The following is a 54,169-nucleotide window of genomic DNA, read 5'->3' as shown; positions in this document are numbered from 1 at the left end:
CAGTAACAGTTCCAAATTATCCAGGAGATAAGGAAAAACCAAAAGTTACAATCGATGATCCAAAACAAATTCCAGATGGCAAGACTCCAGGAACATATGAAGTAGATGTTACAGTTGAATATCCAGATGGATCTAAAGACAAAACAAAAGTCACAGTAACCATCAAGGATGACAAAGACAAGGATAAATATGAACCTGAAACAAAACCAGTTGAAAAAGAAAAAGGTCAAAAACCATCAGATAAAGAGATAACAGATGCAGTAACAGTTCCAAATTATCCAGGAGATAAGGAAAAACCAAAAGTTACAATCGATGATCCAAAACAAATTCCAGATGGCAAGACTCCAGGAACATATGAAGTAGATGTTACAGTTGAATATCCAGACGGATCTAAAGACAAAACAAAAGTCACAGTAACCATTAAGGATGAAGAACAATCTGAAAAACCAAAAGTAAACCAACCAACCGAAGGCGATGACAAAATCACAGGAACTGGTAAACCAGGCGCTGAAATAGTAGTCAAAGACAAAGATGGTAATGTAATTGGTAAAACAACAGTTGACAAAGACGGAAACTGGGAAGTAAAAGTACCAGCTGATAAGCCATTAAATAAGGATGACAAGATAACTGTTGAACAAACTGAAAAAGGCAAAAAACCAAGTACTGCAGAAACAACAGTAAAAGGTAAAGCTGACAATGGATCAGGTAATGGTCACATAAATATTCCATTCATCCCAGATTCAAATGCTGATGAAGGAAATGATGACAAGAAACCTGAAGAAGATAATAATAAGAAAGTAAAAACAGAAGCAGAAAAGAACCCAGCTATTACACCAGAAAAAACTGGCGTAAAGGATAAGAACCACTTAACAGATGAAGAAAAACAAGAAGTAATCGACAAAGTTAAGAAGGCTAATCCAGCTGCAAGCGATGTAATTGTAGATGATAAGGGTAACGCTACTCTAATCTATGCTGACGGTTCAAAGAACTTCATAAATGCTGATGATTTAATCTATCAAGTAGAAGCTAAGAAAGAAATGAGATCAAATACTAAAGGTAAGAAAGCAGGCGCAAACGTCAAGACAGGCGTAGGCTCTGTAAGCGGACTAATAGGACTATCAGGAATCTCAATAGCAGGACTACTTGCAAGCAAGAAAAAAGAAGAAGAAGATAAATAAACTTATCTGAAACTTAAAAAACAAGACTCTTAATTGGGTCTTGTTTTTTTGGGTTGGATTGTGATAGTTGGTGGGGTTTTGAAAATAAATATGTGGCTTGTGCATAGTAAATAGTAACATCAAACCATTTCTAATAGACTTGTCCTCTCAGAGCCGGACGGGCTTGCCACGAAAGTCGAAGCAAGGGGGGGAGTTGGAAGCTCTATAAGCTTCCTTCATTTTCCTTTTTATAGATCGAAGCGGAGATAGCTATTACTTTCTTTCTCGCTTCGCTCGACCATTTCATGGAGAGTCCTCCCAGAGCCGGACGGGCTTGCTTCAATCCCAAGACGATAATAAGCACGATATGTTATTATATTCGAAGGCTATATAAACAAATCACCGATGTAAATACAAAACCCACGATATACAAAACCATGAGATTTCCCATTACATTCGAAATGGGAGGATATGGGCTATAAACTTATCTTTAGGATAGATATGAATTGATTCTATATAAAAAACATTGAGGAAATATGAGAAAATCTTGAGAAACACAATGCCCCTTGTCTCGAGCGTAGTCGAGAGACCTATTACGAAAACTGAAATCCTAAGACAGACTAAGAGCAACAATTTACTATATTCGAAGGCTTTGAAAATAAAGCTGTGCTTCGCCATAGTAGAAAATATCACCAAAGCGGTACTAATAGACTTCTCCACTACGGTCGAAGCAAGGGAATTAGTAGGAAGCTTTAATAAGCTTCCATCATTTTTTACTTAGTAGCTTGGATATGCTATAAATTTATGATATAATACATGTAGATTGATCGGGGGTTTCTGCATGTTTTATCATGTGGAGGCCTTTTTTATAGAGGGATAAATTTTTGGGAAAGTAAATATTCTTTCCCAAAAAAAAATAGCCAATAGTAAGTGTTTTTACTGCTTTTGGCTATTTTTCTTTTTCTATTACTAGGATGTAGGGTGGGTTGTTGGGTCTGTTGGTGTAGGTTATTTTTAGGATGGAGTAGGTCTTATTGTCTAGGCTTTCTAGGTAGCTTTCTAGGCTTTGGCTTTCTTTCCTTCCGGCTGGGTGGCCTGGGTAGATTGTTAGTATTATGCGGCCGCCTTTTTTTATAAGCTTTAGGACTTTTTCTAGGCTTTTTAGGGTACTTTCTGCCTTTGTTGTTATGGTTTTGTCTGCTCCTGGCAAATAGCCTAGGTTGTAGATTATAAGGTCTACGGGGTCTTTTATATATTTATCTATTTGGTCATGGCTTGCTAGAATGAAGGTGAATCTTTTATCTTCTCCTATTAGGGCTTTTGTTTTTTCTTCGGCTTGTTTTTGGATGTCGAAGGCTGTGAGGCTTTCTACTTTTGTGTTTTCTAGGATGAATTTACTATCTTTGCCTGTGCCTGCTGTCATGTCGATGGCTGTTTTTATGTCTTTTTTATCTAGGATTAGGTCTTTGACTAGGTCGACTATTCTTTTGGCCATTAGTAGCACTCCATGTTTTTTAGGTCTTTGCCGTCTATATTTCTGAAAAAGTCGGCACTGGTCGGGTTTTCTTTTCTGATGGGCATACCCATCCTGTGCATTTCGTTGAGTTTGAAAATCATGAGGTTGACGTTGACATCGTACATGCTTGCTAGCTCATTGTAGGTGTAGCCTTCTTTGACATCTTCTAGGAGGCTTTTCTCATCTAGGAGGAGATGGGCTGCGAAGATATTTGCTTCTAGCTCCATTTCGTTATTTATGTCAAAGATTTGGTATTCTACCATGCCTTTTGCTGCGTAGGCCTGGTGGTAGATGTCATGGCCCAGCTCGTGGGCGAAGACCATGTTTAAGATCCTGTAGTCTACGTTTGGGTTGTAGAAGACGAAGCGGGAGTTTTTGATGATTTTGTACATGCCTAGAAGCTTAGTGTTACTTTTGAAGGCTATGAGGTGGACTCCACGCTCTTTTAGGATTTCTTTTGGATTTCTGCTGTCATGTTTTTTGATTAGGTCAAGGGTATCCTCATAGATTTGATCGTATGAGTAGGTCATTATTTATCCTTTAGTCTACCGTGCTTTTTGTTTTCTTGTCTAGCTATATAGTAGGCTTCTGAGATTGCATCTAGGATGGCTTTTTTGTCTTCTTCTGGGATTTCCCCTCCTGCCATGAGTCCTACTACTCCGTCTACCAGCTCTCTTGCTTCGACGCCAGCCTTTAGGCCGTAGTTTTCACGGGCTGTGAGGACGAAGTCCTCTTCATCGGTAACTAGGTAGTCGTGGCTGGTGTCTAGGGATTTTGCTAGTAGGTCGTAGGTCTTTCTATATCTAGGCTTGGACAAGCCTAGTTCGTATCTGGAGATGGTCTTTAGGGAGACATCTACCATGTCTGCTAGCTCTTGTTGGGTTAGTCTTTTTTCTTCTCTTAGCTTTTTTAATTTGGTGGCGAAACTCATTTTCTCTCTCCTTCTAGACTCTTAGAGTCTAATATTTTTATTTTGCGCTTGACAAAGGACTCTTATTGTCCTATAATTATCTTAAGTCATTTATTGTCTTAATTATACATTAATAGTCTATGAAATTCAAGAGGAGTTGTTATGAAAAGAATTATCCTACATTCAGATATGAATGCCTGCTATGCTTCTATAGAGGCTAAGCTTAATCCTGCCCTCAAGGGCAAGGCTATGGCTGTGGCTGGCAATCCTAAAAATAGAAATGGCATCATCCTTGCCAAAAGCCAAAAGGCTAAGGAGATGGGGGTTCAGACTGGTGAGCCTATTTGGCAGGCCCTTACCAAATGCAGGGACCTAATCCTGGTTCCTCCTCAATATGACCAGTATCTTAAGCATTCAAAGATGGCCAAGATGATTTATTATGATTATACAAATCAGGTGGAGTCTTTTGGCCTGGATGAGTGTTTTATAGATGTATCTGGCTCTACCAAACTTTTTGGGACAGGCCTTGATATAGCTAGGGAGATTTCTAGGAGGATGAAGGAGGAGGTGGGTCTTACTGTGAGTATTGGCGTTTCTTTTTGCAAGATTTTTGCCAAGCTTGGCTCAGATATGAAAAAGCCTGATGCCATCACAACTATTGACCAGGATAATTGGCAGGACCTTGTTTGGCCACTGGCTGTCGAGGAAATGGTAGGCATAGGCAGGGCGACTAAGTCTAAGCTTAATCGCATAGGCATTTACACCCTAGGAGAGCTTGCAAAGGCTCCTGTAAGCCTTTTAGAAAACCTGCTTGGGGTAAATGGGGTCTATCTTTGGACCTATGCCAATGGAAGGGATGCTCGTCCTGTTGTTGATATCAACCACAAGGATATCATAAAAACTATTGGCAATTCTTCTACCTGCAGGAGTGATCTAGTCAATAACAGCGAGGTTAAAAATGTCCTCCAAGAGCTAAGCTTTTCGGTATCAAGAAGGCTAAGGCAAGCCGGTCTTGAGGCTGGTGGGGTGGAAGTCTTTGTCAGAAATAAGGATTTATTTTCCCAGACCTTCCAGAAAGAATTGCCCCTAAACACCCAATCTTCTATAATCCTTGCCAAAGAGGCCCACGAGCTTTTTATGGAAAAATACGACTGGGATATGCCAGTCAGGGCCGTGGGAATTAGGGCCATAAGGCTGATGAAAGAGGGCTCTGGCAGCCAACTAGATATGTTTCTAGACCATGAGAAGTATTTTAAAAGCGAATCCTGCGACAAGGCCCTTTATGAAATCAGGAGAAAGTATGGCAAGGATGCCATAAGCTTTGCAGCCCTCACAAGAGACATTAAGCTTCCAAAAGAGATAAATGAGATAATAACTTTGCCAGCTAGGCATTTTAATAGTTAGAAACAAGCCTGTCCGGCTCGTGGAGGACTCTCCATGAAATGGTCGAGCGAAGCGAGAAAGCCTGCCCGGCGCACAGAGGGCCCTCCACGGAGTGGTTCGCAGCGAAGCGAGAAAAAACTGACCTCTAGGGCCAGTTTTTTTATGAGAATGTATTTATAAAGAAAGTGATTACTATAGGATTTGTGAGGTTAACAGCAATAGCTAATACTATTGGAAAGATAAACATTGCTACATCTGCTGGGCCCTTTTCTTCGATTATGGCTTCCATATTGGCCATGGCATTTGGGGTTTGGCCAAGGCCTACGCCGCAGTGGCCGGCAACCATGACTGCTGCATCATAGTCCCTGCCAAGGATGTTGAAGGTGACTAGGCTTGTGTATAGTCTGATGAAGATAGCTTGCGCAATCATGATTATGACCATAGGGCCAGCTAGGCTCATTATGGCTTTAAGGTTGAGGTTGATTAGGGCTAGGGATAAAAATAGGCTTAGGGAAATATTGCCTACAGTGTCTATATTTGTCATATTTATCGGCTTTCTTAGGCCATCGTAGATATTTCTTACGATTAGTCCCCCAAATTGGCAGCCCACATAATATGGGAAATTAAGGCCGGTTAGGGCGAGGATTTTATTGATAAAAGTCCCTAAAAGTCCAGCAAGGCCGATTATGATTATGGCCTGGGTTAGGGATTCTTGATTGATAAGGGCAGATATTTTCTTATTATCAAGACCTGACGGGGATCCCTTTGTCTTTAGGGTGTATTTATTTATCAGCCTTTTGGCTGTAGGACCACCCACAAGAGATCCGGCTAGAAGGCCAAAGGTAGCAGCAGCAACTCCAATTGATGTAGACCCACTTGCTCCCAAATCTTCCATGATTTTGCCAAAGCTTATGGCAGATCCGATGCCGCCAGTCATGGATGTAGAGCCCATGGCTATACCGTGGAGGGGATTTATGCCAAGGACTTTGGCAAGGGTGACTCCGATTATATTTTGGAGTGGCAAAAGGATAATTATAGCGATTGCTAGCCTTAGTCCAAGGGACCCAGACATTTTAAGCATGGCAAAGGATGCTGAAAGTCCGATGGCTGTGAAAAATATATTCATAAAGAAGTCTTGGAGAATTTTATCAAATTCAAAATAGGCAAGTCCAGCTTGGCCTAGGATAAAAACTAAAAGGCTTATAAGTAGGCCGCCTATTACAGGGGCGGGGATAAAAAAGGTCCTAAGGAAGGAAAATTTCTTCTTTAGACCCATGCCTAGGATAAGGGCGACGATTGCAAGGCCTAGGCTTTGTAAGATGTCTAATTTTATATTCATAATGACTCCATTCTTATTTTATTAAGATATTATCCTTTTATTTCCCAAAGAAGCAATAGATTTTTTACTATATGAAGCGATTTGTGTACAAAAAAGTATAATATATAAGCCTTATTTGTTAAGGATGAATGCAGGCGTGTTTATCATGCCTAATTTTTTAAAAAAATTTAGAGTTTTTGACTTTTTAATTTAGCCTGCTTTTTTAGCAGGTTTTTTATTTAATAGGAATTTGAGCAAAATTTCAATAAAAAAGCCCCTTCTCCTTGAAATAGTATGGTCCTTTATAATATAATTAGATAATAGGAGAAGTGTATGAAAATTTTATTTTACTTAGCGGGATTTGCCTTATTTTATGCGATGATAGGCTATCCTCTTACTCTTTTGATTTTGGATAAGCTTATCAAAAGAGAAAACGACCAAGATTATTCTATCAAACCTAGCGTGTCGGTTATTATTTCTGCCTACAACGAAGAGGATGTCATAGAAAAAAAGCTTGAAAACATAATTCAAACTGACTACCCAACATATGAAGTTATTATTGCAAATGACTCTTCTACAGATAGGACAGTTGAAATTTGTGAAGAATTTATTAGAAATAATCCTGACTATGATATTAGGATAAACACTGTCAAAAACCATCTTGGCAAGACCAATGCCCAAAACGAGGCGGTGGAAGTGGCTAAGGGCGAGATTATTGTCTTTTCTGATGCCAATTCTATGTTTAAGTCAAATGCCATAAGCGAGCTTGTATCTTATTTTGTAGACGATGATATAGAATATGTGTGCGGCTCTTTGATCTATCACGAAGATGATGAGATTTCATCTGTTGTAGCTGAAAATACCTATTGGAATTTTGAGCTTAAGATGAGAAAAATCGAATCAAATATCAAGACAATAACCAACGGCAACGGGGCAATCTATGCTGTAAGGAAAAAGGACTACAGGCACATTGACCTAGTCAATAGCCACGACTATGAACTTCCTTTATATGCAGCCCTAAATCACAAGAGAGCTCTTTATAATCCAAAGGCTGTGGCTTTTGAGAAGGCCGGTCAGACTACAGCAGATGAATTTAAAAGAAAGGTCAGGATGCAAAGAAGGATCCTTACCAATATATTTACCAACCTCAAAAGGCTAAATATATTTGAATATGGATGGTTTTCATTTTTTACCTTCAACCACAAGACCCTAAGATATTTGCAGGCCTTTTTTCATATAGTTTTATTAGTTACTAACTTCTTCCTACTAGGAGAGGGAGTATTCTACGGGTCATTTTTCTTGATGCAAATAGGTTTTTACGCCCTAGCAATAATTGGCCAATTATCAGGAGCAAAGAGCAAGATATTCTACTTCCCGAGATATTACTGTGCCATGATGCTGGCCCAAATAATAGGGGCTTATAGGGAGCTAAGAGGCTATTCTAAGCCAACTTGGGAAAAGGCGGAGACTACTAGAAAATAATGAATGTTGAAGTATTAATCTCTGCTATGAATGTGGAGAGTATTGATTTTTATAAGAAGTTTAATCTGGAAAGTGACGCCCTAATCATAAATCAGACTGATCACAATGGCTATGAAGAAATTGTTACAGATGATTTTAAGGTGAGGATGATATCGACAGATACTAGGGGCCTTGCCAGAAGCAGAAACCTAGGCCTACTTAATTCAGATGCTGATATAGTAATATTTGCCGATGATGATGAGGTCTTTGAAGAAGGATACCTAGCCAGGGTCAAGGATGGATTTATTTCCTATCCGGATGTTGATTTTTTCGTATTTAAGACAATAATTTATCAGGATGGTCGAGAGATTATAAAGGTTAAGGAAAATAAGAAGCTTGGCTTTTATAATTGCCTGACCTATGGTTCTGTACACTTTGCCTTTGATAGAAAGGCTGTAGCTAGGAAAAATATCTACCTCAATACCAATTTTGGGGCAGGAACAGAAAATGGTTCTGGGGAAGACTCAATATTTATCCTAGATTGCATTAGAAGCGGCCTAAAGGCAAGGACTAATACCGACCTTATAGCAAGAGTCTACAACGATGAGTCGACCTGGTTTGAGGGTTTTAATGAGAAGTTTTTCCTAGATAAGGGAAAGCTTGCCAGGGCCTTATTTCCAAAGGCCTATAGGCTTTATATAGAACAATTTTTAATAAGGCATCCTGAGATGTTAAGAAAAGTAGAAAAAAGTGCAGCACGCAAGCTCATGCTTGAAGGTGCTAGTCAATATGGAGGAGAAGATGGAAAATAAAAAATCGATGTTTCAAGCTACCTTGTCATCAATTATAGCCGGAATAATTGTGGCCATGCTTGTTTACTTTGGTCTGAATTTTGCAGGCTTTAAGGAATACAGGGCAAGTACAAAGCTTGTGACAAGTTCAGTAGAAAATTTAGATGAGGCAAATTCTGCAAATGACTTTGCAAATGTAATCAATTCTAATGCTATTAAACAAAGGACCTTGGATAATCTAAAGATAGATTGGTCCCTATCAAAACTAGATAGCAAGATGAAGATAAAGGCTCTGGATAACTCTGCAGTCGTTGACATATCAGTCACAGACACAAACAAGCTTAGGGCAGAAGATTTGGCAGATGAATATGCAGACCTTTCTGCAACAGTTATTAACAATATTTACAATACTGGTGCAAATGTAATGGAATATTCTTATGAAAATGCCAAGGCTATTGACAATAGCCTAACTTATGCAGGGATTGCTGGTGGCCTAGGATTCTTACTTTACCTATTAGGATCTTTTGTATCAGTTAAAAGATATAATAACAAGCTTAAAAAACAAGAAAAGAAAGACTACAGGCAAAAAGAAAAAAAAGTTAAAAAGCAAGTAGAAAAAAACAAAAAAGAAATCAAAAAACAAGAAGAAATCAAGGAAGAAATTAAGGAAGAAACCTTCACCCAACCTATCGAGAAGATAGAAGATAGGGAAGAAGACTTTGGTGAAACTAGAAAAATCGACAGAAGTGCTATAGACTTGGCCAAGGAAGCGGTAGATGAGCAGGAAGATGAGGGAGAAGAAATAGTTTTTGCTTCACCTCTAAAAGAAGAAGCAAGCAAGGCTTCAAGCAAGCTAGAAATCCTAGGCAAGCTTCCTAAGTATAAGATTGGAGATTTAGATGTTTAGAAGAAAAAAAGTAGACGAGAGAAGAGAGATACTTCTCCAAGCCTTCTACAATCTAGAAGATAAGCTAACAAGCAAGCTTGATCCAGCAGATGCTATAGTAGCCTTCACTGCGACAGATGATAAGACAAATAAGATAAATACAATCTTAGTAATGGGAGGTCACCTGGCAGAAGAAAACGAAAGAATTCTAGTAATAGATGCCAATCTCAGGGCCGATGAGCTTGAGGAGATGAAGGGCTATTATAACAAGAGGGGCTTTGTAGATTGCCTGCTTGGAGATTATGCCCTTGATGAAGTTTTGGTAAAGGAAAATGATAATCTCCACCTTCTTATGACAGGTAGGGTAGCTGATTATGAAGATATGTATCTAGAGCCATCAGCAATCAAAAGTTTTTTTGATGAGGCTATGGTAAAATACGACTATATCTTTGTAAACACAAAGGAAAATATTGACATAGCAGAGGCAAATGTATTTTGTGGCCTAGCTGATAAGACAGTAATCCTAACCAATGAAGAAGCAACAAGAACCTATCTCCTTGAAGAATCTGTTGACCAACTAGAAAGCACAGGGGCTAAAATCCTTGGCGTGGTAGTTACAGATTATGAATACCAAAGCGATGAACTAGACGACTTATTTGGAGGCAATTAATGAAAAAAATCAAAACACTTTTGATCTTAGGTCTTGTAATTTTCTTAGCTTCTTGCCAAAATGATTCTTATGTATCAGTAAGACATCCCCAAGGAGAAGAAGGCCAAGTAGCAGAAGAAGCAAATACAGAAGATAAAAAGCAAGAAGAAGCTGATTTGCAAAAAGAGGTAGAAGAAGAAAAAGACCTTGGCAGAGACCTAGAAGAAGGGGTAGAAGTCATGGTGAAAGATAGCGTAAATATGAGACTTGCTCCATCAGAAAACTCATCCATAGTAGCCGAAGTAGGACCAAATGATGAGATCCTAAACCTAGGCGAAACTGAAGGCTGGACAAGGGTAACAGTAAATGGCAAAACAGGTTATATAAGAAGTGACCTACTCATTAAAAAATAAATAACAAAGAAGGGTACTAAGCAAAAGAATAAATCTTAAATAGGCTATAAGGCGTCTCCTTACTGGCTCAGAGAAGGTTTTATAATTCATAAGGCAAATATAAAAAATATTCTTTTAGCTTTAGGCCCTTATTTTTGTAAAAAAATTTAAAAGATATGTTATAATTAAAATAGAGAGGTTTAAATGATAATTATATTTTTAAAAAATATCTTTATGCCAATCTTTGCGGTGACAGCTGTAATTAGCTTAATTAACTTCATAATAGATGGCAAAAGGGTATATGCCTATGTCAGCATTGTGACAGCTTTACTTGCCGCAATAGCCCTATTTATATCGATTATAAGCCCGGCTAGTGATTTGTTTGTGCAATTATATTTATTGTTATTTTTATTATCAATATCCCTAGTCATCATGGCTTTAAAAAAGCAAATCGATGCTTTTACCCTGATTGGTATAATTTTGATGGTTGTGATGTTGTATCTATTACTAAAATTCCCATTGGTATGAAAGAGGATTAAATGATTAATATCAAAAATTTAAGAAAAGTTTATGAAAATGGCTATGAAGCCTTAAAATCTGTCAATCTGGATATAGAAGAAGGAGCCCTTGTGACCCTTCTTGGTCCTTCTGGTTGTGGTAAGTCTACAATCCTAAATATTATAGCGGGTATACTTGACCCAACTGAGGGAGATATCCTATTTGATAATGATTCGATTGTAAATCTTCACCCAAAAGATCGTGATATAGGAATGGTATTTCAAAATTATGCCCTATATCCACATATGACAGTCCTTGAAAATATAATCTTTCCCCTAACTGTTGGTGAGCATAAGATTAAAAAGGAAGAAGCTATTAAAAGAGCCCAAAAATATATGGACCTTACCTACATTACAGATATAAAGGATAAGAAGCCTAGCCAAATATCTGGTGGTCAGCAACAAAGGGTGGCTATAGCTAGAGCTTTAGTTAAAAATCCTAAGACCCTACTTCTAGATGAGCCTTTAAGTAACCTGGATGCTAGGCTAAGGCTATCTATAAGAGAAGAAATCAGAAATATAGTAAAATCTGTAGGTGTTACCACTGTATTTGTAACCCACGACCAAGAAGAAGCCCTATCAATTAGTGACTACATAGCCCTAATGGATAAGGGAGTCATCCAACAATTTGATAAGCCACAAAACCTATATCTAGAGCCTGCAAACCTCTTTGTAGCTAAATTTATAGGCAATCCTATAATAAATATTTACGAGCTTGATAATACAAAAGATTCTATAAGCAGGGACAATCTATTCTTAGATAAATCAAAGCTTATCGAAGATAGAAAAAAGGCAAATCTTGATAAGGATACCTACCTAGTAGGAATTAGGCCTGAGCATTTCAAGCTTGATCCAAATGGGGACCTAGAAATAGAAGTAGAAACTAGGGAAATGATAGGTCGTTATATGATCTTGCATTTTAATATCCTAGGCCAGGCATCAAGGATGGTTGTCGATTCAGCCCTTGATATAAAAGATGGGGAAAAGATTAGAGTTTCAATTGATCATAAGGCAATCTATATATTTGAAGAAGATGGAAAGAGAGTCTACTAATGAAGAAAAAGTCCTCCTACAGGGCAGAAAGGACCAACAAGGCTTGGTTATACTTGCTTCCTGCCTTATTCTTTATACTGGTATTTAATGTATATCCACTTATTAGAACCTTCTACATGAGTGTTCACAACAATAACATCATGAATCCAACCTATGTTGGCTTTCAAAATTTCCCTATTGTCCTAAATGACAAGCTCTTTAGGCTGGCTATGAAAAATACCTTGATTTATTCGGTCACAGTCGTGCCTTTGTCTATAATCATTTCCATGTTTATAGCCCTAATCCTAAATGAGAAAATTAAGGGAGATAAGTTTTTTGAGACAATATTTTTTATACCTTACCTAACAAGTGTAATAGCTGTAGGTATCGTATTTAGGTATTTATTTAATGGCAAATATGGTTTTATCAACCACATGCTATCCTTTGTGGGTATAGGTCCAATTGATTTTTTAAACAATCCTGACTACAACATGCTAGCAGCCATTATATTTGGTGTGTGGAATGCCCTAGCCTTTAATATAATCGTGATATTAGCTGGTCTTAGGGGAATAGATGAGTCTTATTATAAGATAGCTGACACCTTCGGGGCAAGCGGCTGGGAGCAATTTAAAAAGATAACCCTCCCACAGCTTACAAGCATAATTACATTTTTGTTTTTGACAAGTTTTATTTCAGCCTTTAAGGTTTATAATCAGATTTTCGCCCTCTTTAATGGCAAGGCAGGTGTGGGAAATAGGCTGATAACAGCAGTGTTTTATATATATAGGAAGTTTTATGTGGAATATAGGTACGGTCAAGCCATGGCAGCAGCAGTCCTACTCTTTCTCTTCCTATTAGTCCTAACCTTTGCTCAAAGAAAAATAATAAAGATGATATCAAGGTAGGTTAAAATGAGAAAAGTATTAAAAGTTTTATCATTCATATTCATAATAATAATGGTAGCAGTAACCCTCTTCCCATTTTTGTACATGATATCATCATCATTAATGAGTTTTGGAGAGGTAACACAGATTCCGCCTAAGCTTTTACCAAAGGCCCCACAATTTGCAAACTATGTAGAGGCCATGAAGGCAGCTCCATTTGCAAGATATTTTGTAAACACAGTATTTGTATCCCTAATAAATACTATGGGAACTCTGATAACAACAGTACTTGCAGCCTTTGCCCTAAATTTCCTAAACTTTAAGGGAAAAACAGTCTTACAAAATTTCATGCTAGCCTTATTAATGGTTCCTTTTGAAATAATAATTTTCACCAATTATTCAACCATAGCCAAGCTAGGTTTATTAGATACCTATACAGCACTAATAATCCCATTTTTGGCATCAGTATTTTATATATTCTACCTAAAAGAATTTTTAAAATCTGTCCCAATGGAATTTTATAATGCAGCCAAGGTAGACGGGGCAAGCGACTTTGAATTTATAAGAAGGGTTATGATACCGATGTGTAAGCAAAACCTATTTACCATAGGCCTGCTTAACTTCATAACAGGTTGGAACTCATTCTTATGGCCAATCCTTGTTACAAACACAACAAAGATGAGGCTAATATCAAATGGTCTATCATCATTTGCCACAGAAGCAGGTCAATTAATCCACCTACAAATGGCAGCATCAACCATTACAATCTTACCAATTCTTATACTTTACTTTATCTTCAGGAAGCAAATCCTAAGAGGAGTATCATTTGGAGGTATAAAAGGTTAATCTTGAAAAAAATCCCTAGAGGGGTATATATTTATTGTAAGAACGTAGCTAAATAATTAGCCGAGAAGCACCTTTAAAAAGGAGAAATAAGGGGTAAAAATGAAAAAGAAATTATCATTATTAGCAGCGCTAGTCTTAAGTCTAGGAGTATTTTCAGCATGTGGATCTACATCAAACGAAGCTCCTAAAGAAGAGACTAAGGTAGAAGAATCTAAAAAAGCGGAAGATTCTAAAGAAGAAAAGGCAGAACCTGCCAAAGAAGGCCAGACAGAAATCAAATTCTGGCATGCAATGGGTGGCGGACAAGGCGAAGCTCTAGAAGCAATCGTAGCTGACTTTGAAAAAGAAAACCCAGATATAAAAGTAACACTTCAACACCAAGGTGGATATGGTGATCTTAACCAAATCCTAGTTGCAACAATGCAATCACCTAAAGACCTTCCAACTATAACTCAAGCTTATCCTGACTGGATGCTACAATTTAGCGATGCAGGCATGGTAGCTGACCTAACAGATAGGGTAAAAGCCGAAGGCGGAATTGAAGATTATGATGACATCTTTGAAGGCGTAAGAAACGAAATCGAACAAGATGGCAAAATCATCGGCCTACCATTTAACAAATCAACAGAAGTTCTTTGGTACAACAAAGACCTATTTGATGAACTAAAACTAGAAAACCCAACAAACTTTGAAGAGCTAAAAGAAGTAGCAAAGAAAATCAAAGAAGAAAAAGGCATTCCAGCTTTCGGTTGGGACTCTCTATCAAACTTCTACGTAACCTACCTTAAAAACAAAGGCATAGACTTTGGTCCAGACTTAGATGTAACAAGTCCTGAGTCAATCGAAGCGGTTAATTATTACCTAGATGGTATCAAAGAAGGCTACTTCAGAATAGCAGGAACAGACCAATACCTATCAGGTCCATTTGCCAATGAACAACTAGCAGGCTATATTGGATCAAATGCTGGTGAAGTATATGTAAAAGAAGGTGTAGAAGATAAATTCACCTACGATGTAATGCCATATCCAGCTGATAAAGCTGTTCAACAAGGTACAAACGTATATATGTTTGAAGGTGCAAGTGATGAAGAAAAAGATGCAGCCTTCAAATTTATAAAATACCTAGCAAGCAAAGAAGAACAAATTAAATTTGGTCTAGCAACAGGCTACATGCCAGCTAGAAAGAGCGCTGTAGAAAGCGATGAATACAAAAATTCAGAGTCAAAAATAGCTCCAATCCTAGCACCAGCAAGTGAGAAATTATTCTCAAGACCACTTGTATCAGGCAGCCAACAAGCCTACAACGATATAGCAACAAAATTAGAAGAAATCCTATCAAACCCAGATGCTGACGTAAAAGCAGAAATGGAAGCATTCAAAGGTCAATTCGAAGCAGATTTCCAATAAGAAAATAAGGACCAGCGACCAGCTGGTCTTTTTTTAGAAAGTGATTGCTAAAAATATAACAATATTAGCCGAAAATGAAAAATCGTGCTATAATATAGGTAGAAAATTAAAGATATCGGCTTATACCGGTTGATAATAGGGACTTTTGTAGTTTTGTCTACAATAGTCCCTTTTTTAAAAAATATTTTGGAGGAGATATGGCAAGAATTAATGTAAATAATGAAATCAAGACCCTTAAGAAGGTTATGCTACACAGACCTGGAGATGAGCTTTTAAATCTTACCCCTAACCTACTAGATGAGCTTTTATTTGATGATATTCCTGATCTAGAAAAGGCCCAGGAAGAGCATGATGAATTTGCGAAGATTTTTAGGGATAATATGGTGGAAGTTGTTTATCTTGAAGACCTTATGGCTGAAACTCTTAGTGCAAATGATGGCCTTAGGGAGAAGTTTTTAAAAGAATATTTAGATGAGGCAGGTCTTGTCAATGCTGATATTTTCAAGGAATCTAAGAATCTTTTAGAAAGTATTAAGGATAATAAAGAGTTTGTAGAAAAAACTATGGCTGGCATTAGCCTTGCAGAAATTGATGCCTTTAACCATCTTAGAGATAGGGTTGTAAGCCACGAAAGATACACAGCTATAAATCCTATGCCAAACTTATACTTCACCAGAGACCCTTTTTCATCAATAGCAAATGGTGTTTCAATAAATGCCATGTATTCTGTAACCAGGTCTCGTGAGACTATCTATGCTGATTATATCTTCAAATACCACCCAGAATATAAGGATATCAAAGACTATTATGGCAGACATGAAGATAAGCACATAGAGGGTGGCGATATACTAAATATCAACGAAAATCTAGTCATGGTTGGTATTAGCCAGAGAACTGAAATCGACGCTATAGAAAAGCTTGCTAGAAATCTAATTTTTGATGAAAATAACGAAGTTAAGCAAGTTCTTGCTGTAAATATTCCAAATGAGAGGGCCTACATGCACCTTGATACGGTCTTTACCCAGATAGATTTTGATACCTTTACCTACCATCCAGGAATTATTTCTAGCTTCCATGCAGTAAGCTTTACATCAAAAAATGGAGATCTTGTAAGCGAGCAGATGGATAAGAGCCTAGATGACCTACTAAAAGATGCCCTTGGCCTTGATAAGATTAATCTCTTGTCATGTGGGGGAGGAGACCCAATTGCAGCCCTTCGTGAACAGTGGACAGATGGGTCAAACACCCTAGCTATTGCCCCAGGCAAGGTTATAGTCTATAAGAGAAATAATGTCACAAATAGGATGCTAGAATTAAATGATATAGAGGTTATAAGGCTAGATTCTTCAACCCTTACAGTCGGTAGGGGTGGTCCAAGATGTATGTCTATGCCACTTGTTAGAGATTAGGAAAAAGTGGGTATAAAATACTTAAGATAAGTATTATCTTAGAAAGGAAGTATCTTATGGGATTATTTAAAAAACTCGCAGCCATAGCGGCGGCAGATAAGATTACCGACGCTTTAAAAGATGATAAAAAGAAAAGAGGATCTAAAATGTTTAAAGAAAGCAACTACAAAGATAAACCAAATATTATTTCAAGAATAGCAAAGGGAGCCTTCCTAATAGGGGCAGGCGCCTACCTACTAAAGAAAAATAAAAAAGAAGTCAAAGAAGGTATTGAAAATGTCAAAGGCGGTGTAGACAGAGCTAAAGAAAAAGCCAACAGAGCCAAGGATGACTTTATAGATGCCTTTAATGGTGAGGAATTAGAATAAATTATTTAATGAACCCAGAATTATAAGAGATATTGAAAAAAATGGTGTTTTGGGTATAATAATATTAACCAAAGGGATATTAGTTCCATTGCGAACGAAAAAAAGGACGAGTTGCAGCTCGTCCTTTTTTTGGCTAGTTATCATTGTATTTTCCGTCTAACCATTTGCAAATATAGTAACCACTTACATTTGCCATAACGGAAATCAAAAGGGATATTAGGAAATCCATTGCAAACACCCCCTTTCTGCTATCAGATTGGGTAATTATAACATATATATTATATCATATTTTTCTCTAAAATAAATCTATAGTTAGGCTCACAGCCTTACTTTCCCAAGTTTGATTTCTTATAAAATTATTTGCAAAACTTTTCTCTATCTTCATTGACAAAGTATCTTTCTTTGGGTATTATATAGGAAGTTTGGGGTCCTAGATCTCGAAAAATTTATGGAGGTATTTATGTCTAAAGAAAAGAAAATCTATCATATTGATGACAAGGTTCCAGCTAAATTACTATTGCCGCTATCTTTGCAACACACTTTTGCAATGTTTGGGGCATCTGTTTTAGTTCCTATTTTATTTCAAATTAACCCAGGAATCGTTCTTCTTATGAATGGTATTGGTACATTATTATTTATACTTATTACTAAAGGCAAGGCACCTGCTTATTTGGGTTCCTCATTTGCATTTTTAGCACCAGGTACAGCTATTATTGCAAAACAAGGATTTGAATATGCGCAAGGTGCCTTTGTTGTAGTCGGAATTTTGGGTTGTATCATGGCCTATATTATCTATAAGTTTGGCATAAAATGGATTGATGTAGTATTGCCACCTGCTGCCATGGGTGCTGTTGTAGCCCTAATTGGTTTTGAGCTTGCAGGCAATACCGTCACAGGAGGTGCCATTGGTGCTAACCTTATGACAGATACAGCTAGCTCTAAGGACTTTATAGTCTTTGCTATAACCTTACTTACAGCTATTATTGGTTCTGTAGCCTTTAAGGGATTTTTCTCAACAATTCCTATCCTAATTGCCATAATTGTAGGTTATATTTCAGCAGTATTTTTTGATATGGTTGACTTTACACCAGTTCTTGAAGCTAAGCTATTTACTATGCCAAACTTCCACTTGGCTAAGTTTTCAGTAGAATCAATCCTTGCTATGCTACCGGTAATACTTGTCATAACAAGCGAGCACATTTCCCACCAAGTCGTTACTTCAAATATTGTCGGCAAGGACCTTCTAAAAGATCCTGGCCTACACAGGTCAATCTTTGCAGATAACTTCTCTACAGCCATTTCAGGTCTTGTAGGTGGTGTACCAACTACAACTTATGGTGAAAACATCGGGGTTATGGCTATTACTGGAGTTTATTCAGTCCAAGTTATAGGAGGAGCTGCTGTGGTTTCAATCCTTATGGCCTTCTTTGGACCACTTGCAGCCTTCATCTCAACCATTCCAGGCAATGTCATCGGCGGGGTAACCTTCCTACTTTACGGAATGATCGGTACAAGCGGCATCAGGCTTTTGGTAGATCAAAGGATCGATTATTCAAAATCTATAAACCTAGTCCTAACATCAGTAATATTTATAGCTGGTCTTTCAGGCCTATCAATTAAGTTCGGGTCAATAAACCTATCAGGCATGGTTCTAGCATCTGTTGTAGCAGTTGTACTATCAGCCTTTATGACTCTTTTAAGAAAATTAAACTTAACAAATCAATAAATTTAGCAGATAAAAAATCCAAGACGATCCTTATGATCATCTTGGATTTTTTAAATTAAAGACCAAATATTTCTGTGCCTAGCTTTGTTTCAGCTGGATTTTTTCCTTCAAAGACTATAGCTTTGACATCCATTTGATATTTTATATCTCCCCAAAGGATACCGCCTACAAACTTATCTCCATTTTTAAAGAGTTTGTAAATTTTACCGTCTTTTTCGATTTTTTCTTCTTCGATACCTTCGCCAGAATTCATGCCTGCAGAAAATAGCTTGATGTCGTCAATCATGAGGGTTGAGAATGGTTTTGGTTTTTCATAAGTTCTATGTTCTCCAGTCATGTTGGCACCGGCAATCTTGCCCATTTCCATGCTGGCTGTCCAAAGTCCGATTGTGAAATTATCTATTTGAGCCACATCTCCTGCAGCGTAGATGTCATAGCCTTCTACCTTTAGGTCTTCTCCTACTAGGATGCCCCTGTCTGTGGCTAGATCTGAGTTTTGGGCGATTTCTATATTAGATCTTACACCTGCTTGGATCATGATGGCATCAGCTTTGATTTCTGAATCATCTGATAGCTTTACTCCAACAACGTGGCCATCTTCGATTAGGATTTCCTTGGTATTTTTGCCTGTTAGGGTTTCAATTCCCATCTCATTTAGGGCCTTTTCTAATTTGCCTGAAAGGTCTCTGTCAAGCTGTCTAGCTAGTAGGTAATCAAAGGCTTCAATTACAAGGATATCAAGGCCAAGCTTGTGAGCTGAATCAGCAGCTTCTAGTCCTAGGATTCCACCGCCGATTATAACTAATTTTTTCTTATCCTTAACATAATTTTTAAATTCTACTAGGTCTTCTGAGCTTCTTATTGCAAAAACACCTTGGCTGTCAGCGTTTTTGATAGGTGGGATAAAGGCATGAGCTCCTGTTGCAATTAGGACCTTGCCATATTCTATCTCTTCTCCATCTTCAAGGTAGGCAAGCTTCTTGTCCTTATCTATTTTTACAACCTTTGTGTTAAATCTTTCCTCAATGTGTCTGTCATTATACCAAGGGTCTTTCTTGACAAGGATTTCATCATCGTTAAAGTCCTTGGCAATTAGCTCTGATAGTCTAGTTCTCCAATAGGTATGACCCTTTTCATCAGATACTATGAGTATAGTCGCTGTATCTTCGTGTTTTCTAATTTCTTCTGCAGCTGATAGACCAGCTATACCATTTCCTATAATTAAATAATCGTACATTTACTATCCTTTCATATTTTGCTTATCTCTTATAATTATATCACTTTGATAAGATTATAACAACGATAAGAAGCTTTTATGGTATAATATTTCTATGAGAAGAGCAGAAATTAAAGATATAAACAAAATTGAATACATAATAGAAAATGCTAAAAAAGCCCTAAAGGAAGATGGTATAGACCAATGGCAGATTGGGTCTATGGATAGGGATTTTCTTTGTAATCAAATTATTAAAGGCAAGTCTTATGTCTACGAAGATAAGGGGGAGGTTAAGGCCTATGCATACCTTTCTGATGATAAGGAATCACCTTATAAAGACCTTGACCAGGATTTTAATGGGGAAAATTACATTACCATTCATACCTTTGCAGTGGATATTGAATCTAGGGAAAAGGGACTTGGTTCAAGATTTATGATGGAGATACTAAAGTATGGAATTTATTTAAATCTTGATAGCCTAAGGATAGATACCCACCATGATAATTTTAGGATGAGGTCTTTGTTAAATAAATATGGCTTTAAAAAAATTGGGAAAATTTTAATTGATGAAGAAGGTAAGAAAAAGCCAAGAATAGCCTATGAGTTAATGTTATGATTAATGAAAAGCAAGATATAATTATAAATAAGGCAAGAACTCCTGCTGCAGTAATCGCTGGCCCTGGCACTGGTAAAACCTTTACCATAGTCAAAAAAGTCGTAAGCCTTATAAAAAACGAGGGCTATCAGGCAAATAGAATTCTAATTACTACCTTCACCAAAAAGGCTGCCAAGGAGCTTTCTACAAGGATAATTTCAGAATTTAAAAACGAAGGAATAAGAGCCGAGCTTAAGGATATGATGATAGGAAATTTCCACTCCTTGGCTCTTGATTTTATGGAAAAATACCCAGTCCTTGATGAGAATTTCCTTGATAAGACCATCATAGATACGGTGATGGAGACCTATATAATCGAAAAAAATCTGGACCTTTACAAAAAAATCCCAGACTATGATATTTTTATAGACTACAACGACGTCTTTGCCATAAAAAATATCTACGAAGAAATAACAAACAAGCTCTACGACCCCCTAAAATTACTAGCAAGCGAGGACCCAAAAGAGGCCTTTGCTGGCAAAATTTTCCTCACTCATGAAAAAATATTAACAGACAGAAACCTAGTCAACTTCCAGATGATTTTAAGGGATTTTTATAGGCTCTTAGATGACCCAGTAAGGGGAGAAGAAATCAGGTCTGACATTGACTTTGTCATAGTCGATGAATATCAAGACACCAACCACATCCAGCAGGAGATTGCCTTTAAGCTAGTCAGGGATAAGGAAATCATGGTCTTTGGAGACGATGACCAGTCTCTATATGCCTTTAGAGGGGCAGATCCAAAAAACTTAACCAATTTTAGCGACAATTTCTATAAGGCCAAGGGCTATAGGGCAAATATTTATAGGCTTGATATAAATTACAGGTCCAACCAGCATATACTAGATGGGGCGAGTACTTGGCTTAAAAGCTTGGGTGCTAAGGATATAATAGATAAAAATCTCAGAGCCAAGGCTAAGGAATCTAATCCAAATACAATAGTTAGGGCCAGGGCCTATGAATATGGCAATTTATTAAAGGTGGTAAAAATTTTATCCACCTATATAAATCTTGGCCAAATCGCCTTCTTATTCCCATCCTTGGGAAATGATTATGTAAACAATCTCCAAGCTTTTTTTGAAGCAAATGGCCTAAGGGTATTAAATAAGAAATCTGCTAAATATTTTGAAAGAAGCGAGATAAGGGCCCTTGTCTTTATTCTAATGAAGCTAGTAGGTATTAGTCCATATTATGAAGACCCGGCCAATGCTTATGGCAGGGATGCTAAGGCAAAAATTGTCTATATGAATTATCTTTTTGACCTTAATAACGATTTGTCTCTAGCCCAAAACAAAGAAATCATGGATTTTATTGATTCTAAAAAGGGAGCTGATATACCTGTCACAAATCTTCTCTACCAAGCTCTAGGTCTTGATTATTTTAGGGCCTTTCTTGCTAAAGATGAAAAGGAAATGGAAGCCTTAAGGGAGATTACAAATATTTCTGCCTTCATAGGAGCTGCAAGGGATTTTGATGAGATTTATGGAAGTGATAGGGGTGAAGATTATTACCAGGAATTTGTAGAAGCTTATATCTTTCACCTATACTCATCAAAGGCCATTGAAGAATTAAAAGACCTCGAAAGTCACAAGGATGCGGTAAATTTCATGACCATCCACCAGGCCAAGGGTCTTGAGTTTGATACAGTCTTTATATCTGGTCTTTTTGACAAGCCAAGGGCAAATACCAATGATTTCCTAGCAAAGAGAGATCCAAAGGACTTTACTTTCGTAAAAGATTTTTATAGGAAATACTATACAGGCTTTACTAGGGCCAAAAATCTCTTGGTTTTACTTGATAACAATAAGGATGTAAGGCTAACAAATTTTGCTAGGGTCTATCCTCCAAGTTCTATTTTAAAAACAATAGACTTCAAACGAAGCGAAGAAGAGAAGGAAAAGAAGACCCTAGCCTATACAACAGACATAGAAGTCTACAAGTCTTGTCCTTTATCCTACAGATTTATCAGAAAATTTGATTTTAAAGCCCTAAAGACAGAAGCCCTCTCCTTTGGTACCAATACCCATAAGCTTGCCGAATATATGGCCTTAAGGCCAGAAGATAAGGAAAAATTAGAAGCCTTTCTTAAGGAAAATCCAAAATATAAGGAGCCTTTGGAGAATTTTTCTAAAAGAGACTTTGAAATAGATGCTGTAGAAGCAAATTATAAGCTAGATAGAAACTTCTACATTCTCCAGGGAAAGGTGGATATAGGCCTAAAAGACGGGTCAATTTTGGATATAAAAACAGGATCCTATAAGGAAGATTTTATCGAAGCCTACAAAAATCAGCTCATGACCTACAGACACCTAGTCAAGGCCACAGGCAAGGATGTGAACAAGATGTATCTTTATTTTATAGAAGAAGATAGGCTCATAGAAGTAGACCCAACAAATTTTGATATAAATGAGATTGACAAGATTGCAAAATTAATCGATGAAAACCTCACCCTAAGAAGGACCGAAGATAAGAACAAGTGCAAATTCTGCCAGATGAAGTATTTTTGCAAAAGAGATTGATAAAAGTCTACTATGTAATACAATATAGCTAGGTGATAAAATGATAGATTCGCAAATGTTAAAGGGATTGATCGATGGGATAATCCTGCACATAATCAAAAATAAGGAAACCTACGGCTATGAAATAATCGAAGAACTCAAGCTAAATGGTTTTTACAATATGACAGAAGGAACTGTCTACCCAATATTGACTAGGCTTATCAAAAAAGGCCTAATCCTAGGCACCTACAGGAAATCAGACATAGGTCCTAAGAGAAAATATTACTATATAACAGATCAGGGTAGGGACTATCTTGAGGATTTTTACAAATCATATGATAGTCTAAGTCAGGCCATGGCAAATATCCTAGAAAAGGGGAGAAAATGAGAGTCGACAAGATGATAGGCAATACCGGCCTTGATACCAGGAAAAATATAAAAAGAAATGCAAAAAAAGGAGCCCTAGTTATAAATGGGGAGACTGTGAAGGATTCATCAACAAAGGTAGACCCTTATGTAGATGAAGTCTATTATATGGGCCATTTCGTGGAATATATAGAAAACATCCATCTAATGATGAATAAGCCAGCAGGCGTTTTATCAGCTACAAAAGATGAGGAAGAGACTGTAATTGACCTTTTGGATGATTTTTACCTAGATTATGACTTATCAATAGCAGGTAGGCTAGATAAGGATACAACTGGCCTTTTAATTCTATCGACAGATGGTAAACTCATTCATAAGATAACAAGTCCAAATTCAAATATAACAAAGACCTATGAGGCCATCACAAGAGATCCAATTGATAAAAGCTTCATTGAGGAATTTAAAAATGGAGTCTATATAAAAGAAGACGATTATACAGCAAGGCCTGCCGATCTTGAAATACTAGAGCCAAACAAGGCCCTTGTTAAGGTTACAGAAGGTAAGTTTCACCTTGTTAAGAGGCTTTTTTCAAATTTAGGAAATGAAGTTACCAGCTTAAAAAGAATAGCTATAGGAGATTTAAAGCTTGACCCATATTTAGATGAGGGTGACTATAGAGACCTAACTGAATCAGAGTTAGAGCTTTTTTCTTAGCTAAGATAATTTTATGAAAACACTTGCAAAAAATTAGTAAATGTGATAATATATTAATATGTTATAATAGATGAGAGAAACGAGCTTGATTAAGATTAGGCTCGTTTTGTGTGTTTTGAGGAGAGATATGCTAGATATAAGAGAAGAATTATATGAAAATCCAATAATAATGGCTATCAAGGATGGTAAAGACTTAAGAGAGAGTCTTAAGGAAGAGTATTCAGATAATAAATTAGTTTTTGTATTATATGGCAATATAGAAAGTCTTCCTACCATAGTCAAGAAATTAAAGTCTAAGAATAAGATAGTCTATGTTCACGAAGGCCTAATAGAAGGATTGTCATCATCTCGTTATTCACCTAGTTTTATCAAAAAATACACAGAAGCTGACGGGATAATTACAACAAGGGCACAGAATGCCTATGAAGCTAGGAAGATTGGCCTTAAGTCTGTCTTAAGATTTTTTCTCTTGGATAGCTTATCTTATGAAAGTGTCAAGGATACAATCAAAAACACCTCTGCTGATCTTCTAGAAATTTTGCCAGGTATAATGCCTAAAATCATCGAAGAAATTACAGGCTGGAGCCAGGTGCCACTTATTGGTGGAGGGCTCATCAGAGATAAGGAAGATGCTATGGCAGCCTTAAAGGCAGGGGCTATTGGAGTATCATCATCAAATACTAAAATTTGGAAAATGTAAGGATTGGTTATGACAAAATATATTATGGCATTAGATGCCGGAACAACAAGCAATAGGGCGATAATTTTTAATAAAAAGGGCGAGATAATGTCTGTCGCCCAAAAAGAATTTACACAATTTTTCCCACATCCAGGCTGGGTAGAGCACGATGCTACAGAAATATGGTCCACTCAAATAGGTGTATGCACTGAGGCTATGGCAAAACTTGGAATTGAGGCGAAAGATATTGAGGCCATTGGAATTACAAACCAAAGAGAAACAACCATAGTTTGGGAAAAGGACACTGGAAAACCTGTTTATAATGCAATCGTTTGGCAATGCAGAAGAACCGCAGACATGGCAGATAAGCTGGTTGAAGATGGCTACAGGGGTATGATTCAAGAAAAAACAGGCCTTGTTGTAGACCCATACTTTTCTGCGACAAAAATTAGATGGATTCTTGATCATATAGAAAATGGACAAGAAAGAGCTGAAAATGGTGAATTACTCTTTGGTACAGTTGATACTTGGTTAGTTTATAACCTAACCCGTGGCAAGGTCCACGTTACAGATTATTCAAACGCTTCAAGGACAATGATATTTAATATCCACACCTTAGAATGGGATGATGAACTTCTATCTATGCTTAATATTCCAAAATGCATGCTCCCAGAAGTCAAACCATCTTCTTATGTATATGGTACAACCTTCCCAGGCTACTTTGATGGCGAAATCAAGATAGCAGGTATAGCAGGTGACCAGCAAGCAGCCCTATTTGGGCAAACATGCTTTGAAAAAGGAGATGCTAAAAATACCTATGGTACAGGTGCTTTCCTACTAATGAATACTGGAGATGAAGCTGTAAAATCAGACAACGGCCTTGTAACAACAATTGCCTGGGGCCTTGAAGAAGGCAAGGTAGACTATGCCCTTGAAGGGTCAATCTTTGTTGCAGGCTCTGCTATCCAGTGGCTAAGAGACCAACTAAGGATAGTTGATGCTGCTGATGATACAGAATACATGGCCACAAAAGTTGATGATACAAATGGTTGCTATGTAGTGCCAGCCTTTACAGGACTTGGCGCTCCATATTGGGATCCATATGCAAGGGGCACAATAATTGGCCTAAGTCGTGGCACTAATAAATACCACATAGTAAGGGCGACCCTAGAATCTCTTGCCTATCTTACAAATGATGTATTAGAGGCTATGCAAAGAGATGCAGGCCATGCCCTCCACGAACTAAAGGTAGATGGTGGTGCAAGTGCTAATAATTTCCTTATGCAATTTCAAGCAGACATGATCCAATCAAAGGTAGAAAGACCAAAAACACTTGAAACAACAGCCCTAGGAGCATCTTACCTAGCAGGTCTTGCTACAGGGTTCTATAAGGATAAGGATGAAATCAGAGAGTTTAGACTTGTTGATAAGGAATTTCAACCACAAATCTCCAAGGAAGAAAGAGATAAGAAGGATAGAAATTGGCAAAGAGCCATCGGCAGGTCATTTGACTGGGCCAAGCACTATGAAGAATAAATTTGATTGAAAATCAAAATTGTGATATAATCTAAGTAAGTTAATAAAGCAGAGATAAGCGAGTAAAAGTATAGCTACTTTTGCTTGCTTTTTTTTATAGGATTTTTAAGGAGCAAAGATGTTTGATGTAATAATTATAGGTGGTGGAGTTGTTGGAGCGTCAGTAGCAGCCCACCTATCAAAGAAAAAAGGTAAATTTTTATTACTAGAAAAAAACGAAGATGTATGTACAGAAACAACTAAGGCCAATTCAGGCATCTGCCATGGCGGCTATGATGCAGAACCAGGCAGCCTAAAGGCAAAATTCAATATTTTAGGAAATCAAATGATGGATGAAGAAAGCAAGCTTTTTGTCTTCCCATATAAAAAAATTGGAAGTCTAGTTTTATGCCACGATGAAAAGGACTTAGACAAGCTAGAAGCCCTCTACCAACAAGGTCTAGAAAATGGTGTAAAAGGCATGAAAATCCTAAATAGAGAAGAAACCCTAGCCCTAGAAAAAAACATAACCGAAGATGTAGTAGCTTCTCTATATTGCTCAGAAGCAGGCATCCTAGATCCATTTTTAATGAACATAGCCTATGCAGAAGTATCAAATATAAATGGGGTAGATTATAAATTCAACACAAAGGTAGAAAAAATCGAGAAAGCCCAAGACTACTGGATTCTACACACCGACAAGGGTGATTTTGAAACAAAGGCAGTGATAAACTGTGCAGGCCTCTATGCAGATGACCTACATAACCAAATTTCTGATACAAAATACGAGATCAAGGCCAGACGAGGTGAATATCTTCTTCTAGATAAGGAAACATCAGGTTTTGTAAAACATGTAATGTTTAACCTTCCAACAGAAAAAGGCAAGGGAATCCTTGTTACACCAACAATTGATAACAACACCCTTGTAGGACCTACATCAGACTTTGTAGATGATAAAAACGACAGAAGGTCAACGAGAGAAAGACTTGAGGAAGTTATAGAAAAATCAAATCACACAGTAAAGGATGTACCAGTAAGAATGGTAATCACATCCTTCTCAGGAAATAGGGCTCACGAAATAGGCGGTGACTTTATAATTGGGGAAAGTGAAGAAGGCTTCTTTGACTGCGTGGGTATAGAATCTCCAGGCCTAACTTCATCTCCAGCCATAGGCAAATACATGGCAGATCTTGTAGGAGATAAATATGGATTTGTAGAAAATAAAGACTTTACCTATGATAGAAAACCAATACCAAAGACATGTGAGATGAGCCTTGAAGAACACTCAGAGCTAATTAAGAAAAACAAACTATACGGCAAAATCATCTGCAGGTGTGAATCTGTAACAGAAGGTGAAATAGTAGATGCAATAAATAGGCCTCTAGGTGCAAGGACTGTAGATGGCATTAAAAGACGTGTAAGAGCAAGTGCTGGTAGGTGCCAAGGAGGATTTTGCCTTCCACATCTAATGGAAATCTTAGCCCGCGAACTAGGCGAGGATATGTCAGATGTAGTTAAAAACTCAAAAGAATCTTACTATGTAGACGGAAGAGTAAAGTAGGTGACTTATATGAAAAATTATGATTTAGTAGTAGTAGGCGGAGGACCTGCAGGCCTTGCAGCAGCAGCCAAGGCCTATGATTGTGGTATAGAAAAGATCTTAATTGTAGAAAGAGATAATAGGCTTGGTGGAATCCTTAACCAATGTATCCACAATGGTTTCGGCCTTCATAGGTTTAAAGAAGAATTAACAGGTCCAGAATATGCTGGAAGATTTGAAGATGAAGTGGCAGGGCGTGATATAGATGTAATGCTAAATACAATCGTAATGGACTTTAGCCATGATAAAACCCTAACCCTAATGAATGAAGAAAATGGCATGTTTCAAATAAGGCCAAAGGCAGTAATCCTAGCCATGGGTTGTAGGGAAAGACCAAGAGGAGCCCTAAACATACCAGGATCCCGTCCAGCAGGGGTATATTCAGCAGGTACAGCTCAAAAATTAGTAAACCTAGATGGCTTCATGCCAGGCAAAAAAGTGGTAATCCTAGGATCAGGCGATATAGGCCTAATTATGGCCAGACGTATGACCCTAGAAGGAGCAAAAGTCCAGTGTGTGGCAGAAATTATGCCATATTCAGGAGGCCTTAAGAGAAATATTGTCCAATGTCTAGATGACTTTGATATTCCCCTATATTTTTCAACAACAATATCAGATATAGTAGGAGATGACAGGGTAGAAGGTGTTTACCTATCACAGGTAGATGACCATATGAAAGTAATTCCAGGCACTGAAAAATATGTAGAATGCGATGCCATCTTACTTTCAGTAGGCCTAATACCAGAAAATGAACTAAGTAGGGATGCAGAAATCAAAATGGACCCAAGGACAAAAGGCGCAGAAGTATCCGACAGGATGATGACATCAATAGATGGAGTCTTTGCAGCAGGAAACGTCCTCCACGTCCACGATCTAGTAGATTATGTAACAGAAGAAAGTGAACTAGCTGGAGAAAACGCAGCAGCCTACATAAAAGATGAATTTAAAGGAGAAGGTGAAAAGAAAATTCACCTTAGGCCAGGCAATGGAGTAACTTATACAGTGCCTCAATATATAGCTCCAAGCTCAATGAGAGATGAAGTAGTAATCAGATTTAGGGTAAATAACATCTACCAAAAATCACGCCTAGTACTCGAAGTAGACGGAAAAGAAGTAGCCCAAAAGAGAAAACTAGTATTTGCCCCAGGTGAGATGGAAAATCTAGTCATAAAGAAAAGTGATTTATATAAAAACAGCGAAAAAATCGAAGTAAGATTGGAGAGCTTATGATCAAAGAATTAACCTGCATAAATTGTCCTCTAGGCTGCACAGTCAGCGTCACAGTAGAAGATGGACAAATCACAAATATCACAGGCAATACTTGCAAGAGAGGCGAAGTATATGCTAGAAACGAACTAACAAACCCAGTAAGAACAGTAACTTCTACAGCAAGGGTAGACGGAGCAAAAGAATACCTTGTATCAGTCAAAACTGAAGAGGGGGTTCCAAAAGCAAAAATCATGGAAGTAATGAAAGAAATAAACAAGGCCCACATAAAAGCCCCTGTAGCCATAGGTGATACAGTAATAGAAAATGTAGCAGGCACAGGAATAAGAGTAGTAGCCACATCCAAGGCTAGTTAAGATTTAAATAATCTAGTTTTTCAAAAAATAACTTTAATAAAGAATGAAATTTCAATAAAAAAATACCGACAAAATTTCTTGCCGGTATTTTTTTATTTGGATATTTCTTTTATAAATTTGTTTATATCAGCCTTGTTGACTCTTGTAATCCCAGAATGCTCTGAGTCGAAGCGGTCCGATTCTATATTTTTGCCTTCTTCATTTTCCATAACTTCAATTACTCTAGATCTGCAAAATGATCCTTGGCAAAAGCCCATGCCTGCCCTGGTTCTTCTTTTGATTGAATCAAAGCTATTGCAAGGGATGCCTCGATTCATGGCATCTCTTATTGTTGCTTCACTTACCTGTTCACACCTGCAGACAAGCCTTTCTGGATTTCCTAGAGGAAGATCTACTTTTTTTATAACTTTGTTAAAGTCCTCTAGTTCTTTATACTTAATAATTGCCTTCCTGTGAGGGTTAAAATCAGGGTCTTTTTCAAAGCTAAGTCCTAAATCTCTTAGGATATTTTCAATAATTCTTGCCACGGCAGGGGAGGCGGTGATGCCTGGAGATTGGATGCCAACTGCATTTATGAAGCCGCTTGTCTTAGTATTTTCGATTATGAAGTCCCCTGTAGATGAGGCTGGTCTTAGGCCTGTAAAGGACCTGATAAATTCTTTTAGGTTGATTACATCATCTTTTACAGATTTTTGAGCTAGTTTATAAATTTCAGCTAGCCTTTCTATGTGGGTGCTTTTATCTATTTCTTCTTCATCTATGGCATCTGGGCCTAGGAGAAGGTTGTTGTGGTAGGTCCTTGTAACAAGGATTCCCTTGGATTTTGGGCTTGGGGTTTGGAAGAGGACGTGCTTTATCCTAGAACCAGTGTCTTTTTGCATGATTAGGTATTCGCCAGACCTTGGATGGATGGTAAAATCTGTTTCTGTAATCATCTTTGAGATTCTAGCTCCTTCAAGACCTGAGGCATTTATTATAAATCGCGCTTCAAATGAATTTCCTGCTTCAGTCCTTACAGTGAAAATGTCCTCATCCTTGCTAATATCTGCTACTCTTTCTTTAAGCCTAAGCTTAACACCATTTGAAATGGCGTTTTCCATGAGGGCTATCACATATTCGTAAGGTGAGCAAACGCCAGCCCCTTTGCAGTATAGGGCGGACCTAGCATTTTCGGACACATTTGGCTCTAATTTTTTAAGTTTTGCTTGGTCAATAATTTCTATATCATCTAGGCCATTTTCAAGGCCTATAGCCATGAGCCTTTCAAGTTCCCTTTCATCTTCCTCATCAAAGGCAAGGACGAGGGATCCATTTTCGAAAAATCCGAAATTTAGGTCTTCATCAAGCTTCTTAAATTCTTTCCTGCCCTCATAGCAGATACGGCCCCTAAGCTCATGATGGGGCTCGGCATAGCCTCCATGAATTATGGCGGAATTGGCCTTTGAAGCGCCCATAGATACATCATTTTCCTTTTCTAGGACTAATACATCAAGCTTGTAGGCAGATAGCCTTCTAGCAATACTAGCTCCTGTGACACCTGCTCCTATAATTATAACATCATACATAAAAAATCCTTTCTAAAAGGGACAATATTTATTGTCCCTTTTACCTTGTTAGTTTATTTTATACTTGGAAATAAATGGTTGTATTTGCAACGGTCATTAGGGTTAGCAAGATCGCATTTATGAAGGCTGGTAGATAAATATTTTTATTTTTATTATATAGATATTTAGTATTTATAAATGCAATGACTAGTGATGGAACTAATGCCACTAACAAGATGCCAGATAGGGCATCATTTGGATATAAGGCTACTCCTGTTGTAAAAAGTTTAGCATATTGAAGAACTAACCAAAGTAGAATTCCACCCATGTTAATAATACATGCATAGAAGTAAGATCTAAGCCCTGTTTTATTATTTGAGTTTATTATTGAACCTGCACCTGCTACTAAGTAGTAGATAAAGAATAGTGGCATATACTTAAGTGCAGCTATTAAATGACTTGCTTCAAATGTTTTGAATGCTAATGACCAGATTCTAAAGTCTACTAATAAGGTTGCATCGATTATGAATAAAATTATATAAGAAACTAATGAGACAATTATAGCTATTATCAGAGATAGGAAAATTGTTCCTGGATTTCCCTTAAGTCCATATTCATATAGACCTACTCCTTTTTCATAATCTTTTCTTAAGAGGTATGAGTAAACATTAATTAGAATGCTTAACATTGCACAAATTAAGGCCCAAGTAACTATTCTATTGACTGTTGGTCCCTGAAAGACTGGTGAATCTTTAAAGACGTTAAATTTACTTAGAATAAATAAAACAATACTTGCACATAGACTTAAATAAGAACCTTTGCTCCAATAAATGTTTTTATATTCTTTGTTTAGAACTAGACCTGTTATTGCTAATATAAACATAATTATTGAAATGAAGTTTATGCTCAACATTCCACTTGAGAATAATTTTCCTTCATAGACAGTTGAATATATTAAAGCTGGAATTATTAGTCCAAATGCAAAGATAAGTTTGCTAGAGAATTTAGTCTCTAGACTTGTGTTTTCGATTGAAAGAGGAATACTAGCATCAGTTTTAATTTTTTTGAAAATTTTGAGATCTGATAAGAATCCTGCGAAGGCAATAAAGAAAATTGTAAAGCCAACGAGACCGATAAATTCAGAAGCCTCTTTGTACATCCAAGTTTGATTGTCGCTGCTTATTTCCTTTATTTTTTCTGATTTAAAACCATCGAAAGCTACGTCATAGAAATCAATCATATCTTTAGTTGTTGCTTTAGAAAAGTGATTCCAAGGGTGTGTTTGATAAGGTTGATAAATTATTCTTTTTCCTTCAGATTTTACATCGTACCAAGTATCACTCTTTGGATTTTCATCTTCAAGTATAGACTTTCCTTCATCAGTTTTAACGTAGTCTTTTTTCACAACGCTGCCAGGTTGCCCTTCTTGGTTGAAGAAAAATTCATCAAATTGACCAGCGATTTTTCCTATGAACCTATCATCCATGGAATCTAATATCGCTTGATCTTCGATTCCAAGTATTTTTTGCCAAGTGTGGTCTGACCCAGCTGATAGTTGGGCGTATATTTTTTTAATACCAGTTTTCTTGAAATCTTCTTGGTCATACATAACAGCATTGGTTGTTGAAAAACCACCCATTGAGTGACCGCTTACTGCGATAATTCCGTTCTTATCCTTATCTTTTAATACATAGTTTTGGTCATACATGTATTGAACTGCATCGTAAATCGATGTTGGCCAAAAAGACATGAACGAACCGGTGTTTTCGCTATTGCTCTTAGAATGCCCGTGGTCGTATTGGTCAAGAGCTAAGACAACATAACCACGTCTGGACATTTCAATAGCTGGTGCATCTTGCATTTCAGCTGAGTTTAAATATCCATGAGTAGTAACAAGTGTTGGCCTTGGATTTGTCTCATCGGCATCCTTAGGCTTATATAGTAGACCTGATAATACACCTTTTTCTGTATCGAAAGATATCCTTTTCACATCTACACTATGCCCTGAAGTATTAAAATAATTTGCTGATAGTGATCCTACAATAATCATAATTAAACTAATGACTATAGTGATTAGTTGTTTCCTACGGGTTTTCATAAATAACTCCTTTGCTATAAAATATTTAGGATCATAGACAAAAAGAGAGCGATAAAAACAAATCGCTCTCTTCTTCAAATTCTATGTAAACCTTTTCTATATTATATCATACAAAGATAATAAATTCAAGATGGTTATAAATCTACTTTCTTATGTATTTATCGTCATTTGATCCTTCTATTTCTTGGTATTTATGGACTTGCATTCTAATATCGTATTTTTCTCTTAATTTTATTATTTCGTCCATCATAGGTGATTGGTGGTGGATATTTAGGGCTTCTTGGTTTTCCCAGATGTCTAGAAGAAGAATCTCATCATCTCTTTCAAGGCTTTGATAGTATTCGTATCTTATATTTCCTTTTTGTGCCCTAATTCTTTCTACTATTCCTTTTTCTGTCATTTCCTTGGCGAATTTTTTGCTGTCCTTGCCCTTATATAAAATATTAATCGTTAATGTCATAGTTTCCTCCTAGTAAATTTTTACCCAAATTTGAGTTATCAAATATTTTTTACATTTAAAAGGCTTTTTAATAGCTAATTTGGTTTATATTTTAACTTTTAAAAGTATATTATATGTAGGAAAATAGGAGAAATGATATGAAATGTGACCACTGTGGTGCAAATATTGAAGATGATAGCTTATTTTGTCCTGTTTGCGGCAATAAGCTAGAAAAAGAAGACAAGTCTGGTGCTGACTCGTCTAAAGATAAAGTTAAAAAATCTAATATATTTGCAGAAAAGTTTAAAAAAATTAAAGAAATGGCTAATCCTAAGCCAAAGCTTGAGGAGAAAGCTCCTAAAGCTTCGAATTTAAATGATAAGGGTCCTAGGAAGGATGAGCCTTTAAAAGCTAATAAGGCAGAAGCAAGCCCTCAAAAAGAGCCTATAAATAGGATGGATAAGTCAAGCAGAAGGTTTGAAAACTTGGGAGAGTCTAAGCAAAAAGCCAACCAAAGATCCCTTATTGAAGAAATCCAAGAAAAGGTATCTTTTAATAATGAAGCAAAAAAAGATGATTCACACCTTTATATTGACGAAAATAATAATATGGCCAAACAAGGTCTTGAGGAAAAGCTTGATAGGCTAATAGGTGATGAATCTGTTAAGCTATCAAATATAACTGTTTCTGCCGGTATAAGAAGGATTCAAGATAGAAATAGGAAGTTTGATAGGGAAAAATCTCTTGGAGACTTAAAGGATAGGACTGCAGGGGCCAGACCACTTAAGGAAAAAAGTCTTGTTCCTGTTGAAGAGATAAGTGATGCAGACCATAAAGTTGATGAAATCAAAAAAGATTCAGAATCTTTTAATCCAAAGAAATATTTCACAAATAGGAATATTATCCTAGTTGTAATAGCCTTATTAGTTGCACTCTTAGGAAGTCTTTTGTATATGAAGCTCAATAAGGTAGAAGATGTTGTATTAAATCTAAGTGATTATATTACAATTTCCTACGAGGGTGAGGACGGAAAGGCTATTCCAAAGGCAGGCATTGATAAAGATAAGCTGATTTCAGATTATCAGGATAAGATCAAATATATCTCAAGGAATAATAATAAGGATTCTTACCCAAGTCCAGCCCATGAATTTGCTGAAGATTTGACCAATAATGTCATCTTCCAATATTCAAAAGATTCTGGCCTATCAAATGGTGATGAGATAACAATTATGGCAAATCTAGATAATATAAAATTATCAGATAAGTACAATGTTCAAATAACATCAGCCTCAAAACCTGTGATAGTCGAAGGAGCAGGGGGAGTGGCAAGTAATGGAGCAAATGAAGATGGTAGTGTCGATCCTTTTAAATTTATAGATGTAAAATTTGAAGGACAAAGCCCGGATATAAGTTTAATAACAAGCTTAAAGGACGGGGCCCCAGAATACATGCACACAGTAGAAATATCTCCATCGAAGACAAGTGGAATCAGCGAAGGGGAAGAAATTGAGATTACACTAAATTATAGTCCAGATCAGATGACAAATAACTATGGTGTAAGTCTTAATCCAACAAAGAAGACCTTCACAGCTAGTCCAAGCAACGATACAAGTGATGATAGCGATTCAAACTTCATAAAATCTACCAGCAACCTTGATGAAAATCTCCTGGGAGAATTAAAGAACAAGGCTGGAGAGCTTATAAAACAGACAATCCTCTATAAAAATATAATAAATGTAGATAATGTCGAATACCTAGGCTCAGTTACTGGCTATAACGATGACCAAAATGCAGAGATTAAAAATAGGGTCTACCTAATTTATGAAGTAAGCACATCAGAAAGACTAGCCGATATTAATTATCAAGGTAACTTCAAATATTACACTTTCGTAGAATTCCAAAACGTAAGCAAAAAAGCTGATGGAGATGGTAAATTCTTCACCGGAGGACCACTTACAACAGATAACCAAATATTCCATAAATTCTTCGTAGAAAGTGAATATAAGTATTATCAAATTGAATATCAAGGCTTCGGCTTCATTGACAAGGTCCTAGCACATGTGGGAAGTGCTATAGAGGGCCTAAGTGTGACCCAAGATAATAAGACAGAAATGCACAAGCACTTTGCAACAGGCGATGGAGTCATCGGGGAATATCAAGCTGATAACCAAAGGCTATCCCTAAGAGATGATGGAAGCTTGGTATATCAAATAGATAAGGCAGTTCACACAGGCTCCTACAGCATAGATGGAAATACAGTATCAGCAAGCATAAAAGGAGTAAATGTTGATACACCAATAACCTTAACCTATGATAATGGAAGCCTAAAGGCCGACGAACAAGGAGAATTTAGACAAACAAGCTTCCAAAAAATAGAAAACTTTTAATCTTAAAAGGAAATATGGTCAAGCTGTATTTCCTTTTAAAATGCAAAATAAAAAGAGGGAATAAATGCAAAATAAAGAACTAAAATCAACTTATTATCAAGTCTATCTAGAAAGTTTCCTAGACTCAAATAACGATGGAATCGGGGATATAAATGGTCTAGCAAGTAAAATGTCAATCCTAGGCCAAGTAGGCTTTAACTACGTCTTTGTAAGTGATATTTTTGGAGAAAAAGACGGAAAAACTGACTTTAATCAAATAAATCCAATTTTAGGGGATGATAAGGCTATAGTCAATCTTTATTGGAAGGCAAAGAAAAATAGGATCAAAGTAATCCTAGACTTTGAAAGCAGGGACTTAATAGAAAGTTTTGGCCAAGATGATTTCCTAGATGATTTTGAAAAAATAATAAAAAAATACCATGAATTAGGCATAAGAGGCATAAGGATCTTAGAAACAGATTATCTAAAAGAAATCTACCAAGATAAGTTTGAAGAAACCCTAAAAAATCTAAGGCAAATCTGTCTTGACCAAGAAATCCTATTTGTAGGAGAAATTGCCGATATAGATTTAATAAAAGATGACAATCTCCTAGATATGGTCTACTATTCAAAGGCAAGTGACCTTATCGTAAAAAACTCCTATGGCAAATTTTATAGGCTATTAGACAGATTACAAAACAATATAAAGGATAAGGACATACACTATGGTCTAGACCTTACAAATACATCGCACCCAAGAATAATGGATAAAATCCTAGGAGAAACAGGCGACACCCTAGCCCTATCAAAGGCTCTTGCCATAATGATGATAACAATGGGCATAGTTCCAATCTTCTACCAAGGCGAAGAAATAGAAGCCAAGGCAGAATATGAGCTAGATATAGAAAAGATAAAAGATTCAGAAATTAAAGAAGCCTATGAAAAATTCTTAGAAAGTGGCCTTGACAAAGACCAGGTCCTAGAGAAAATCAAAAGAGAAACAAACTTCTCAAGCAAGCTTGCCATGAGATGGGACCCTACAGCCCTGGGTGGATTTTCAAAGGTGGAAAATTATTATGGAGACATGATAAATCTAGATAATAATTACAAAGACTACCTAAAAGATGCCGATTCCTTTATCTTTTACCTAAACGAATTAATTATGCTGAGAAAAAGAGAATCAGCCTTTGGCCTAGGAGATTACGAAAAAATCTTCCTAGATGATTCAGTCTATGTCTATAAAAAATCATACAAGGATACAACTTATCTAATTCTAATAAATCTAACAGATGATTTTTACGAATTAGATGAAAAAATCTCAGATCTGATGGCAGAAGGGGAAGTCATCCTAAATAACAACCAAGACTACGAGACAGAAATCCTAGATGCCTACCAGGCCCTATTAATAAAATTATAAAATATTCATGAAATTAAAAAACACAAGCCTAAGCTCCTATGCTCAGCTTGTGTTTTTAAATTTGAAAATATTTTGGGATAGAATTGGCTAATTCCTGTCTTCTTCCGTCTTAAAAATTATCATCTTATTATCATCATTTAGGTAGAGATTGATGACTTTTCCTTCATCTAGGAATTTGTATTTGAAACCTGTGCCGAAATTTGATTGGTTGTTTTTAGTAGGTTTAGAAGTATCTTCAACTGCAGAATCAATCTCTCCATCAAAATCTGTCAGCTCATCGTAGACTTTCTTTTCTCCTGAATATAAATAGAGCTTATCATTAATAACGATCATAGGAATCATAACCCACTTTACATTCTCATTAGACTCCTTATTAATTTCGTTGTTATTTGTACTATTAGAACAAGCTATTATGGTAAAAATCGTTAAAAGTAGAAATAGAAAATTTTTCATAGATACCTCCTTAATTCAATGATGATAACGATATCATAGTTATGTAAATATTGTATTTTGAAAGTTAAAAAAGGCAAGAATCTCTTATGAATTTCAGATATGATTTAATTTTACAAATCATTACATGTAAAAATCCCCACCTTATTTACAAAGGGAAGAAGATTAAAATTAAGAAAGATTGAAATAAGCACATATAGTTTGTTTTTTAACATAAAAAAAAACAATCATGAATGATTGTCTATCTATATCTGGTTGGGGTGAAAGATTCGAACTTTCGAGCCTCACCTTCTCAAAGCCAAAGTGTTAACAATTTTATACAAAAAAATAGACAACCTTTAACGGTTATCTATTTATATTTGGTCGTACGAAAACCCGTTTGCTTCGCAAACTCTTCCGTGCTCCGCACTAGTTTTCGGCATAAAGGCCCCAAATCAAGGGGCCTTTATGGGTAAAAGGATTCCATCCTTTTACATATAGTTTGTTTTTAAGCATAAAAAAAAGACAATCATGAATGATTGCCTATCTTTATTTGGTCGGGGTGAAAGGTCTAAATCAAATAGCTTGTAGTTATTGAATTTTCAATGTTTGTATAATGAATAACTACATAAAAGCTACAGCCTTTTTAAATTAGGCGAATTTATCCATTTTGCTTGCAAAATTATTTATATCTTGTTTAGGTTTTTTCTTTGCTACATGGACGTAAATATCCATGGTTGTTTTTGAGCTAGAGTGCCTTAATCTTTCCTGTACGGCTTTTATGTCCCAGCCAAAATAGAATAGTAGGCTTGCATGGGTGTGTCTTAAGTCGTGGACTCTTATAGGTTTTAAACCTAAATCTTTTAAGGCTTTTTTTAATTTTCTATCTGGATCAGATAGCCTTCTATAATTTCCTTTAGAGTTTGGGAATATTATATCGTTTTTTGATTGTAGTTTTAATTCTTTTAGGATTAAAAGGGTTTCTTCATCTAACTCTAAAAAGGCTTTAGATTTCTTTGTTTTAGGGGTAGATACTACTAGTTTGTTATCCTTGCCCGTCCCTAGGGTCTTATTGATATCTACTCCTTTTCTTTTAAAATCTATATCTTTCCATGTTAAGGCTAGGCATTCGCCCCTTCTTAATCCTGCGTAGATAAAGATTCTAAACATTGCTTTCCAATAGATATCGTTGTTAAAGTATTCTAGAAACTTGTTAGCTTCATCTGGTTCTAAGAAGTTTACTTCATCATCTTTTTCTTTAAAGTGTGGCATTATAGGTAGATTAAAAGGGTTAGATGGTAGTTTATATATTCCCATAGCATAAGTCATGATTCTTTTAGCTTGAAAATAATATTCCTTGCCCTTTACAAATTGAGTAAGGCTTAAAGCAAAGTCCTGGCAATCTTTTGTGCTTATATCTCCTATTCTCATATCACCAAATACTGGCAAGATATGGATTCTAAAGATGGTTGTAGTGGATTGTAGGGTTGTTTCTTTTACTCTTGTTTTATATATTTCTAGCCATTCATTAAATACTTTTTGATACGTTATATTGCCTTCTACTTCATTTTGATAATCTTCTAGCATTTGAGTATAGGCAAAAATTGCTGCCGGCTTTGTAGTAAAGCCCGCCCTTGATTTTACTTTTTTACCTAATCTGATTTGAAATTTGTAATGTGTTTTTCCATTTTTCTTGTAAGCATCAATTTTCATTTTTTTCTCCTATTATTGCCCTGTTATTTTAAGGGTTTTTCTGATATAATAGAAATGTAAGCACACTTCTATTGTGGTTACGTTTGATTAAAAAGACCTTTGCTTTTGTGGTGATTGCGGGGGTCTTTTTTACTGTTTAGAAATCTTTTAGTCCTGGACCTGTTACAAGACAGCTTAGTTTTAAGTGGTCTACTATAACATCAGGGTCATAATTAGGATCAAACAAGTCGCCAAACGGCATATCAATATATGCTATTGGTACAGCCCATAGATTGGCGTTTTGGGTTTCTTGTATGTTTGCAGGCTCTGTTGATACATAAAAGAAATAAGCTGAGTGTTGACTATCTTGGCCGCCTATTGAAGAAGTTATGTGTATTCCTCCTGGGAATGAAGCTTCTTCTTGTTCATATCCGAATTCACCCTTAAAGTTTATTATGCTATTAAAAATTGGGTCGTCTTGTTCGTATTGATATTGTTCGTGTAAGTTGATTAAATCTTCTAAATCATATGCTTTTTTAAAGTTTTTAAATTCCGAAGCAACTTCTTTATCTATAAATAAGTTGAAATTATTTATTGGCAAATCGGGATTTTCTAGTCCTACATCTACTATCGCTTTTTGCATTACTGGGGCGTTTGAACCATAAATTGTTGAATATACAAATTCTTGTAGCGCAGCATAGATTGGTACAGAATTTAGCTTTATACCTTGCATATTGTGCACTTCAAGTGCATAGCCTATAGCACCCCTGGCCGATTCCATTTCATCAGCCCCTGAATTTTTCGCGGTTTCTGAAATGAATTTTTCAAAGATAGTAACTGGATTATTTAAAACCTCTTGTATTATGCTAGCATCTATTGATTGTGGATCAATGTTTGGATTTGTTTCTAAAGTCGCAAGTAATTTAGATTCTTCTTTATCTTTGCTGTCATCTGTCTCTGTTGAATTGTCACTTCCCTCTAACTCTTTTACATTAGCTTTTAAGTCTTTAATTTCCTGTTTTAACTCTTTGACTTCTTTAGTATCATCTTTTTTAGTCTCGCAACCTACAAGAGTCAGCAAGGCTAGTGCTAGGATTAATGATTTTTTCATTTTTACCCTCCTTTACTCTAGTGATTTATGATAATAATCATAAATAAGTCTGGATATAGTTTTTATTTCTAGGTTTTTATCGGGTTTGGTAGGTATATATTCCCACCATTCAGAACCTTCATATTCTAATCTTATCATTACAAAGTCATTGCCATACAATTTTAAGTTGCTAGCTATTTCTTGTCTTCCATAGCCGTTATTATAGTCAGTATTAACTGCTATATCTTTAAAATTATCCTTTGTAATTCTAAATCCATCACAACTAATGAAATTTACATATTCCCAAGAAGAACTATTTTCTTTTAAGTCATTAAGAGTTTCTTCCCATAAATTCACATTAAACCTCCTTTGATATGTAAATGATAAGGGGTAGGGGCTATGCCCCTACTTTTATTTGTCCCTTTTACTGAATACTCCTACCATGCTGCCTAGGATCATTACATTTGAGTAATCGCCTTCTTGTACTAAGATAGGCTTATAGGCATCATTTGCAGGTTGTAGTATTAGAGTGTCTTTCATCTTTATAACCTTTTTTAAAGTGGTTTCATCATCTAGCAAAACCGCTGCTATGGTTCCGGATTCCACATCAGGGGTTTCTTTAAAGAAAACTATATCGCCTTCGTGAATATTAGCATCTATCATGCTATCACCATCAGCAACTAGTGAGAAATCAGCTTTGCATAGGTCAGGGTCTAGCTTGATATAGCCTTCATAGTTACATTCTGATAGTACAGGCATACCACATTGAATATGTCTTAGGATTGGGACTTTTATTAAGTTTTGTGTGACTTTTATCCCTGGAATCTTACTTAAGTCGGGCTTTCCGTTTTCATCTTGCCAGCCCATTAAATATGACGGGGTTGTTTTCAAAGCTTTAGCAAAAACAGATATTTGTGATTGTGATAAGTCACGTTCGCCTAATTCTATTTTAGAAATAGCGCTTTTAGATTTGTAACCTGTTTTGGTTGCTAACTCTTCTTGTGTCATATTTAATTCCACTCTTCTCTTTTTTATATTTTGATTTAGAGTAGCCATTTTGTACCTCCTTTCTATATATTCATTCTATCATTAAGTCGCCATATTGTCAATAATTTTATACATTTAAGAAAAAAATAAGAAAAAATTAAAAAAATAGTAGACAAAACGGAAACTTTATTGTATAATATTTTTAACGACAGCAAAGGAGGTAGTAAATGACAAATAGCATTTTGTTAAATTACAAAATCAAAGTAAGTGGATATCGTCTAGGATTTTTAGCTGAAAAGCTAGGATTATCAAGGGCTGGATTGTATAACAAAATTAATAACAAAACAGAATTTTTAGCTAGCGAAATTCAAGCCTTAAGTGACTTGTTAAATTTAGATGCTAAAGATAGGGAAGATATTTTTTTTGATGAAAAAGTAGACGATTTGTCTACAATAAAAAAGCTTAGTTGCTAGGTTAAGGACTCAAAACCATGAAAAAGAAAATCAAGACAAGCGATTTATTAAAAGATATGAAAAATAGGTCTAATGACAATCTTAAAGATATTTTGATTTTTATAGGTCAAGATATTTGGCGTGACTATAGCGAGGTGACTAAGGATATAAAAGCTGAACTTAAGAGGAGGGGAGTCAATATCGAATGAATGAATTTATAAAAAATATAAAAAAAGACCTAGAGGAGATCAAAAAAAATAGACCAGACTATGTACCTTTCAAAGAATGTAGGGGATTTTTAGACTGGTTTAGCAAGAATGAAGGGACAAGACAAAGAGATAGGTTTGAATATATCTTATCAGTTTTAGTCTCTATAATAACATCATTTTTAATGACAATGTACCTACTTAAGAAATAGGACTGTTAGATAAGCAGTTATTATAGACACAATAATTGGTGTGATTATAGACTTACCCAAAAAAGACAAAAGCTTTAACAAAGGTATTTCAATATATCTATAACCCTTATGAGTAAAAGTTATAAAGCTATTATTAATTTTTATATAAGCATTATCTTCTAGATATTCTAATTCATCTAGTCTAGCAACTAAGGAGCTAGGTTCATCATAGGTGTAATAAGAAGACTTAACAAATCTTAAAGTCTTGTAATTAACTATTAAGGCTTGATTTTCTAGGTCGTTAGTATCAAAGACATAAGGATTATCTACTTGATTAAGTTTGTATAGAAGAATAGCAGATTGGATTGTAAGCATAATTTATTCCTTTTTACTTATATTATATAGCAAATAGATATTTAAGAAAAGCAAGGAGACAAAAATGCAAGAATTTACCATAGCACTACTAGTAGTACATTTGATGCTTGATTTAGCAATTTTATACAAAATTCATAAATGTAATAGACAAGCATATAAATAAAAATCACAGGAGGAAAACATGGAGATATTAACTACAGGATTTTTAGTAATACACCTAATACTTAATTTAGTCATTTTATACAGACTTCACGAAATGCAATGAGAAAGATTTATTTTTTCTAAAATAATTGATTCTTTGACTAGATTCTATGCAAACATCAATTAAGCATTCTTTTTCTAAAATATAAAAAGTTATATTTCTGATTTCAAAGGGTGCAAAAATCAGATTATCTAATTCAGTTGGGAAGTCTTTAGGACCTGGCAAAGGGTTATGTAGGCGAAATCTAGGATCAGATGATTTAAGTTGTTTTTGCTTATTGAAAAGCTCAAAAACATTTACATCTTGAATAAGCAAATCATGGTTTGTTATTTGAGTTTTAAGCTTGATATCTTCAATCATTAAAGATTTAGGGGAGTTATTAAGAATATCAAAATTAAGTCTAGTATATTTTCCCATACGTTTAAAGGTTGGATTTAAAAGAATCAGTTCAAATCTATTGGCCTTGTTAGATTGCCAAACAGAATAAAATGATGCAGCTAAGGCTAGTAAAGAAGTGATTGTATTAAAAGTTTGCATATTGATCTCCTAATTTAATGTTACTTACATTATAGCTTATAGGAGAAATTATTAAAAGAAAAAACAGGAGAGGAGCATGGAAGTAAGAGAAAGATTAACAGTTTTAAAAGACTACATGACTTTAGACGATATGAAAAATTATTTTCAAATTAGCGCTAATGACACGATAAGAGAGTGGGAAAAAGGCGGACTTAAAGTCTGTTATTTAAACAGGTTGTCAAAATATTACAAAAAAGAAGATATCATAGAGTTTTTAGATAGTAAGAGAGCTTAGGAGGATAAATGGGAGAAATAACAAACCTTAATCAGATTGTAGCTGAAATAAAATTTTTTGAAAATCAAGCAGTAGTTAGTTATTGGGAGATAGGAAAAAGACTTAGTCAAGCTAAAGAGCAAGTAAACCACGGAGAGTGGATGGATTGGGTCAGTAACAACCTAGGTTATTCACAAAGGACTACAAATAGCCTAATGAAGGTTTATAAAGAGATACCAAATTCGCAGGCGATTGCTAATTTGAGTTATACAAAGGTGGTAAATATCTTATCGTTACCAGAAGAAGACCGCCAAAATTTTATAGACAGTCACGAAGTAGAAGACATGACTACAAGGCAGTTACAAGCTGAAATCAAAGAATATAAAGAAGGACTAGAAGAAAAAGAAAAACAACTAGAAGAAAGCGCAGCGGCAAACAAAAGACTAGCTGACAAAGTTATAGAGCTAGAACAAAGAGAACCAGAAATCATAGAAAAAGAGGTTATTCCAGAAGACTACAAAGACTTACAAGATGAATTAAAAGAGTTAATGGCCTATCAAAAAGAGCTAGAGAACAAGCTATACGAATTACAAAAAGAGCCTAAAGAAGAAGTTAAAGAAGTTATTAAAGAAGTAGATAGGGCTGATATAAGGTACTACAAATCAGAAATCAAAAGACTTAAAGATGACCTACAGAAAGAAATTACAAAAAATCTTAGCTTAATTAACGATAAAAAGTTAGCGATAAGTCAATTAGAAACAGAAGAAGCACACAGAAAGAGAGTAAGTGATATTACTAGTATGCACTACTCAATAGCAGGATTTTTAAGAAGTATAGGCGGCCAATTATATCTAACAGAATATTTAGAAGAGGTTACACCTAGAGAAAGAAATCTATACCTAGATTCAGTTAAACATTTAAGAGAATTTTCTGAACAATTATATCTAAATTGTGAAGAAGCGATAAAGAAATACAGGGGTTAAAAAATGACAGAAAATACAAATTTAGCAATGCCAGAAGATAACAACAAGAACAACGATATTGACAAAAAAGACGATAACAACAGTTTAGAGCAAGTATTAAAAACTTTTATGATTCAATCAACAAAAAATGATGAAGCTTTTAAAGACCAGATAGTTAAAATCAATAATCAAGTATCAGATTTAAGTGAAGGTCAAAATTCAATGAGGGAAGAGTTTAGAAGTTTTAAAGAAGAGTATGTAGATAATTTAAAACTAGAAGAATGGCAAATGGATACAATAAAAGAATTTATATACAATTTAGTAACAAATAGCATAAGCGAAAAATCATATAACAATGATAGCTTAAGAAATATTGCATACAAAATGGCCTATGGAAAATTAAAAAAATATGGATATGCACCAAGCGGAAGAACTAAACGAAAAAATTATGAAACTATATCAAAGGCTATGAATTCAGGAACTATAAAATTATCAGAAACCGAAGTTATAGATAGACATAGATATAACGAGTGGAAGAAAAATCAACAGTAAGGAGACATACAATGCAAAGACTATACAGACCAATAAGTAAAGACCTACAACCGATAAAAATCGAAAGTGCAGAAGACGTACTAGGAATTACTAGAGCTAGACAGATAAGAAGAATACCTGGAAGAAAAGAGAGGTACGAGCTTTTTAAGACAAATAAAAAAAGCCTTGATTCTATAGATAGTGCAAGACTAAAGGAACTAGAAGGCTTAGCAGATAAAAGAATAAAAGAAAAAACACTAACTACAGGCCTAGCTATAGTATGGATATTGATATCCATGTTAGGAAAAACACCTTATTGTGCAATGTGGGGAGTCCCATTTGCAATAATAACCTTAATTGCTGGCTTGTGGCTAGTGTAATTTCAAAAGTTAAACATAGGTAAATTATACCTTATGTTTAAAAAAAGAAAAGGAAAGCAATGAAAATAGAAGACCAACAAAAATATTTTGAAGATTTACAAAGTAGAAGTCTAGAAACTCTAATTTTTATGGAGAGAAAGATTGAACAGACTGAAAACGAAAAAGACAGATCAGACAAGCTAGCTATGTTAAGAGTTGCAATCAGCAGCAAAACAAAGCTAAAAAGGAGTTTTCATGACTAGGAAAGAGATTAGGCTATGGATATCCAAGTGGGATATTGATGCAGTAATTTATCTAAATGGAATTTTTGAAAAACTAGACAAAGAAAAACTAAGTCATGACGAAAAAATACTAACAGAAGAATTATCAAAAGAGATTAGGAGAAGAGTATATGCACGTAATTTTGAAGAAATTAACCCTAAGTAATTTCAAGGGGATTAAAGAAAGAGAGATAGATTTTAGCGGACATACAAACATAAGCGGTGATAATGCTACAGGCAAATCAACCATATTTGACGCCTATTCATGGCTTTTATGGGGCAAGGATAGCTTTAATCGTAAAGACTATGAAATCAAGCCTTATGATGAAAATAACGAGGTTATACACAACCTGGAATCAACAGTAGAGGGAACATTTGATGTAGATGGTAAAGACATTAAGTTTAAGAGAGTTTACAAGGAGATATGGAGCAAAAAGCGAGGATCAAACACAGAAACTTTTACAGGACATACCACCGATTTTTATATAAACGAAGTGCCAAAAAAGAAGAAAGAATATGAAGAAGAAATTGAAAAAATCGTAAGCGAAGATGAATTTAATCTACTATCAAATCCACACTACTTTAATAATATCCTAGACAAAAAAGATAGGCGAAAGATACTCTTAAGCCTAGTAGATGATGTAAGCGCAGATGATGTAATAGGAGCTAAAAAAGAACTAAAAGACTTAGACCTAGAACATTATAGCATAGATGAAATTCAAGCTATGGCCAAGGCTAGTAGTAAAAAAATCAATGACAAGCTAAAAGAGATACCAGCAAGGATTGATGAACTAGAAAAGACCAAAACTACAGAAGATTTCACCGAGATAGAAAAGGAAAAATCAGAAATCCAAAAGTCCATAGATGATATAGACAAAGACCTAGCAGGTACTAAAGATGTAGGCAAAGAGATAGAAGAAAAGCAAAAAGCTATGACAGACCTACTAAGCGAGTGTCACAAAATCACAGGAGAGTTTGAAAATAACAAAGCTAAGCTAATCAAAGAAGCAGAAACAGATTTAAACGATATAAGAAGAAAAATAACAGCAGCAGACTATGAAATAGAAAACTTAATAGACAGAAAAAAGACCCTAGAAAAGTATCAAGAAAGAACCCAGGACTCAATCAATAAATATAAAAAAGATATGGAGATACTAAGGGAAAAATGGAAAAATATACAATTAGAAAAATTTGACGGCAATTTTATATGCCCTACTTGCGGTAAAGAATTTGATCCAGAAAAGAAAGATGAAATCTTAAAGCATTTTAATCTAGATAAAAGCAAAAGGCTAGAAGAAATAGGCAAAGATGGTCAATATTGCCAAAGCCAAGTCAAGACTCTAGAAGAAGAGCTAGAAGCAAACAAAGAAGAGCTAGAAGAAATCCAAAGCAAACTATTAAAGATTAGCGATGCTAGAGCGGCAAATAAGATTGTAGAAGCCGAACAAGAAGAAAAGCTTGATAAAGCACGAAAATTAGAACTTTGTGACAAAGCACTTAAAGAGATAGACGAGAGAAGAGAAAAGTCAAAAGCAATCCAAAAAGAAATTGACGATATAAGCAAGGTCGATAATACCCAAAAATTGGAGCAAAAACAGGTCTTAGTTAAAAGTTTAGATGAAATTAATACTAAACTATCTAATCAAGGTTTAAATGCGAAATTGGACGAAAAAATAAGCAAATACGAAAAAGAGGAAAAAGACCTAGCTATAGCTTACGAGGGTGAACAGTACAAATTGTTTTTATGTGATGAGTACACAAAGACCTATGCAGAGCTAGTAAATGACAAAATCAATAAGCTATTTAATTTTGTAGAGTTTAAGCTATTTGATACACAAATCAACGGAGGAATCGTAGAGGTTGCAGATGCCACTTATGGCGGAGTACCTTACGGATCACTTAATAGTGCGGCACAGATAAATGCGGGTCTAGATGTTATAAAGGCCTTAAGTAAGCACTTTGAAAAGCAAATACCAATCTTTGTAGACAATGCAGAGAGTGTAAACAAGCTAATTGACGTAGATAGCCAACTTATAACACTTACAGTAAGCAAACTTAAGAATTTAAAAGTCGAAGAATTATAGGAGTTAAACATGACAAATCAAATCCCAATGAAAACAGGAGTAACACAGATAATCAACCAGGCTATAGGTATGTACACAAAGATGGTCGAAAACAAGCAAGTAGACATACCAGAAAATTATAGCTATAAAAACGCAATCCAAGCGGCAAGGTACTTGATAACTAAACCGATAGAAAAAGGACCAAATAAAGGCAAGGCGATTGTAGACATTTGTACCCAAGAGTCAATCTTAAAGACGATTATGGAGATGGCGCAAAAAGGGCTAAACCCAGATAAAAAGCAATGTTACTTTATCCCTTACGGCAATACTTGCACCTTATCTATATCCTATCAAGGCAATGTAGCCCTAGCTAAAAGAGGGGGCGAGGATATAGGCGAGACATACGCCTATGCGGTCTATAAAAATGACAAACTAGAACTAGTCTTTGATCCTAAAAAAGGAGTTATGCAAGTCAAGTCTTACGAACCAGATATAAGTAAGTGGACTAAATCAGATATAACAGGGGCCTTTGCAGTAATCACAGATAGAGCAGGAGATGTTAGGTACACAGAATACATGACAATGGAGCAAATAAAAGACTCTTGGGCCATGGGAGGGGCAAAAGGCGAATCACCAGCACATAAAAATTTCCCAGACCAGCAGGCTATAAAAACTGTTAAATCAAGGGCAGTAAAATCCTTTGTCAATACGGCAGATGATTCTGACATAGTAAGTGCAAGTGATAAGTCAGCAGCTTATACAGACCAGGAGATAAGCCAAGAGCTAGAACATAAGGCAAATACCCTAGAGCTAGACATTGGCAATGAAGAACTTAAAGAGGAAGAAGTTAAAGCTATAGCAGAAAACATAGATACAGAGCCAGATGAAATCATCGAAGAAGAACAAGAAGAAATGCAACCAGATTTTTTCACAAATGATTTTGTAGAAGTTAAGAATCCACCATTTTAGGTGATTGACATGGAAATTGAAGTTTTAGGAACAGGGTCTAGCGGTAATTGCTACAAGTTAGACAACGGGTCGTCCACGCTTTTACTAGAGTGTGGGCTACCATTCAAGGTGATCCAAAGAAAATTAGGCTTTAAGACTAGCGAGATAGATGCTTGCTTGATAACACATGAACACCTTGACCATGCAAAAGCAGCAAAAGACCTAGCAAGGGCAGGTATTGACTTATACATGACTAAAGGAACGGCGGAAGCCTTAAAGCTATACGGACATAGGATTAATACATTTGAGGGTATCAAAACAGGCGATATTTTGACCTACAAGGCTTTTAATATCGGTTGCTATAGGATTACACCTTTTATGACAATACATGATGTTAGAGAGCCAGTTGGATATGTAATAAGTGATTTATTGCAAGGGGAACAAATCTTTTTTGTTACAGATACAGCCTACTTGCCCTATAAGATACCAAAGGTCGACTATATCATGATTGAATGCAATTATACAAAGTCAAAAATTGATAACAAGTTAAGATATGGACTTATTCATGCAAGTTTAAGAAATAGGATCGTAAAAAATCATATGAGCCTTGAAACAGTTGTAGAAGCCCTTAAGTTTGCGGATTTGAGTGAGTGTAAAAAGATTTATGTTTTGCACTTGTCAGATGGTAATAGTGACGAAGCAGAAATTAAAAGACAGATACAGGAAGTTAGCGGATGCGAGGTGGTGATATGTTAGGAGGAAATATGCAAAAATATATAAATATAAACAATTATGAATTAGACTTAATGACTTTAAGAGATTCTAATTTATCATGGGCAGAAAAAGGCTTGTTATCAAGTATAGCGGTATTTTCAGCCGATAATGGAGTTTTGTTTGATTGGGAGTTGATTTATTACACTCAAAGTAGCAAAGAACAAATTTTAGAAATGTGGGAATTAATATATTCCTTGACATCAAAGGGCTATTTAATCTTTGACAAGCTTAAAGGCGGAGTAGTAATAGGTATCAACCCAAAGTTTTTCAAGAAGGTTGACGACAATGGCAATTTATAGAACAGCAAAAGAGTCAAATTATACTGTCGTAGACAACGGATTTATAAGTGACCCTAACTTAAGTTGGAAAGCTAAAGGAATCTTATTGTATTTACTAAGTCTACCTTGTGATTGGAATATAAACCTTAACGAGGTTCAAAGACACGCAACAGATGGAATCAAGTCTTTAAGAACAGGAATAAAAGAATTAACTGATGCAGGCTACACAAAAAGGCAACCCGTTAGAGATGAAAATGGGGTCTTTAAGGAGTGGGAAACAATAATATTTGAGAAAAAACAGGTTGAAACCATTGAAAACAGTCCATTTACCCCTTATCCACAAGTGGATAAGCCACAAGTGGATAATCCACAAGTGGAAAAAGGCACACTACTAAATACTAATAATACTAATAACTTAAATATACTAAGTACTAAAGATATTAGTAAGCAAACAAAAGAAAAAGATGAACAGACTTTCAAAAAAGAAATTATGGAAGAATGGAACAAGTTAGGTGAACCTATTAAAAACATACAAGCACTAAATCCTGGAACAAGCAGATACAAGCATACAAAAGCTAGGATAAAAGAATTTGGAAAAGAAAAAGTAATTGAAACTATGAGAACAATTGATTCTAGCAAATTCTTAAAAGGGCATAACACCTATAATTGGGTAGTCAGTTTTGATTGGTTTATAAAGCCAGTAAACTTTGCAAAAGTCCTTGAAGGCAGATACACCAACGAAGCTATGGGACTTGTAGATAATAGCACAGATGAATACCTAGCAAGCATAGACGAGAGAATGAATTATGCACACAATTAACAAGGTGCTAGCAGATATAGCTAAAAAGCGAGGAATACCTAAAAACCTTGATGAAAGCCTACTAGATGAACTTAAAAAGCAAAAAGAAGATGAGTTACAGGCTAGCATTAAAAAAGCTATTGAAGATAAAGGCAAAGGCAAGCTAAAGCTTATGTATTCAAAGATTCCTGATAAGTTTATAGGCAAGAAATTATCAGACCTAGAGAGGACAGATGATAATAGCAATGCAATTAGGAGTGCTTATAGGTTTGCACAGGAAGTAGAAATCATAGACCGAGGACTATTCCTATACGGATCAGTTGGAGTAGGCAAGACCTATATCCTAGCAATAACAGCACAACTAGTAGCCGAGTACAAAGATAAGTCTATATATTTTGCAAGTGAAGAAGATATACTAGCGGAACTTAAAAATGCTTATAACTCAAATAGTGAGGTGCAAGATACGGATATTATAAGGCTTATAGCTAAAAATGACGTGATATTCATTGATGAAGTAGGACAGAATGATTCACCATGGGCACTTAGAAATATCAAAAGGATTTTAGATGAGTGTTTAAATAAGGGCAGGCTAGTATGTATGGCAAGTAATTATAGCCCTAAAGACTTGATAAATAGATGGGGTGGTACTGATACAAACAAAGTACCAGAACAAGTGGTGGACAGAATTTTAGAAGCTTGCGTTATCGAAAAAGTCGGTGGTGCAAGTTACAGGGGGAGAAAATGATATTAGAAATAAATGACTATGAACTAATCGTACTAAATCAACTTATGGCAATATCAGTAGAACTAGACAAGCAAGATAAGTTATTTGATAAAAGTATGGACGATGATAGCAAGCTAGCAGCAGTTACTAGCATGATGAGCCTAAGTGCTAAATTATATAAGCTATCAGAAAAAAGGCTAAAGGAAGTCAAAAAAGAATCAGCAGTAGATGCAGAAATAATCGAGGAGAAAGAATGAACAGACTAGACCTAATAGGAAGACTCGTAAGAGACCCAGAACTAAGATACACACAAGCAGGACAAGCTATTTGCAATTTCACTATTGCAATTGACAGAAAACTAAGTCGAGAGAAAAAAGAGGAAATGGAAGCACAAAACAGACCTACAGCAGACTTTATAAGAATAAATGCATGGGGCAAGCAAGGTGAAAATGCTTCTCAATATCTAGCAAAGGGCAGTCTATGTGCTATCGAGGGCAGGTTACAATCAGGATCATACGTAGATAGGGAGACAGGTAAAACTCAATACACATTAGATGTGGTAGCAGATAATGTTCAATTCCTACTAAAACCGAGCCAAATTACCGCCCAGAATGGACAGAATTATAATTCTAATACAAATACTAGACAAGGACAACAAAATCAATCTAGGAGCAATTATGGGGCTAATAGAAACAATGGTTTCTTTGAAGATGATTTTACAGAAATAGAAGACGATCATAGAATCCCATTTTGATAAATATTCGATGAAGTATGAATAAATGAATTTTAGAAATATTTAAAAAGTAAATAAAGGTAAGGCAGATGAAAGAAAAGGAAAAAGAAATAAAAACGAAGTTATTTAATGATAATTTTCAGAATTTTAAAAGATATGGAATACCTAAAGCCCAATTAGTTATAGCAGATATACCATACAACTTAGGTAAAAACGCTTATGCTTCAAGCACAGAATGGTACGTGAATGGTGATAATAAGCAAGGTGAAAGTGATAAGGCAGCAAAGTCATTTTTTAGAACTGACAATAATTTTAATCTAGCAGAGTATATGCACTTTTGCAGCAAACTTTTAAAAAAAGAGCCTAAGGGCAGAAATCAAGCTCCAGCTATGATAGTGTTTTGCAGCTTTGAACAGATGTCCATGATTATTAATTATGGAGAAAGATACGGATTTAAGAACTCTTATCCATTGATTTTTATAAAAAATTATAGCTCCCAGGTTTTAAAAGCAAACATGAGAATTGTAGGGGCTACAGAATATGCAGTTGTCTTATATCGTGACAAGTTACCAAAGTTTAGAAACGGCGGCAAGGTGCTAGATAATGGCAGGATAGAAGCTAAGACAGGAAAAATGATATTTAATTGGTTTGAATGGAAAAGGGATAATGCAAAAATTTATCCTAAATGTCACCCTACACAAAAACCTATAAGCTTATTAAAAGATTTGATTAGCATTTTTACTGACCCAGGCGATGTAGTTATTGATCCAGTTGCAGGAAGTGGCAGTACCTTAAGAGCTTGTAGAGAGTTAGGAAGAAACTCATACGGATTTGAAGTAGATAAAGACTTTTACAAAAAAGCTATGGAAGAGATGTTGGCAAGCCCAAAAGAAAAACAAATTGATATGTTTGACTTAGCGGTTAATAGTTAGGAGTAAAAATGAAAATAACAGTTGATTTTAAATTTGGTGGAAAAGAAGATTTTGATTGTGACGACTACTCCACAGATTATGATAAGGGAATCCTAGAAATAAAAGCTAATAGTGACGTTATAGGCATGATAATGCTTGAAACAATTAAGTATTGGAAAGTAGAAGATAAGCAAGAATGACAAGCAAAGAGACTAAAGATATCAAAGAGTTACTAGAAAAGCTTTTAGATTTTAAAAATCTTAGAGATGTAGAACTAGATACTTTGATACACTTAGTTAGTTATGAAGAACACCCAGGAATGTCGACCTTTTTAAAGGCCTTATTTGAAGAGAAAGATAGGAGATTAAGTAGAAAATGACAGTAAATGAGTTAATCGACTTATTATATGCTAATTCAGTATCAAATGATGATGAAGTAAAGATACTAGCAAATGTAGGCGTATTTGAAATAGTCCTAGAGCCTATAGCAGTACAAACTATCGAAAGTGATCCAAACCTTTATATAAAAGCAAGTAAAGACCAGGAGTAAAAAGTGGAAAAGGGATTTCAAAGAAGATACAGAAGCCTACAGAATAATGGTTATGGGAAAAACTTTGAGAAATTTATATCTGATGCTTGCGACTACTACAGGATAAATAAGATTGCTGATATCACAAAAATAGATGAACCCTTTAGAGTTATCCAGTTATATAAGGGCGGTAAATTTAAGGGACAATTTACCAAAAATGCAAATCCAGACTTTGAGGGAACTCTAAAAGGCGGTAGGTCTATATGCTTTGAAGCTAAGTATACGACTACTGATAGGATAAATAAGTCAGTTATAAGCAAAAAGCAAGAAGAGGTACTAACCAATAAGACTGGCTTAGACCAGCTATCAAATGTCAAGAGAAAATAAAAAATAATTAATCTTGTAATTTATGGCACATCAAATAAGCCTAAAAATTAGGCTTAGAAAAACTAAATAACAACTAAATATTCGGTATGTAAGTT

Annotated in this window: 63 protein-coding genes; 48 read left to right on the top strand and 15 right to left on the bottom strand. The window is 35.7% G+C overall.

Features of this window, described 5'->3' with window-relative positions:
* Positions 1 to 1,178, top strand: a 1,178-nt coding sequence (locus NH288_RS05295) for a Rib/alpha-like domain-containing protein (RefSeq protein ID WP_265213676.1), incomplete at its 5' end; no start/stop codon positions are given.
* A gap of 928 nt (positions 1,179 to 2,106) precedes the next feature.
* On the opposite strand, the gene NH288_RS05290 is transcribed toward NH288_RS05295, so the two are convergent.
* Genes NH288_RS05290 through NH288_RS05280 form a run of 3 tightly spaced genes read right to left on the bottom strand, consistent with a single transcriptional unit; the run spans position 2,107 to position 3,604 of the window.
* Positions 2,107 to 2,652: a tRNA (mnm(5)s(2)U34)-methyltransferase gene (locus tag NH288_RS05290; protein WP_265213674.1), complete on the bottom strand. Its 546-nt coding sequence runs from the start codon at positions 2,650 to 2,652 to the stop codon at positions 2,107 to 2,109.
* Positions 2,652 to 3,203: an ImmA/IrrE family metallo-endopeptidase gene (locus NH288_RS05285; protein ID WP_265213672.1), complete on the bottom strand. Its 552-nt coding sequence runs from the start codon at positions 3,201 to 3,203 to the stop codon at positions 2,652 to 2,654. The genes NH288_RS05290 and NH288_RS05285 overlap by 1 nt, the downstream gene beginning before the upstream one ends.
* Positions 3,203 to 3,604, bottom strand: coding sequence for a helix-turn-helix domain-containing protein (locus NH288_RS05280; RefSeq protein ID WP_106460977.1), 402 nt, complete (start codon positions 3,602 to 3,604; stop codon positions 3,203 to 3,205). The genes NH288_RS05285 and NH288_RS05280 overlap by 1 nt, the downstream gene beginning before the upstream one ends.
* A 141-nt stretch (positions 3,605 to 3,745) precedes the next feature.
* Here NH288_RS05280 and NH288_RS05275 point away from each other — a divergent pair, with 141 nt between their 5' ends.
* On the top strand, positions 3,746 to 4,987 hold the full coding sequence (locus NH288_RS05275; protein WP_265213669.1) for a DNA polymerase IV: 1,242 nt from the start codon (positions 3,746 to 3,748) through the stop codon (positions 4,985 to 4,987).
* Positions 4,988 to 5,126: 139 nt separating this feature from the next.
* On the opposite strand, the gene gltS is transcribed toward NH288_RS05275, so the two are convergent.
* A complete protein-coding gene (gene gltS, locus NH288_RS05270) occupies positions 5,127 to 6,305 on the bottom strand; it encodes a sodium/glutamate symporter (RefSeq protein WP_265213668.1) in 1,179 nt (392 codons plus the stop codon).
* Positions 6,306 to 6,617: 312 nt separating this feature from the next.
* On the opposite strand from gltS, the gene NH288_RS05265 reads away from it, so the two are divergent.
* The 13 genes from NH288_RS05265 to uraA all read left to right on the top strand — a co-directional run bounded on the left by NH288_RS05265 (position 6,618) and on the right by uraA (position 18,692).
* Positions 6,618 to 7,766: a glycosyltransferase gene (locus NH288_RS05265; protein ID WP_265213667.1), complete on the top strand. Its 1,149-nt coding sequence runs from the start codon at positions 6,618 to 6,620 to the stop codon at positions 7,764 to 7,766.
* Positions 7,766 to 8,557 (top strand): glycosyltransferase, encoded by a 792-nt coding sequence (locus NH288_RS05260; protein ID WP_265213666.1) that lies wholly within the window; start codon positions 7,766 to 7,768, stop codon positions 8,555 to 8,557. The genes NH288_RS05265 and NH288_RS05260 overlap by 1 nt, the downstream gene beginning before the upstream one ends.
* The gene (locus NH288_RS05255; protein ID WP_106460971.1) at positions 8,547 to 9,443 is read left to right on the top strand and encodes a chain-length determining protein; all 897 of its coding nucleotides are present in this window, start codon (positions 8,547 to 8,549) and stop codon (positions 9,441 to 9,443) included. The genes NH288_RS05260 and NH288_RS05255 overlap by 11 nt, the downstream gene beginning before the upstream one ends.
* On the top strand, positions 9,436 to 10,092 hold the full coding sequence (locus tag NH288_RS05250) for a protein tyrosine kinase (RefSeq protein ID WP_106460970.1): 657 nt from the start codon (positions 9,436 to 9,438) through the stop codon (positions 10,090 to 10,092). Before NH288_RS05255 ends, NH288_RS05250 begins: the two co-directional genes overlap by 8 nt.
* Positions 10,092 to 10,484, top strand: a complete 393-nt coding sequence (locus tag NH288_RS05245) for an SH3 domain-containing protein (protein ID WP_106460969.1) — start codon at positions 10,092 to 10,094, stop codon at positions 10,482 to 10,484. Before NH288_RS05250 ends, NH288_RS05245 begins: the two co-directional genes overlap by 1 nt.
* Before the next feature lie 183 nt (positions 10,485 to 10,667).
* Positions 10,668 to 10,991, top strand: a complete 324-nt coding sequence (locus NH288_RS05240) for a hypothetical protein (RefSeq protein ID WP_234025845.1) — start codon at positions 10,668 to 10,670, stop codon at positions 10,989 to 10,991.
* Positions 10,992 to 11,002: 11 nt separating this feature from the next.
* Positions 11,003 to 12,073, top strand: a complete 1,071-nt coding sequence (locus NH288_RS05235) for an ABC transporter ATP-binding protein (RefSeq protein ID WP_265213662.1) — start codon at positions 11,003 to 11,005, stop codon at positions 12,071 to 12,073.
* Positions 12,073 to 12,957, top strand: coding sequence for a carbohydrate ABC transporter permease (locus tag NH288_RS05230; RefSeq protein ID WP_106460967.1), 885 nt, complete (start codon positions 12,073 to 12,075; stop codon positions 12,955 to 12,957). Before NH288_RS05235 ends, NH288_RS05230 begins: the two co-directional genes overlap by 1 nt.
* Positions 12,958 to 12,963: 6 nt before the next feature.
* On the top strand, positions 12,964 to 13,782 hold the full coding sequence (locus tag NH288_RS05225; RefSeq protein WP_265213659.1) for a carbohydrate ABC transporter permease: 819 nt from the start codon (positions 12,964 to 12,966) through the stop codon (positions 13,780 to 13,782).
* A 99-nt stretch (positions 13,783 to 13,881) separates the two neighbouring features.
* Positions 13,882 to 15,189 carry an ABC transporter substrate-binding protein gene (locus tag NH288_RS05220; protein ID WP_265213657.1) on the top strand — a complete coding sequence of 436 codons (1,308 nt, stop codon included), beginning with the start codon at positions 13,882 to 13,884 and terminating at the stop codon, positions 15,187 to 15,189.
* A 197-nt stretch (positions 15,190 to 15,386) separates the two neighbouring features.
* Complete coding sequence (locus NH288_RS05215; RefSeq protein WP_265213655.1) at positions 15,387 to 16,598, top strand: arginine deiminase; 1,212 nt, start codon at positions 15,387 to 15,389, stop codon at positions 16,596 to 16,598.
* Between the two features lie 56 nt (positions 16,599 to 16,654).
* On the top strand, positions 16,655 to 16,966 hold the full coding sequence (locus NH288_RS05210; protein ID WP_265213654.1) for a hypothetical protein: 312 nt from the start codon (positions 16,655 to 16,657) through the stop codon (positions 16,964 to 16,966).
* A gap of 460 nt (positions 16,967 to 17,426) precedes the next feature.
* Complete coding sequence (gene uraA / locus NH288_RS05205) at positions 17,427 to 18,692, top strand: uracil permease (RefSeq protein ID WP_265213653.1); 1,266 nt, start codon at positions 17,427 to 17,429, stop codon at positions 18,690 to 18,692.
* Between the two features lie 55 nt (positions 18,693 to 18,747).
* On the opposite strand, the gene NH288_RS05200 is transcribed toward uraA, so the two are convergent.
* Positions 18,748 to 19,929, bottom strand: coding sequence for an NAD(P)/FAD-dependent oxidoreductase (locus NH288_RS05200; RefSeq protein WP_265213651.1), 1,182 nt, complete (start codon positions 19,927 to 19,929; stop codon positions 18,748 to 18,750).
* A gap of 94 nt (positions 19,930 to 20,023) precedes the next feature.
* On the opposite strand from NH288_RS05200, the gene NH288_RS05195 reads away from it, so the two are divergent.
* The 9 genes from NH288_RS05195 to NH288_RS05155 all read left to right on the top strand — a co-directional run bounded on the left by NH288_RS05195 (position 20,024) and on the right by NH288_RS05155 (position 29,518).
* Positions 20,024 to 20,524 carry a GNAT family N-acetyltransferase gene (locus NH288_RS05195; protein ID WP_106460960.1) on the top strand — a complete coding sequence of 167 codons (501 nt, stop codon included), beginning with the start codon at positions 20,024 to 20,026 and terminating at the stop codon, positions 20,522 to 20,524.
* The gene (locus NH288_RS05190) at positions 20,521 to 23,082 is read left to right on the top strand and encodes an ATP-dependent DNA helicase (protein ID WP_265213649.1); all 2,562 of its coding nucleotides are present in this window, start codon (positions 20,521 to 20,523) and stop codon (positions 23,080 to 23,082) included. Before NH288_RS05195 ends, NH288_RS05190 begins: the two co-directional genes overlap by 4 nt.
* Positions 23,083 to 23,122: 40 nt before the next feature.
* A complete protein-coding gene (locus NH288_RS05185) occupies positions 23,123 to 23,449 on the top strand; it encodes a PadR family transcriptional regulator (RefSeq protein ID WP_199792168.1) in 327 nt (108 codons plus the stop codon).
* On the top strand, positions 23,446 to 24,141 hold the full coding sequence (locus tag NH288_RS05180; protein ID WP_265213647.1) for a pseudouridine synthase: 696 nt from the start codon (positions 23,446 to 23,448) through the stop codon (positions 24,139 to 24,141). Before NH288_RS05185 ends, NH288_RS05180 begins: the two co-directional genes overlap by 4 nt.
* Positions 24,142 to 24,268: 127 nt before the next feature.
* Complete coding sequence (locus NH288_RS05175; protein WP_265213645.1) at positions 24,269 to 24,841, top strand: glycerol-3-phosphate responsive antiterminator; 573 nt, start codon at positions 24,269 to 24,271, stop codon at positions 24,839 to 24,841.
* 9 nt (positions 24,842 to 24,850) lie between these two features.
* Complete coding sequence (gene glpK / locus NH288_RS05170) at positions 24,851 to 26,356, top strand: glycerol kinase GlpK (RefSeq protein WP_265213643.1); 1,506 nt, start codon at positions 24,851 to 24,853, stop codon at positions 26,354 to 26,356.
* Between the two features lie 118 nt (positions 26,357 to 26,474).
* Positions 26,475 to 27,896, top strand: a complete 1,422-nt coding sequence (locus tag NH288_RS05165) for an NAD(P)/FAD-dependent oxidoreductase (protein WP_265213642.1) — start codon at positions 26,475 to 26,477, stop codon at positions 27,894 to 27,896.
* 9 nt (positions 27,897 to 27,905) lie between these two features.
* Positions 27,906 to 29,165, top strand: a complete 1,260-nt coding sequence (locus tag NH288_RS05160; RefSeq protein ID WP_265213641.1) for an NAD(P)/FAD-dependent oxidoreductase — start codon at positions 27,906 to 27,908, stop codon at positions 29,163 to 29,165.
* Entirely contained in the window at positions 29,162 to 29,518 is a 357-nt protein-coding gene (locus tag NH288_RS05155) for a DUF1667 domain-containing protein (protein WP_265213640.1), read from the top strand. The genes NH288_RS05160 and NH288_RS05155 overlap by 4 nt, the downstream gene beginning before the upstream one ends.
* Before the next feature lie 92 nt (positions 29,519 to 29,610).
* Here NH288_RS05155 and NH288_RS05150 read toward each other — a convergent pair whose 3' ends face one another.
* The 3 genes from NH288_RS05150 to NH288_RS05140 all read right to left on the bottom strand — a co-directional run bounded on the left by NH288_RS05150 (position 29,611) and on the right by NH288_RS05140 (position 33,620).
* Positions 29,611 to 31,083, bottom strand: coding sequence for an NAD(P)/FAD-dependent oxidoreductase (locus NH288_RS05150; protein ID WP_265213639.1), 1,473 nt, complete (start codon positions 31,081 to 31,083; stop codon positions 29,611 to 29,613).
* 58 nt (positions 31,084 to 31,141) lie between these two features.
* A complete protein-coding gene (locus NH288_RS05145) occupies positions 31,142 to 33,160 on the bottom strand; it encodes an alpha/beta hydrolase family protein (protein ID WP_265213638.1) in 2,019 nt (672 codons plus the stop codon).
* A gap of 142 nt (positions 33,161 to 33,302) precedes the next feature.
* Entirely contained in the window at positions 33,303 to 33,620 is a 318-nt protein-coding gene (locus NH288_RS05140; protein ID WP_265213637.1) for a putative quinol monooxygenase, read from the bottom strand.
* A gap of 137 nt (positions 33,621 to 33,757) precedes the next feature.
* Here NH288_RS05140 and NH288_RS05135 point away from each other — a divergent pair, with 137 nt between their 5' ends.
* Together NH288_RS05135 and NH288_RS05130 are read left to right on the top strand one after the other, a co-directional pair.
* Complete coding sequence (locus NH288_RS05135) at positions 33,758 to 35,986, top strand: zinc ribbon domain-containing protein (protein WP_265213635.1); 2,229 nt, start codon at positions 33,758 to 33,760, stop codon at positions 35,984 to 35,986.
* A gap of 64 nt (positions 35,987 to 36,050) precedes the next feature.
* On the top strand, positions 36,051 to 37,382 hold the full coding sequence (locus NH288_RS05130; protein ID WP_265213633.1) for an alpha-amylase family glycosyl hydrolase: 1,332 nt from the start codon (positions 36,051 to 36,053) through the stop codon (positions 37,380 to 37,382).
* An 87-nt stretch (positions 37,383 to 37,469) separates the two neighbouring features.
* On the opposite strand, the gene NH288_RS05125 is transcribed toward NH288_RS05130, so the two are convergent.
* The 5 genes from NH288_RS05125 to NH288_RS05105 form a co-directional block, all read right to left on the bottom strand.
* Complete coding sequence (locus tag NH288_RS05125) at positions 37,470 to 37,835, bottom strand: hypothetical protein (RefSeq protein WP_265213631.1); 366 nt, start codon at positions 37,833 to 37,835, stop codon at positions 37,470 to 37,472.
* Between the two features lie 627 nt (positions 37,836 to 38,462).
* On the bottom strand, positions 38,463 to 39,524 hold the full coding sequence (locus NH288_RS05120; protein ID WP_265213629.1) for a site-specific integrase: 1,062 nt from the start codon (positions 39,522 to 39,524) through the stop codon (positions 38,463 to 38,465).
* 136 nt (positions 39,525 to 39,660) lie between these two features.
* Positions 39,661 to 40,614, bottom strand: coding sequence for a hypothetical protein (locus tag NH288_RS05115; protein ID WP_265213627.1), 954 nt, complete (start codon positions 40,612 to 40,614; stop codon positions 39,661 to 39,663).
* Between the two features lie 12 nt (positions 40,615 to 40,626).
* Positions 40,627 to 40,950: a hypothetical protein gene (locus NH288_RS05110; RefSeq protein ID WP_265213626.1), complete on the bottom strand. Its 324-nt coding sequence runs from the start codon at positions 40,948 to 40,950 to the stop codon at positions 40,627 to 40,629.
* 54 nt (positions 40,951 to 41,004) lie between these two features.
* Positions 41,005 to 41,649, bottom strand: a complete 645-nt coding sequence (locus tag NH288_RS05105) for a LexA family protein (RefSeq protein WP_265213624.1) — start codon at positions 41,647 to 41,649, stop codon at positions 41,005 to 41,007.
* A 158-nt stretch (positions 41,650 to 41,807) separates the two neighbouring features.
* Between NH288_RS05105 and NH288_RS05100 the strand changes: the two genes are divergently transcribed.
* Genes NH288_RS05100 through NH288_RS05090 form a run of 3 tightly spaced genes read left to right on the top strand, consistent with a single transcriptional unit; the run spans position 41,808 to position 42,450 of the window.
* Positions 41,808 to 42,053, top strand: coding sequence for a toxin-antitoxin system, antitoxin component, Xre family protein (locus NH288_RS05100; RefSeq protein WP_265213622.1), 246 nt, complete (start codon positions 41,808 to 41,810; stop codon positions 42,051 to 42,053).
* Positions 42,054 to 42,070: 17 nt separating this feature from the next.
* Positions 42,071 to 42,241 (top strand): hypothetical protein, encoded by a 171-nt coding sequence (locus NH288_RS05095; protein ID WP_265213620.1) that lies wholly within the window; start codon positions 42,071 to 42,073, stop codon positions 42,239 to 42,241.
* Positions 42,238 to 42,450, top strand: coding sequence for a hypothetical protein (locus NH288_RS05090; protein WP_265213618.1), 213 nt, complete (start codon positions 42,238 to 42,240; stop codon positions 42,448 to 42,450). Before NH288_RS05095 ends, NH288_RS05090 begins: the two co-directional genes overlap by 4 nt.
* Here the strand turns inward: NH288_RS05090 and NH288_RS05085 are convergent.
* Both NH288_RS05085 and NH288_RS05080 read right to left on the bottom strand, forming a co-directional pair.
* Complete coding sequence (locus NH288_RS05085; protein WP_265213616.1) at positions 42,436 to 42,804, bottom strand: hypothetical protein; 369 nt, start codon at positions 42,802 to 42,804, stop codon at positions 42,436 to 42,438. The genes NH288_RS05090 and NH288_RS05085 overlap by 15 nt on opposite strands.
* A 238-nt stretch (positions 42,805 to 43,042) precedes the next feature.
* The gene (locus NH288_RS05080; RefSeq protein WP_265213614.1) at positions 43,043 to 43,543 is read right to left on the bottom strand and encodes a hypothetical protein; all 501 of its coding nucleotides are present in this window, start codon (positions 43,541 to 43,543) and stop codon (positions 43,043 to 43,045) included.
* A gap of 76 nt (positions 43,544 to 43,619) precedes the next feature.
* On the opposite strand from NH288_RS05080, the gene NH288_RS05075 reads away from it, so the two are divergent.
* From NH288_RS05075 to NH288_RS04985, 19 genes are all read left to right on the top strand, one after another.
* The gene (locus NH288_RS05075; protein WP_265213613.1) at positions 43,620 to 43,817 is read left to right on the top strand and encodes a hypothetical protein; all 198 of its coding nucleotides are present in this window, start codon (positions 43,620 to 43,622) and stop codon (positions 43,815 to 43,817) included.
* 8 nt (positions 43,818 to 43,825) lie between these two features.
* Positions 43,826 to 44,779 carry a DUF3102 domain-containing protein gene (locus tag NH288_RS05070; RefSeq protein ID WP_265213611.1) on the top strand — a complete coding sequence of 318 codons (954 nt, stop codon included), beginning with the start codon at positions 43,826 to 43,828 and terminating at the stop codon, positions 44,777 to 44,779.
* 3 nt (positions 44,780 to 44,782) lie between these two features.
* On the top strand, positions 44,783 to 45,310 hold the full coding sequence (locus NH288_RS05065) for a hypothetical protein (protein ID WP_265213610.1): 528 nt from the start codon (positions 44,783 to 44,785) through the stop codon (positions 45,308 to 45,310).
* Between the two features lie 11 nt (positions 45,311 to 45,321).
* On the top strand, positions 45,322 to 45,669 hold the full coding sequence (locus NH288_RS05060; RefSeq protein WP_265213608.1) for a hypothetical protein: 348 nt from the start codon (positions 45,322 to 45,324) through the stop codon (positions 45,667 to 45,669).
* Between the two features lie 59 nt (positions 45,670 to 45,728).
* Positions 45,729 to 45,911, top strand: coding sequence for a hypothetical protein (locus tag NH288_RS05055; protein ID WP_265213606.1), 183 nt, complete (start codon positions 45,729 to 45,731; stop codon positions 45,909 to 45,911).
* Positions 45,904 to 46,095 (top strand): hypothetical protein, encoded by a 192-nt coding sequence (locus NH288_RS05050; protein ID WP_265213604.1) that lies wholly within the window; start codon positions 45,904 to 45,906, stop codon positions 46,093 to 46,095. The genes NH288_RS05055 and NH288_RS05050 overlap by 8 nt, the downstream gene beginning before the upstream one ends.
* Entirely contained in the window at positions 46,061 to 48,013 is a 1,953-nt protein-coding gene (locus NH288_RS05045; RefSeq protein WP_265213602.1) for an ATP-binding protein, read from the top strand. The genes NH288_RS05050 and NH288_RS05045 overlap by 35 nt, the downstream gene beginning before the upstream one ends.
* A 9-nt stretch (positions 48,014 to 48,022) precedes the next feature.
* Positions 48,023 to 48,961, top strand: a complete 939-nt coding sequence (locus tag NH288_RS05040) for a RecT family recombinase (RefSeq protein WP_265213601.1) — start codon at positions 48,023 to 48,025, stop codon at positions 48,959 to 48,961.
* A 9-nt stretch (positions 48,962 to 48,970) separates the two neighbouring features.
* Entirely contained in the window at positions 48,971 to 49,696 is a 726-nt protein-coding gene (locus tag NH288_RS05035; protein WP_265213599.1) for an MBL fold metallo-hydrolase, read from the top strand.
* A gap of 8 nt (positions 49,697 to 49,704) precedes the next feature.
* Positions 49,705 to 50,013, top strand: a complete 309-nt coding sequence (locus NH288_RS05030; RefSeq protein ID WP_265213597.1) for a hypothetical protein — start codon at positions 49,705 to 49,707, stop codon at positions 50,011 to 50,013.
* Positions 50,000 to 50,812, top strand: coding sequence for a hypothetical protein (locus NH288_RS05025; protein ID WP_265213595.1), 813 nt, complete (start codon positions 50,000 to 50,002; stop codon positions 50,810 to 50,812). The genes NH288_RS05030 and NH288_RS05025 overlap by 14 nt, the downstream gene beginning before the upstream one ends.
* Positions 50,799 to 51,536 carry an AFG1/ZapE family ATPase gene (gene zapE, locus NH288_RS05020; RefSeq protein WP_265213593.1) on the top strand — a complete coding sequence of 246 codons (738 nt, stop codon included), beginning with the start codon at positions 50,799 to 50,801 and terminating at the stop codon, positions 51,534 to 51,536. Before NH288_RS05025 ends, zapE begins: the two co-directional genes overlap by 14 nt.
* A complete protein-coding gene (locus tag NH288_RS05015) occupies positions 51,533 to 51,772 on the top strand; it encodes a hypothetical protein (protein WP_265213592.1) in 240 nt (79 codons plus the stop codon). Before zapE ends, NH288_RS05015 begins: the two co-directional genes overlap by 4 nt.
* Positions 51,769 to 52,269: a single-stranded DNA-binding protein gene (locus NH288_RS05010; protein WP_265213590.1), complete on the top strand. Its 501-nt coding sequence runs from the start codon at positions 51,769 to 51,771 to the stop codon at positions 52,267 to 52,269. Before NH288_RS05015 ends, NH288_RS05010 begins: the two co-directional genes overlap by 4 nt.
* Positions 52,270 to 52,337: 68 nt before the next feature.
* The gene (locus NH288_RS05005) at positions 52,338 to 53,180 is read left to right on the top strand and encodes a DNA-methyltransferase (RefSeq protein WP_265213588.1); all 843 of its coding nucleotides are present in this window, start codon (positions 52,338 to 52,340) and stop codon (positions 53,178 to 53,180) included.
* 8 nt (positions 53,181 to 53,188) lie between these two features.
* The gene (locus NH288_RS05000) at positions 53,189 to 53,359 is read left to right on the top strand and encodes a hypothetical protein (protein ID WP_265213586.1); all 171 of its coding nucleotides are present in this window, start codon (positions 53,189 to 53,191) and stop codon (positions 53,357 to 53,359) included.
* Entirely contained in the window at positions 53,356 to 53,538 is a 183-nt protein-coding gene (locus NH288_RS04995; RefSeq protein ID WP_265213585.1) for a hypothetical protein, read from the top strand. The genes NH288_RS05000 and NH288_RS04995 overlap by 4 nt, the downstream gene beginning before the upstream one ends.
* On the top strand, positions 53,535 to 53,708 hold the full coding sequence (locus NH288_RS04990; RefSeq protein ID WP_265213583.1) for a hypothetical protein: 174 nt from the start codon (positions 53,535 to 53,537) through the stop codon (positions 53,706 to 53,708). Before NH288_RS04995 ends, NH288_RS04990 begins: the two co-directional genes overlap by 4 nt.
* A gap of 3 nt (positions 53,709 to 53,711) precedes the next feature.
* A complete protein-coding gene (locus NH288_RS04985; RefSeq protein WP_265213581.1) occupies positions 53,712 to 54,074 on the top strand; it encodes a Holliday junction resolvase RecU in 363 nt (120 codons plus the stop codon).
* Positions 54,075 to 54,169 lie beyond the last annotated feature (95 nt).

The sequence above is a fragment of the Anaerococcus sp. NML200537 genome, from assembly GCF_026131715.1.
Classification (GTDB): Bacteria; Bacillota; Clostridia; order Tissierellales; family Peptoniphilaceae; genus Anaerococcus; species Anaerococcus kampingae.
This window is presented reverse-complemented; position numbering and strand designations above follow the sequence as displayed.

Coding starts and splice junctions, on each gene's coding strand:
- NH288_RS05285 (WP_265213672.1), bottom strand. CDS start 3,203: ATGACCTACTCATACGATCAAATCTATGAGGATACCCTTGACCTAATC.
- NH288_RS05185 (WP_199792168.1), top strand. CDS start 23,123: ATGATAGATTCGCAAATGTTAAAGGGATTGATCGATGGGATAATCCTG.
- zapE (WP_265213593.1), top strand. CDS start 50,799: ATGCACACAATTAACAAGGTGCTAGCAGATATAGCTAAAAAGCGAGGA.
- NH288_RS05070 (WP_265213611.1), top strand. CDS start 43,826: ATGGGAGAAATAACAAACCTTAATCAGATTGTAGCTGAAATAAAATTT.
- NH288_RS05100 (WP_265213622.1), top strand. CDS start 41,808: ATGACAAATAGCATTTTGTTAAATTACAAAATCAAAGTAAGTGGATAT.
- NH288_RS05055 (WP_265213606.1), top strand. CDS start 45,729: ATGAAAATAGAAGACCAACAAAAATATTTTGAAGATTTACAAAGTAGA.
- NH288_RS05160 (WP_265213641.1), top strand. CDS start 27,906: ATGAAAAATTATGATTTAGTAGTAGTAGGCGGAGGACCTGCAGGCCTT.
- NH288_RS05015 (WP_265213592.1), top strand. CDS start 51,533: ATGATATTAGAAATAAATGACTATGAACTAATCGTACTAAATCAACTT.
- NH288_RS05025 (WP_265213595.1), top strand. CDS start 50,000: ATGGCAATTTATAGAACAGCAAAAGAGTCAAATTATACTGTCGTAGAC.
- NH288_RS05215 (WP_265213655.1), top strand. CDS start 15,387: ATGGCAAGAATTAATGTAAATAATGAAATCAAGACCCTTAAGAAGGTT.
- NH288_RS05145 (WP_265213638.1), bottom strand. CDS start 33,160: ATGAAAACCCGTAGGAAACAACTAATCACTATAGTCATTAGTTTAATT.
- NH288_RS05230 (WP_106460967.1), top strand. CDS start 12,073: ATGAAGAAAAAGTCCTCCTACAGGGCAGAAAGGACCAACAAGGCTTGG.
- NH288_RS05220 (WP_265213657.1), top strand. CDS start 13,882: ATGAAAAAGAAATTATCATTATTAGCAGCGCTAGTCTTAAGTCTAGGA.
- NH288_RS05120 (WP_265213629.1), bottom strand. CDS start 39,524: ATGAAAATTGATGCTTACAAGAAAAATGGAAAAACACATTACAAATTT.
- NH288_RS05010 (WP_265213590.1), top strand. CDS start 51,769: ATGAACAGACTAGACCTAATAGGAAGACTCGTAAGAGACCCAGAACTA.
- NH288_RS05045 (WP_265213602.1), top strand. CDS start 46,061: ATGCACGTAATTTTGAAGAAATTAACCCTAAGTAATTTCAAGGGGATT.
- NH288_RS05105 (WP_265213624.1), bottom strand. CDS start 41,649: ATGGCTACTCTAAATCAAAATATAAAAAAGAGAAGAGTGGAATTAAAT.
- NH288_RS05065 (WP_265213610.1), top strand. CDS start 44,783: ATGACAGAAAATACAAATTTAGCAATGCCAGAAGATAACAACAAGAAC.
- NH288_RS05225 (WP_265213659.1), top strand. CDS start 12,964: ATGAGAAAAGTATTAAAAGTTTTATCATTCATATTCATAATAATAATG.
- NH288_RS05000 (WP_265213586.1), top strand. CDS start 53,189: ATGAAAATAACAGTTGATTTTAAATTTGGTGGAAAAGAAGATTTTGAT.
- NH288_RS05240 (WP_234025845.1), top strand. CDS start 10,668: ATGATAATTATATTTTTAAAAAATATCTTTATGCCAATCTTTGCGGTG.
- NH288_RS05040 (WP_265213601.1), top strand. CDS start 48,023: ATGACAAATCAAATCCCAATGAAAACAGGAGTAACACAGATAATCAAC.
- NH288_RS05275 (WP_265213669.1), top strand. CDS start 3,746: ATGAAAAGAATTATCCTACATTCAGATATGAATGCCTGCTATGCTTCT.
- NH288_RS05200 (WP_265213651.1), bottom strand. CDS start 19,929: ATGTACGATTATTTAATTATAGGAAATGGTATAGCTGGTCTATCAGCT.
- NH288_RS05195 (WP_106460960.1), top strand. CDS start 20,024: ATGAGAAGAGCAGAAATTAAAGATATAAACAAAATTGAATACATAATA.
- NH288_RS05210 (WP_265213654.1), top strand. CDS start 16,655: ATGGGATTATTTAAAAAACTCGCAGCCATAGCGGCGGCAGATAAGATT.
- NH288_RS04995 (WP_265213585.1), top strand. CDS start 53,356: ATGACAAGCAAAGAGACTAAAGATATCAAAGAGTTACTAGAAAAGCTT.
- NH288_RS05060 (WP_265213608.1), top strand. CDS start 45,322: ATGCAAAGACTATACAGACCAATAAGTAAAGACCTACAACCGATAAAA.
- NH288_RS05155 (WP_265213640.1), top strand. CDS start 29,162: ATGATCAAAGAATTAACCTGCATAAATTGTCCTCTAGGCTGCACAGTC.
- NH288_RS05175 (WP_265213645.1), top strand. CDS start 24,269: ATGCTAGATATAAGAGAAGAATTATATGAAAATCCAATAATAATGGCT.
- NH288_RS05135 (WP_265213635.1), top strand. CDS start 33,758: ATGAAATGTGACCACTGTGGTGCAAATATTGAAGATGATAGCTTATTT.
- NH288_RS05150 (WP_265213639.1), bottom strand. CDS start 31,083: ATGTATGATGTTATAATTATAGGAGCAGGTGTCACAGGAGCTAGTATT.
- NH288_RS05030 (WP_265213597.1), top strand. CDS start 49,705: ATGCAAAAATATATAAATATAAACAATTATGAATTAGACTTAATGACT.
- uraA (WP_265213653.1), top strand. CDS start 17,427: ATGTCTAAAGAAAAGAAAATCTATCATATTGATGACAAGGTTCCAGCT.
- NH288_RS05035 (WP_265213599.1), top strand. CDS start 48,971: ATGGAAATTGAAGTTTTAGGAACAGGGTCTAGCGGTAATTGCTACAAG.
- NH288_RS05190 (WP_265213649.1), top strand. CDS start 20,521: ATGATTAATGAAAAGCAAGATATAATTATAAATAAGGCAAGAACTCCT.
- NH288_RS05080 (WP_265213614.1), bottom strand. CDS start 43,543: ATGCAAACTTTTAATACAATCACTTCTTTACTAGCCTTAGCTGCATCA.
- NH288_RS05125 (WP_265213631.1), bottom strand. CDS start 37,835: ATGAAAAATTTTCTATTTCTACTTTTAACGATTTTTACCATAATAGCT.
- NH288_RS05265 (WP_265213667.1), top strand. CDS start 6,618: ATGAAAATTTTATTTTACTTAGCGGGATTTGCCTTATTTTATGCGATG.
- NH288_RS05005 (WP_265213588.1), top strand. CDS start 52,338: ATGAAAGAAAAGGAAAAAGAAATAAAAACGAAGTTATTTAATGATAAT.
- gltS (WP_265213668.1), bottom strand. CDS start 6,305: ATGAATATAAAATTAGACATCTTACAAAGCCTAGGCCTTGCAATCGTC.
- NH288_RS05280 (WP_106460977.1), bottom strand. CDS start 3,604: ATGAGTTTCGCCACCAAATTAAAAAAGCTAAGAGAAGAAAAAAGACTA.
- NH288_RS05050 (WP_265213604.1), top strand. CDS start 45,904: ATGACTAGGAAAGAGATTAGGCTATGGATATCCAAGTGGGATATTGAT.
- NH288_RS04990 (WP_265213583.1), top strand. CDS start 53,535: ATGACAGTAAATGAGTTAATCGACTTATTATATGCTAATTCAGTATCA.
- NH288_RS05130 (WP_265213633.1), top strand. CDS start 36,051: ATGCAAAATAAAGAACTAAAATCAACTTATTATCAAGTCTATCTAGAA.
- NH288_RS05085 (WP_265213616.1), bottom strand. CDS start 42,804: ATGCTTACAATCCAATCTGCTATTCTTCTATACAAACTTAATCAAGTA.
- NH288_RS05290 (WP_265213674.1), bottom strand. CDS start 2,652: ATGGCCAAAAGAATAGTCGACCTAGTCAAAGACCTAATCCTAGATAAA.
- NH288_RS05075 (WP_265213613.1), top strand. CDS start 43,620: ATGGAAGTAAGAGAAAGATTAACAGTTTTAAAAGACTACATGACTTTA.
- NH288_RS05260 (WP_265213666.1), top strand. CDS start 7,766: ATGAATGTTGAAGTATTAATCTCTGCTATGAATGTGGAGAGTATTGAT.
- NH288_RS05245 (WP_106460969.1), top strand. CDS start 10,092: ATGAAAAAAATCAAAACACTTTTGATCTTAGGTCTTGTAATTTTCTTA.
- NH288_RS05095 (WP_265213620.1), top strand. CDS start 42,071: ATGAAAAAGAAAATCAAGACAAGCGATTTATTAAAAGATATGAAAAAT.
- NH288_RS05250 (WP_106460970.1), top strand. CDS start 9,436: ATGTTTAGAAGAAAAAAAGTAGACGAGAGAAGAGAGATACTTCTCCAA.
- NH288_RS05180 (WP_265213647.1), top strand. CDS start 23,446: ATGAGAGTCGACAAGATGATAGGCAATACCGGCCTTGATACCAGGAAA.
- NH288_RS05140 (WP_265213637.1), bottom strand. CDS start 33,620: ATGACATTAACGATTAATATTTTATATAAGGGCAAGGACAGCAAAAAA.
- NH288_RS05165 (WP_265213642.1), top strand. CDS start 26,475: ATGTTTGATGTAATAATTATAGGTGGTGGAGTTGTTGGAGCGTCAGTA.
- glpK (WP_265213643.1), top strand. CDS start 24,851: ATGACAAAATATATTATGGCATTAGATGCCGGAACAACAAGCAATAGG.
- NH288_RS05255 (WP_106460971.1), top strand. CDS start 8,547: ATGGAAAATAAAAAATCGATGTTTCAAGCTACCTTGTCATCAATTATA.
- NH288_RS05115 (WP_265213627.1), bottom strand. CDS start 40,614: ATGAAAAAATCATTAATCCTAGCACTAGCCTTGCTGACTCTTGTAGGT.
- NH288_RS05090 (WP_265213618.1), top strand. CDS start 42,238: ATGAATGAATTTATAAAAAATATAAAAAAAGACCTAGAGGAGATCAAA.
- NH288_RS05235 (WP_265213662.1), top strand. CDS start 11,003: ATGATTAATATCAAAAATTTAAGAAAAGTTTATGAAAATGGCTATGAA.